Origin of the sequence: Butyricicoccus sp. AM05-1 (assembly GCF_003474415.1) — a bacterium.
Classification (GTDB): Bacteria; Bacillota; Clostridia; order Oscillospirales; family Butyricicoccaceae; genus Agathobaculum; species Agathobaculum butyriciproducens.
The window spans coordinates 129,644-187,314 of sequence record NZ_QUDG01000004.1; the positions used below are offsets into that span (position 1 = coordinate 129,644).

Annotated in this window: 52 protein-coding genes (2 of these 52 running past the window's edge); 49 read left to right on the plus strand and 3 right to left on the minus strand. The window is 53.7% G+C overall.

Features of this window, described 5'->3' with window-relative positions; genetic code table 11:
- From ybeY to DW088_RS16060, 37 genes are all read left to right on the plus strand, one after another.
- A protein-coding gene (gene ybeY / locus DW088_RS07895; RefSeq protein WP_116705409.1) for an rRNA maturation RNase YbeY crosses the window boundary here: on the plus strand, positions 1-176 show its 3' end. Its footprint begins 316 nt before the window's first position; only the last 176 of its 492 coding nucleotides appear in the window; the start codon falls outside the window, past its left edge; it ends in the stop codon at positions 174-176.
- Positions 177-179: 3 nt separating this feature from the next.
- Positions 180-647: a diacylglycerol kinase family protein gene (locus tag DW088_RS07900; protein WP_110436322.1), complete on the plus strand. Its 468-nt coding sequence runs from the start codon at positions 180-182 to the stop codon at positions 645-647.
- Between the two features lie 165 nt (positions 648-812).
- Positions 813-1,709, plus strand: a complete 897-nt coding sequence (gene era / locus DW088_RS07905; protein WP_117750930.1) for a GTPase Era — start codon at positions 813-815, stop codon at positions 1,707-1,709.
- A complete protein-coding gene (gene recO / locus DW088_RS07910; RefSeq protein ID WP_118360319.1) occupies positions 1,710-2,465 on the plus strand; it encodes a DNA repair protein RecO in 756 nt (251 codons plus the stop codon).
- A gap of 82 nt (positions 2,466-2,547) precedes the next feature.
- Complete coding sequence (locus DW088_RS07915; protein WP_118360320.1) at positions 2,548-2,934, plus strand: hypothetical protein; 387 nt, start codon at positions 2,548-2,550, stop codon at positions 2,932-2,934.
- A gap of 102 nt (positions 2,935-3,036) precedes the next feature.
- The gene (locus tag DW088_RS07920) at positions 3,037-5,430 is read left to right on the plus strand and encodes an endonuclease MutS2 (RefSeq protein ID WP_118360321.1); all 2,394 of its coding nucleotides are present in this window, start codon (positions 3,037-3,039) and stop codon (positions 5,428-5,430) included.
- 239 nt (positions 5,431-5,669) lie between these two features.
- Positions 5,670-5,933, plus strand: coding sequence for an HPr family phosphocarrier protein (locus DW088_RS07925; protein ID WP_107632189.1), 264 nt, complete (start codon positions 5,670-5,672; stop codon positions 5,931-5,933).
- Between the two features lie 89 nt (positions 5,934-6,022).
- A complete protein-coding gene (uvrC, locus tag DW088_RS07930) occupies positions 6,023-7,846 on the plus strand; it encodes an excinuclease ABC subunit UvrC (protein ID WP_118360322.1) in 1,824 nt (607 codons plus the stop codon).
- Between the two features lie 110 nt (positions 7,847-7,956).
- A complete protein-coding gene (gene rsmD, locus DW088_RS07935; RefSeq protein ID WP_118360323.1) occupies positions 7,957-8,508 on the plus strand; it encodes a 16S rRNA (guanine(966)-N(2))-methyltransferase RsmD in 552 nt (183 codons plus the stop codon).
- 5 nt (positions 8,509-8,513) lie between these two features.
- Positions 8,514-8,999, plus strand: coding sequence for a pantetheine-phosphate adenylyltransferase (coaD, locus tag DW088_RS07940; protein WP_118360324.1), 486 nt, complete (start codon positions 8,514-8,516; stop codon positions 8,997-8,999).
- A 1-nt stretch (position 9,000) separates the two neighbouring features.
- Positions 9,001-9,456 carry a hypothetical protein gene (locus DW088_RS07945; protein ID WP_110436330.1) on the plus strand — a complete coding sequence of 152 codons (456 nt, stop codon included), beginning with the start codon at positions 9,001-9,003 and terminating at the stop codon, positions 9,454-9,456.
- Between the two features lie 779 nt (positions 9,457-10,235).
- Positions 10,236-10,655, plus strand: coding sequence for a division/cell wall cluster transcriptional repressor MraZ (mraZ, locus tag DW088_RS07950; RefSeq protein ID WP_227600590.1), 420 nt, complete (start codon positions 10,236-10,238; stop codon positions 10,653-10,655).
- A gap of 17 nt (positions 10,656-10,672) precedes the next feature.
- On the plus strand, positions 10,673-11,608 hold the full coding sequence (rsmH, locus tag DW088_RS07955) for a 16S rRNA (cytosine(1402)-N(4))-methyltransferase RsmH (RefSeq protein ID WP_118360325.1): 936 nt from the start codon (positions 10,673-10,675) through the stop codon (positions 11,606-11,608).
- Positions 11,609-11,645: 37 nt separating this feature from the next.
- Positions 11,646-12,143, plus strand: a complete 498-nt coding sequence (locus DW088_RS07960) for a cell division protein FtsL (protein WP_118360326.1) — start codon at positions 11,646-11,648, stop codon at positions 12,141-12,143.
- A gap of 89 nt (positions 12,144-12,232) precedes the next feature.
- Positions 12,233-14,632 (plus strand): penicillin-binding transpeptidase domain-containing protein, encoded by a 2,400-nt coding sequence (locus DW088_RS07965; protein WP_118360327.1) that lies wholly within the window; start codon positions 12,233-12,235, stop codon positions 14,630-14,632.
- A gap of 9 nt (positions 14,633-14,641) precedes the next feature.
- The gene (locus DW088_RS07970) at positions 14,642-16,078 is read left to right on the plus strand and encodes a UDP-N-acetylmuramoyl-L-alanyl-D-glutamate--2,6-diaminopimelate ligase (protein ID WP_118360328.1); all 1,437 of its coding nucleotides are present in this window, start codon (positions 14,642-14,644) and stop codon (positions 16,076-16,078) included.
- 74 nt (positions 16,079-16,152) lie between these two features.
- The gene (locus DW088_RS07975; RefSeq protein ID WP_118360329.1) at positions 16,153-17,535 is read left to right on the plus strand and encodes a UDP-N-acetylmuramoyl-tripeptide--D-alanyl-D-alanine ligase; all 1,383 of its coding nucleotides are present in this window, start codon (positions 16,153-16,155) and stop codon (positions 17,533-17,535) included.
- Positions 17,532-18,515 (plus strand): phospho-N-acetylmuramoyl-pentapeptide-transferase, encoded by a 984-nt coding sequence (gene mraY, locus DW088_RS07980; RefSeq protein ID WP_110436336.1) that lies wholly within the window; start codon positions 17,532-17,534, stop codon positions 18,513-18,515. The genes DW088_RS07975 and mraY overlap by 4 nt, the downstream gene beginning before the upstream one ends.
- A 22-nt stretch (positions 18,516-18,537) precedes the next feature.
- A complete protein-coding gene (locus DW088_RS07985) occupies positions 18,538-19,806 on the plus strand; it encodes an FtsW/RodA/SpoVE family cell cycle protein (protein WP_118360330.1) in 1,269 nt (422 codons plus the stop codon).
- 249 nt (positions 19,807-20,055) lie between these two features.
- On the plus strand, positions 20,056-21,195 hold the full coding sequence (gene murG, locus DW088_RS07990) for an undecaprenyldiphospho-muramoylpentapeptide beta-N-acetylglucosaminyltransferase (RefSeq protein ID WP_118360331.1): 1,140 nt from the start codon (positions 20,056-20,058) through the stop codon (positions 21,193-21,195).
- Positions 21,196-21,213: 18 nt separating this feature from the next.
- Entirely contained in the window at positions 21,214-22,287 is a 1,074-nt protein-coding gene (locus DW088_RS07995; RefSeq protein WP_118360332.1) for a cell division protein FtsQ/DivIB, read from the plus strand.
- Between the two features lie 257 nt (positions 22,288-22,544).
- The gene (gene ftsZ / locus DW088_RS08000) at positions 22,545-23,699 is read left to right on the plus strand and encodes a cell division protein FtsZ (RefSeq protein ID WP_118360333.1); all 1,155 of its coding nucleotides are present in this window, start codon (positions 22,545-22,547) and stop codon (positions 23,697-23,699) included.
- Between the two features lie 350 nt (positions 23,700-24,049).
- Positions 24,050-24,991, plus strand: a complete 942-nt coding sequence (locus tag DW088_RS08005) for a magnesium transporter CorA family protein (protein WP_110436341.1) — start codon at positions 24,050-24,052, stop codon at positions 24,989-24,991.
- 89 nt (positions 24,992-25,080) lie between these two features.
- Positions 25,081-25,569 (plus strand): DUF4830 domain-containing protein, encoded by a 489-nt coding sequence (locus DW088_RS08010; protein WP_118360334.1) that lies wholly within the window; start codon positions 25,081-25,083, stop codon positions 25,567-25,569.
- A 181-nt stretch (positions 25,570-25,750) separates the two neighbouring features.
- Positions 25,751-26,470 (plus strand): pseudouridine synthase, encoded by a 720-nt coding sequence (locus tag DW088_RS08015; RefSeq protein WP_118360335.1) that lies wholly within the window; start codon positions 25,751-25,753, stop codon positions 26,468-26,470.
- Between the two features lie 224 nt (positions 26,471-26,694).
- Positions 26,695-27,786: a PucR family transcriptional regulator gene (locus tag DW088_RS08020; protein WP_117554966.1), complete on the plus strand. Its 1,092-nt coding sequence runs from the start codon at positions 26,695-26,697 to the stop codon at positions 27,784-27,786.
- Between the two features lie 208 nt (positions 27,787-27,994).
- Entirely contained in the window at positions 27,995-28,675 is a 681-nt protein-coding gene (ftsE, locus tag DW088_RS08025; RefSeq protein WP_118360336.1) for a cell division ATP-binding protein FtsE, read from the plus strand.
- Complete coding sequence (ftsX, locus tag DW088_RS08030) at positions 28,672-29,559, plus strand: permease-like cell division protein FtsX (RefSeq protein WP_118360337.1); 888 nt, start codon at positions 28,672-28,674, stop codon at positions 29,557-29,559. Before ftsE ends, ftsX begins: the two co-directional genes overlap by 4 nt.
- Before the next feature lie 29 nt (positions 29,560-29,588).
- On the plus strand, positions 29,589-30,839 hold the full coding sequence (locus DW088_RS08035; RefSeq protein WP_118360338.1) for a murein hydrolase activator EnvC family protein: 1,251 nt from the start codon (positions 29,589-29,591) through the stop codon (positions 30,837-30,839).
- Positions 30,840-30,900: 61 nt separating this feature from the next.
- The gene (locus DW088_RS08040) at positions 30,901-32,064 is read left to right on the plus strand and encodes a S41 family peptidase (protein ID WP_118360339.1); all 1,164 of its coding nucleotides are present in this window, start codon (positions 30,901-30,903) and stop codon (positions 32,062-32,064) included.
- Between the two features lie 130 nt (positions 32,065-32,194).
- The gene (gene greA / locus DW088_RS08045) at positions 32,195-32,668 is read left to right on the plus strand and encodes a transcription elongation factor GreA (protein WP_117489347.1); all 474 of its coding nucleotides are present in this window, start codon (positions 32,195-32,197) and stop codon (positions 32,666-32,668) included.
- A gap of 55 nt (positions 32,669-32,723) precedes the next feature.
- A complete protein-coding gene (gene lysS / locus DW088_RS08050) occupies positions 32,724-34,229 on the plus strand; it encodes a lysine--tRNA ligase (protein ID WP_118360340.1) in 1,506 nt (501 codons plus the stop codon).
- Between the two features lie 663 nt (positions 34,230-34,892).
- Positions 34,893-35,219 carry a hypothetical protein gene (locus DW088_RS08060; RefSeq protein WP_118360341.1) on the plus strand — a complete coding sequence of 109 codons (327 nt, stop codon included), beginning with the start codon at positions 34,893-34,895 and terminating at the stop codon, positions 35,217-35,219.
- Between the two features lie 68 nt (positions 35,220-35,287).
- On the plus strand, positions 35,288-36,115 hold the full coding sequence (locus DW088_RS08065) for a ParA family protein (protein ID WP_118360342.1): 828 nt from the start codon (positions 35,288-35,290) through the stop codon (positions 36,113-36,115).
- The gene (locus DW088_RS08070; protein ID WP_118360343.1) at positions 36,069-37,010 is read left to right on the plus strand and encodes a ParB/RepB/Spo0J family partition protein; all 942 of its coding nucleotides are present in this window, start codon (positions 36,069-36,071) and stop codon (positions 37,008-37,010) included. Before DW088_RS08065 ends, DW088_RS08070 begins: the two co-directional genes overlap by 47 nt.
- Before the next feature lie 262 nt (positions 37,011-37,272).
- Positions 37,273-40,542 carry an S-layer homology domain-containing protein gene (locus DW088_RS08075; RefSeq protein ID WP_118360344.1) on the plus strand — a complete coding sequence of 1,090 codons (3,270 nt, stop codon included), beginning with the start codon at positions 37,273-37,275 and terminating at the stop codon, positions 40,540-40,542.
- Positions 40,543-40,650: 108 nt separating this feature from the next.
- Positions 40,651-40,800 (plus strand): hypothetical protein, encoded by a 150-nt coding sequence (locus DW088_RS16060; protein WP_199677249.1) that lies wholly within the window; start codon positions 40,651-40,653, stop codon positions 40,798-40,800.
- A 200-nt stretch (positions 40,801-41,000) separates the two neighbouring features.
- Here the strand turns inward: DW088_RS16060 and DW088_RS08080 are convergent, their stop codons facing one another.
- Positions 41,001-41,612, minus strand: coding sequence for a stalk domain-containing protein (locus tag DW088_RS08080; protein ID WP_118360345.1), 612 nt, complete (start codon positions 41,610-41,612; stop codon positions 41,001-41,003).
- A 120-nt stretch (positions 41,613-41,732) separates the two neighbouring features.
- On the opposite strand from DW088_RS08080, the gene DW088_RS08085 reads away from it, so the two are divergent.
- The 8 genes from DW088_RS08085 (at position 41,733) to DW088_RS08120 (ending at position 53,633) form a co-directional block, all read left to right on the plus strand.
- Positions 41,733-42,452 (plus strand): hypothetical protein, encoded by a 720-nt coding sequence (locus DW088_RS08085; RefSeq protein WP_118360346.1) that lies wholly within the window; start codon positions 41,733-41,735, stop codon positions 42,450-42,452.
- Positions 42,449-43,000 carry a hypothetical protein gene (locus DW088_RS08090; protein ID WP_118360347.1) on the plus strand — a complete coding sequence of 184 codons (552 nt, stop codon included), beginning with the start codon at positions 42,449-42,451 and terminating at the stop codon, positions 42,998-43,000. The genes DW088_RS08085 and DW088_RS08090 overlap by 4 nt, the downstream gene beginning before the upstream one ends.
- A gap of 15 nt (positions 43,001-43,015) precedes the next feature.
- Entirely contained in the window at positions 43,016-43,465 is a 450-nt protein-coding gene (locus DW088_RS16065) for a hypothetical protein (protein WP_199677247.1), read from the plus strand.
- A 577-nt stretch (positions 43,466-44,042) separates the two neighbouring features.
- A complete protein-coding gene (locus tag DW088_RS16265; protein ID WP_442861179.1) occupies positions 44,043-51,047 on the plus strand; it encodes an N-6 DNA methylase in 7,005 nt (2,334 codons plus the stop codon).
- 12 nt (positions 51,048-51,059) lie between these two features.
- Complete coding sequence (locus DW088_RS08105) at positions 51,060-51,554, plus strand: hypothetical protein (protein ID WP_118285600.1); 495 nt, start codon at positions 51,060-51,062, stop codon at positions 51,552-51,554.
- A gap of 86 nt (positions 51,555-51,640) precedes the next feature.
- Positions 51,641-51,970 carry a DUF3848 domain-containing protein gene (locus DW088_RS08110; protein WP_118285599.1) on the plus strand — a complete coding sequence of 110 codons (330 nt, stop codon included), beginning with the start codon at positions 51,641-51,643 and terminating at the stop codon, positions 51,968-51,970.
- Positions 51,970-52,905, plus strand: a complete 936-nt coding sequence (locus tag DW088_RS08115) for a toprim domain-containing protein (RefSeq protein WP_118360349.1) — start codon at positions 51,970-51,972, stop codon at positions 52,903-52,905. The genes DW088_RS08110 and DW088_RS08115 overlap by 1 nt, the downstream gene beginning before the upstream one ends.
- A complete protein-coding gene (locus tag DW088_RS08120; protein WP_118360350.1) occupies positions 52,902-53,633 on the plus strand; it encodes a DUF3846 domain-containing protein in 732 nt (243 codons plus the stop codon). Before DW088_RS08115 ends, DW088_RS08120 begins: the two co-directional genes overlap by 4 nt.
- A 180-nt stretch (positions 53,634-53,813) precedes the next feature.
- On the opposite strand, the gene DW088_RS08125 is transcribed toward DW088_RS08120, so the two are convergent.
- Together DW088_RS08125 and DW088_RS08130 are read right to left on the minus strand one after the other, a co-directional pair.
- The gene (locus tag DW088_RS08125) at positions 53,814-54,533 is read right to left on the minus strand and encodes a Fic/DOC family protein (RefSeq protein WP_110436359.1); all 720 of its coding nucleotides are present in this window, start codon (positions 54,531-54,533) and stop codon (positions 53,814-53,816) included.
- Positions 54,526-54,729 carry an antitoxin VbhA family protein gene (locus tag DW088_RS08130; protein ID WP_110436360.1) on the minus strand — a complete coding sequence of 68 codons (204 nt, stop codon included), beginning with the start codon at positions 54,727-54,729 and terminating at the stop codon, positions 54,526-54,528. Before DW088_RS08130 ends, DW088_RS08125 begins: the two co-directional genes overlap by 8 nt.
- Positions 54,730-54,784: 55 nt before the next feature.
- Here DW088_RS08130 and DW088_RS08135 point away from each other — a divergent pair, with 55 nt between their 5' ends.
- The 4 genes in view from DW088_RS08135 to DW088_RS08150 are tightly spaced (at most 2 nt apart) and all read left to right on the plus strand, a layout consistent with a single transcriptional unit that may run on beyond the window.
- Positions 54,785-55,108 carry a plasmid mobilization protein gene (locus DW088_RS08135; protein ID WP_118285596.1) on the plus strand — a complete coding sequence of 108 codons (324 nt, stop codon included), beginning with the start codon at positions 54,785-54,787 and terminating at the stop codon, positions 55,106-55,108.
- Position 55,109: 1 nt separating this feature from the next.
- Positions 55,110-56,528 carry a relaxase/mobilization nuclease domain-containing protein gene (locus DW088_RS08140; protein ID WP_118360351.1) on the plus strand — a complete coding sequence of 473 codons (1,419 nt, stop codon included), beginning with the start codon at positions 55,110-55,112 and terminating at the stop codon, positions 56,526-56,528.
- Positions 56,470-57,249, plus strand: a complete 780-nt coding sequence (locus DW088_RS08145; RefSeq protein ID WP_110436363.1) for a PcfB family protein — start codon at positions 56,470-56,472, stop codon at positions 57,247-57,249. Before DW088_RS08140 ends, DW088_RS08145 begins: the two co-directional genes overlap by 59 nt.
- Before the next feature lie 2 nt (positions 57,250-57,251).
- Positions 57,252-57,671: the start of an ArdC-like ssDNA-binding domain-containing protein gene (locus DW088_RS08150; RefSeq protein ID WP_243022138.1), read on the plus strand. 468 nt of this gene lie beyond the right edge of the window; 420 of the gene's 888 nt are visible here — the first part of the coding sequence; the start codon lies at positions 57,252-57,254; its stop codon lies beyond the right edge, outside the window.

Below are 57,671 nucleotides of genomic sequence, written 5' to 3' on the forward strand. Positions count from 1 at the left end.
CCTGCGAGCAGGCGGAGCAGTTCGGGCACTCGCCTGCAAGAGAGTGCGGCTACCTGACCACGCATTCCGTGCTGCACCTGCTCGGCTACGACCACGAGCGCAATGACGAGGACACCCGCCTGATGCGCAGCAAGGAAGAGGACAACCTTGCGTTCCTCGGACTGACGCGGGACTGAGCCATGAAAAAGAATATCCGAAAACTGAGCGAGAGCTTTTTGCACGCGTTCCGCGGCCTGCGGCTGTGCATCCATGACGAGCGCAACTTCCGCGTGCACATGACGGCGGCGTTCTACGTCATCCTGTTCGGCGTGTTCGGCGGCGTGAGCATGACCGAAGCGGCCATCCTGTGTATCTGCTTCGGCCTTACCATGGGCGCGGAGCTGCTGAATACCGCCATCGAGCGCCTGTGCGACAAGCAGGCGAGCGGGTATGACGGCATGGTACGCAACGCGAAGGATATCGCGGCGGCAGGCGTGTTTGTGTGCGCGGCAGCGTGCGTCGCGGTCGGCGCGTGCATCTTTATCGGAAACGGCGTGCTTGCGGCAGCCATCAAATTTTTGTGGTACAGGCTGTGGCTCGGCATGGCGGTTGTGGTCACCGTGCCGTTTGCGGTTTGGTTCGTTTTTCATTTTGGAAGAATTCAATAATAATGGAGAATGGAAAATGGAGAATTCGCGCAAGGATAGCTCGTCGCAGCGCGGACGGAACTCGCGCAAGGATAGCTCGTCGCAGCGCGGATGGAACTCGCGCAAGCATAGCGACATTTTCAATTTTCCATTCTCAATTCTCAATTACTGTACTGGAGATAAATAATGAGCAAGATTACAAAAACTGCGGTCGTATCCGTTGTAGGACGGCCGAACGTGGGCAAATCCACGCTGACAAACAAGCTGGTCGGCCAGAAGGTGGCTATCGTATCGAGCAAGCCGCAGACCACGCGCACGCGCATTACGGGCGTACTCAGCCGCGGTGAAACGCAGTATGTTCTGCTGGACACCCCGGGTCTGCACAAGCCACGCTCCCGTCTGGGCGACTACATGTGCAAGGTGGTGACGGACACGGTTTCCGAGGTGGACGTTGCCGTTCTGGTGGTAGAGCCTATCCCGAACATCGGCCCGGCCGAGGAAAGCCTGATTGCACAGATCAAGCAGCATCACATGCCGGCAATCCTCGTCATCAATAAGATCGACACCATCAAAAAGGAGGAGCTGCTGGCCGTTATCGCGACCTATGCGGCGGTGCATGAGTTCGATGCGGTTGTGCCCATCTCGGCACGCACCGGCGAGGGTGTAGAGGAGCTGCTCACCGAAATCGACAAATACGCCATTGAAGGCCCGCAGCTGTTCCCGGAGGACATGGTATCCGATCAGCCGGAGCGTCAGCTTGTCGCTGAAATTATCCGCGAGAAGATGCTGCGCCTGCTCGACCGCGAGGTTCCGCACGGTGTAGCCGTCGGCATTGAGCGCTGGAACGAGCGCGAGGACGGTCTGGTGGAGATCAACGCGGTGATCTACTGCGAGAAGGCCAGCCACAAGGGCATTATCATCGGCAAGCGCGGCGCGATGCTGAAAGAAATCGGCCAGCAGGCGCGCGCGGACATCGAGCGCATGCTGGATGCCAAGGTATTCCTTGAGCTGTGGGTCAAGGTCAAGGAGGGCTGGCGCAACAACCAGTACCAGATGCGCAACTTCGGCTACGAGGATCAGTAAATGGCCGAGGTCAAGCTGCGGGCACTCGGTCTGCGCGAGGTGGATTTCGGTGACTTTGACCGCTATCTGACTGCACTGACCGAGGACGGCCGCAGGATTGAAATCCTGTGCAAGAACGCGCGGCGCGGCAAAAAGCAGAATCCGGCGGCACGGCAGCTGTGCTACTCGGAGTTCATCCTGTCCGACCGCGGCGGCAGGTACACCCTGCGGGACGCCGACCTGGTACACTCGTTTTTCGCGCTGGCAGGCGATATTGAGAGGTACGCGCTGTCGTGCTACTTAAACGAGCTGACAACCGCTCTGACTGTGCCGGATTTTGACAATCCGGCACTGTGCCGTCTGCTGCTGTACGCGCTATACGCACTCGAGGGCGGCAAACGCGACCCCGAGCTTGTCAAGGCAGCTTTCGAGTGGCGCATTATGGCTGAGAGCGGCTACGCACCGGATTTAACCTCATGCGGCGTGTGCGGCGAGGTGATAGAGAACCCGCCGGTGTGCTTTTCCGTTCGGGCGGGCACAGCCGCGGACGCAAAGTGTGCGGGGAGAGTCGGCGGTTATGCACAGCTTGTGGACAGTACCCTGCGGGCGATGCTTCATGTGCTGACAGCCGAGCCGAACAAGGTCTATGCGTTCGCGCTCAACGGACCCGCCAGAGAGCAGTTCTGCAATATGGCGGAGGAATATGTCAAGTACCACCTCGGACGCGGGTTCGAAAGTCTGCAGTTTTATCAATCGCTGCAGGTGCCGATAAAATAACTGTGTAAAAGAGTGTAGAAGTGATGAGCCTGCACGATCTATCATCAGATATGCAAACCTATCCCGAGAAAGGAGCAGCGGTATGGATCGCAAAGCAGTTTCCATGTGGAAGGTAACCAAAAACCTGATTCTTACAGACGTCTGTGTGATTGCCTTGTTCTGGCTCATACCGAGCGTAAAAATGCTTGCGCTGCTGCTCGGTGTACTGTGCGCCATCGGATATATGCTGTGGCTGGGACGGTGCTTTCTGAACGACTGCAAGGCCAATCTGCCGAATGAGGACTATCAGCGCATTGCCGCCGAGTTCGGCTTTATCTGGTTCTGGAACCCCGGTCGGAGAGAACAGTGGCAGTACACCGCCGAGGAAAGCGGCGAGACCGGTGCGGCGCTGCTGCGCATCTGGCGCGGGAATATGGTGCTTGTCATCGTGTCGCTGGCGGTCATGGCGGTGCTGGTTTGGATGGGGTAAACGCAGTTATAAGATAATGCACAGCTATATCGTAGGGTGCGACGACCTCGGCGCATCCTGCGAAAGCGAATAAACAACAAGAAGATTTTACGGGAGTTTGAAATGAACAAATTAGGCGAAAAATCCCTTAAAACACTGGAATACTACGAAATATTGGAAAAACTGGCCGGACAGGCGGCATCGCAGGCGGCGAAGGAGAAATGCCGCGCGCTGCGTCCGCTGGACGACCACGAGCAGGCCGAGCTGTGGCTGCAGCAGACCACGGACGCGAAGGACCTGATGGTTCGTCAGGGCAGTCCTGCCTTTGGCGGCATCCGAGAGGTAGGCGCGATCCTGTCCCGCGCGGACCGCGGCGGCACGCTCAACCCGCGCGAGCTGCTGGCTGTGGCAAGTCTGCTGCAGACCGCGCGCCGTGCCCTGCTGTACGATGCCGAGCACGAAACCAAGACCACGCTCACGCCTGTTTTCGGTCTGCTCTCCGGAAACCGCGACCTGGAGGAATCCATCACGACCGCCATCATCTCCGAGGAGGAGATCGCGGACGGTGCGTCTCCCGAGCTGCTGAGCATCCGCCGTGAGCTGCGCCGCGTGTCCGGCAAGGTGCGCGAAACACTCAACCGCATGATCTCGGGCGAGCGCTCCAAGTATTTGCAGGAGAACATCATCACCCAGCGAAACGGCCGCTTCGTTGTGCCGGTCAAGGTGGAGCACCGCGGCGATGTGCCCGGTCTGGTGCATGATACCTCGTCCACCGGCGCGACCGTGTTCGTCGAGCCGCAGCAGGTCGTGGAGATCAACAACCAGATCAAGGTGCTCGAAGGCCGAGAGGAAAACGAGATCGAACGCATCCTCGCGGAGCTGTCGTCGCGCGTGTCCATGTACAAGGGCGCCATCGAGCAGGACTACGATGCGCTGACCACGCTGGACTTCATCTTTGCGCGTGCCAAGCTGTCGTTCGACATGAACGCCTGTGCGCCCGTACTGGTCGAGGACGGCAGTCGCTGCAAGCTGCTTCGCGCGCGCCATCCGCTGCTCGATAAGGACAAGGCGGTGCCTATCGACATCGCCATCGGTTATGATTACGACACGCTCGTCATCACCGGCCCGAACACCGGCGGCAAGACGGTTTCGCTCAAAACCCTCGGTCTGCTGTCGCTCATGGCTGCCAGCGGCCTGCATATTCCGGCGAACGAGCAGTCGGAAATCGGCCTGTTTGAGCATGTTTACGCCGATATCGGTGACGAGCAGAGCATCGAGCAGAGCCTGTCCACGTTCTCCGCGCACATGAAGACCATCGTGTCCATCATGGACTGCTGCGGGCAGGGCGACCTCGTGCTGTTCGACGAATTGGGTGCGGGTACCGACCCGGTTGAGGGCGCGGCGCTGGCTGTCGCTGTCATCGGCTATGCCCGCCAGATGGGCGCGTGCGTTGCCGCCACCACCCACTACGCCGAGCTGAAAACCTTTGCGCTGACCACGGACGGCGTAGAGAACGCCTCCTGTGAGTTTGACGTCAAATCCCTGCAGCCGACCTACCGTTTGCTGACCGGCATTCCGGGCAAGTCGAATGCGTTCGCGATTGCGGCTCGTCTGGGTCTGCAGCCGACCATCATCGAGCGGGCGAAGGAGCAGGTCTCCACCGAGGACGCCCGCTTCGAGGACGTTCTGGCGGAACTGGAGCGCGAACGCCGCCGCGTCGAGCAGATGAAGGAAGAAGCGCAGCGCATGCGCTCTGCTGCGCAGTCCGAGCGCGACAAGATGCGTGCCGAGCGCGATGCCGCCGAGGATCGTGTGGACAAGATGATGGAGAGCGCCCGCGGACAGGCGGACAACATCCTCAAAAATGCCCGCATGACGGCGGAAACCGTGTTTGACGAGCTGGAAACGCTCAAAAAGAAGGCGCAGAAGAAGAACGCCGACCAGAACCTCGCGGCAGCCAAGGCGGCGCTGCGCGGTGTCATCACCCAAACCGAGAACGAACAGCGCCGCGGCATCCAGAAGCGCGTTGTCGAGGCTGACGAGATTCGTTCGGTGCAGAAGGGCGACCGCGTGCGCCTGCTCAACGTCGGCGGCGTCATTGCGACCGTGCTCGCTCCGGCGGACAGGGACGGCAGCGTGCAGGTGCAGGCCGGCCCGATGAAGATGACGGTCAAGGAGAACGAGCTGCGCCTCGTCGAGGAGAAGAAGAACGCGCCCAAGCCCAAGCCGCAGCCGCGGCGTGACGCTCCGCGCAGAGAACTTAACATCCGCTCGGCGGAAAGCGAGGTTGATGTGCGCGGCATGAGCGCCGAGGAGGCTCTCTTTGAGGTGGACAACTTCCTGTCGCGCGCCATCATGGCCGGACTGCCGTCTGTCACGGTCATCCACGGCAAGGGAACCGGCGTGCTTCGCACGGCTGTGCAGCAGCATCTGCGGAAAAACAAGCGCGTCAAGAGCGTCCGCAGCGGTGTTTACGGCGAAGGAGAGCAGGGCGTAACGATCGTCGAATTGCGTTGAGGAAATCCCGCACAGTTTACGCATAGATTTCTTTTAATGAATTATGTGGTATTGCCCTAAAAATACCTGTTTCAGGAATCAAAAACCGGTGAATAGGGCATAATGCCCTATAAATTAGTACGTTTTTTGAAAAATTCATCTAAAAAGCAAAGGACACATATGGAAATAATCCTTGACGAAAATGCAAAAAAGCGATAGACTATATACAACGGATTTGAAGAAATAGGAGCGATGCAGATATGTATTCAAAAGAGGTACAGGTTACCAATCAGGTAGGCTTATATGCCCGCCCGGCAACTTTTTTCATTCAGAAGGCAAATGAGTTCAAGTCTACCATCCTGGTAGAGAAGGAAGAGCGCCGCGTAAACGCAAAGAGCCTGCTCGGCATTCTGTCCCTGGGTATCACCAAGGGCACTACCATCAACCTGATCGCTGATGGCCCGGATGAGGAAGAGGCTGTTTCCGCACTGGTTGAGCTTATCACATCCAATTTTACTGACTAAGTTATCGCGTCCTGAGGGAAAAGCGCCGGTTGTTTTGATCGGCGCTTTTATTTTTGCAAATGACGATTGAGGGAAGGAGGGCAGTTCGCATGACAAGAGAACAGCTGAAGGAGCGCGTGCGCAAGCTGCCCATGCAGCCCGGCGTTTACATGCACAAGGATAAGACCGGCAAGGTGATTTACGTTGGCAAGGCCAAGCTGCTCCGCAACCGCGTGTCCAACTACTTTCAGCCGCCCGAACGGCTGAACGCCAAGACGCGCCAGCTGGTCAGCCATATCGACGACTTCGATATCATCGTCACCGACAGCGAGTTTGAAGCGCTTGTGCTCGAGAACTCGATGATAAAGAAGTACAAGCCGAAGTACAACATTCTGCTCAAGGACGACAAAGGCTATCCCTATGTGCGGCTGGACACTACGCTGCCCTACCCGGATTTCAAAATTGTCTCCAAGCCTGTACATGACGGAGCGCGGTACTTCGGTCCGTACATGGGCCGCGGCGCCGCAAGACGAGCGATTGATACGATTGGTGAAGCACTGCACCTGAAAAGCTGTGCGCGTTCCTTTCCGCGGGACATCGGCAAGGACCGTCCGTGCCTGAATCTGCACCTCGGCCGCTGCTGCGCGCCGTGCACCGGCAAGGTCAGTCCGGAGGAGTATCACGCGCTGATAGAACAGGCGATCTCGCTGTTCGAGGGCGACGCAAAAAAACTCGAGCGTGAGCTGACCGAGAAGATGAACGAAGCCGCCGAGGAACTGCAGTTCGAGCGTGCCGCCGTCCTGCGCGACCGTCTGCGTGCCATCCAGAAGCTGGGCACCAGGCAGCATGTTGTTGCGGGTGCGTTCGCAGAGCTGGATGTTATCGCCTTTGTGCAGGGACAGACCCGCGCGTGTGTCTGCGTGCTGCATTACAGCGGCGGCACGCTGCAGGATAAGGAATACACGTTCTTCCACGTCACCGAGAGCGACCCTGCCGAGGTGCTTTCCTCGTTCATCAAGCAGTATTATGCACAGCGCAATGCGGTGGCGAAAACCGTTCTGCTCTCGCATGAAATCGAGGAGCAGGACGCCGTCGGCGAATACCTTTCGTCCATCGCAGAGCGCAAGGTGGAGCTTGCCGTGCCGCAGCGCGGCGAACGCCGGGTGCTGACCCGCCTCGCGGAGAAAAACGCCTTCGAGGAGATCGAACGCCGCGAGAAGCAGTCCGAGCGGCGGCATAAATCGCTTGAGCTGCTGCAGAATGTCACCGGTATGGCGGCACTGCCGCTCCGGCTGGAAGCCTACGACATTTCCAACTTCGCCGGACAGGATACGGTCGGCTCGATGATCGTGTTTGTCGAGGGTCAGCCGAAAAAGAGCGACTACCGCAAGTTTAAGATCGCGTGTGCTGCCAACGGACAGGATGACTATGCCTCCATGCGTGAAATGCTCACGCGCCGCGTGCAGCGCTATGTGGACGGCGACGAGAAGTTTGCGCCGCTGCCGAACGCGTTCATGATCGACGGCGGTCTGGGTCATGTGCATGTCTGCAAGGAGGTGCTCGATTCGTTCGGGCTGTCTGTCCCGTGCTTCGGCATGGTCAAGGATGATCGCCACCGTACCCGTGCCCTCGTTGCACCGGACGGCCGTGAGTTCGGCATCTCGGCGACTCCGGCGCTGTTTGCGCTCATCGGCCGTATGCAGGAGGAGGTCCACCGGTTCGCCATCGAGTATAACCGCAAGCTGGGCGGCAAAAAGGTGCGCGGCTCCACACTGGATAAAATCCCGGGCGTGGGCAATAAGCGCAGAACCGACCTGCTCAAGCACTTCGGCAGCATTGAGAATATCCGGCAGGCGTCCGAGCAGGAGCTGGCAAGGATTCTGCCGAGGAATGCCGCGCAGAGCGTTTACGAATTTTTTCATCAGGATTCATAAATATTACGAAACCGCATGATGTATCTGGGTTTCCATAGGGCGGGGTGCTCTCATCCCGCCCTACACGATAGAGTGATGTTATTGTTAAAAAATTTCAGCAGGAGGCTACCATGAGAGTTGTATCCGGAACTGCACGCGGCTGCAAGCTGCAGCCGGTGCCCGGCATGAACACCCGCCCGACCACCGATCGGGTAAAAGAAAACGTATTCAATCTGATACAGGATCATGTGCGCGGTGCCGAGGTGCTCGACCTGTTTGCGGGCACCGGTCAGCTTGGCATTGAGGCGCTTTCGCGCGGCGCTGCTCACTGCGATTTTGTCGAGCACAACAAGGCAGCTTACGGCATCGTGAGCAAAAACGTTGAAAGTGCGCGTGTGAAGGGGAAGGCGGCGCTCCACCGCACGGAGGCAGCGGAATTTGTTTCCAAAGCAGGCAGGGAACGGTACGACGTGATCTTTCTGGATCCTCCGTACGGCGGCGTGATCTTAGAAAATGCGCTGAAACAGATAGAAACGTTTGACATTCTCTCTGTAAATGGTATAATAATATGCGAAAGTGCAGTAGAGGACAGATTCTCCCACGGCTTCGCAGTCGTGCGGGAACGCCGCTACGGCGCTACCATGATTACCATTCTGCAGCGGCAGAGTGGCGAAACGGAATGAAATAAATGAAAATTGCGATTTATCCGGGCAGCTTTGACCCTGTTACACTGGGACATCTGGATATCATCCGCCGTGCGTCGGTCATGTTTGACCGGCTGATCGTTGCGGTAATGCACAACCAGAACAAAAAACCCGTTTTTTCCGCCGAGGAACGTGTGGGATTCTTAAAGCGGACAACGGCTGACCTGCCGAACGTCGAGGTGGAATCCTTCGGCGGCCTGCTGGCAGACTACGCCAAGCAGAAAAACGCATGCGTCATCGTAAAGGGTCTGCGTGCGGTTTCGGATTTTGAATACGAATTCCAAATGGCACTTGCCAACCGCAAGCTCAATCCTGAGCTGGATACCGTGTTTTTGATGACAAGTGCGGAATATATGTACCTCTCTTCCTCGATCGTGAAGGATATTGCGGTACACGGCGGCGGTGTCGCCGATTTTGTTCCCGAGGGGATTATGCAGGACATTGTGCGCCGAATTAGAAAGGGAGAGTAAAATGGCAACTTTAGAGGAACTCATTAACCGCATGTATGATATGGTGCAGGACGCAAAGGGCATTCCGTTGGCAGGCGAGAAGTGCATCGTAGAGCGTGACCACATGCTGGATATGCTGGACGAGCTGCGTGAGGCTCTGCCGAACGATCTGCAGCAGGCACAGGAAATTGTTGCAAAGCGCAGTGAGATGCTGGCATCCGGCAAGCGCGAGGCTGAGGCGATTCGCCGTCAGGCTGAGGAGGATGCACGTCAGATGGTCTCCGAGACCGAGATCGTCGTAGCGGCACGCCGCAAGGCCAAGGAAGTACAGGGCAACGCCGAGATTCAGGCTCGTGAGCTGCGCCGCGTGGCAAATGAGTACTGCGAGGATACCCTCAAGCGTACCGAGGAGGCAGTGGCTCTCGGTCTGGAGGAGGTCCGCAAGGCACGCCAGCGCTTCAAAAGCATCGCAAAGTAAAACCAAAATGCAGGCAGTCACCTTCGGGTGGCTGCTTTTTCGTGTTCTTTGCGGTACCGGCACAACGGAAATTTGTCGCTTGCGAAGCGAACGGAACTTGCCTGCCCGGCAGGGGCACAAGAGGGATGGACACCTAAGGTTTCCACCTCTCTTGTGAATCACCCCGTTTCCTCTTAGCGTCTGCCTGCCAGAGAACTGAGACTATGGGGGAACGGTAGAGGATTTTTTCTGCCGTAGGGGAGCACAGTGTGCTCCCATGTCGAGACCTGTTTGCAGTGTCAGATACCGTACTACTACACATATCGGCAACTCTACGCTGGGTGCGGCATGACAGTGCCGCACAATTCGCTTACGCGTTGTTGCGGACGGCACCTGCGAATTTTATTTGATAACAGCCGTCACCTTGTCTGCACCACCCCCTCACCCACTCCTCACCACCAACGCCGAAAAAGAGAACCTCACACCCACTTTGCGCCACCGGGCTGAAAAATGTCCGGCTGAAATTGCACAAAAATACACACTCTGTGGATAAACTTTGGGATAACTCTCCACTTCACAGTAAAATGCAGGAAAACACCGCACACGAATACAATCGAACAACTGTTCGCAAAAATTGCGAAAACTATAAAATTTGCAAGAAAAACGCCCGAATTTTTCGTGCAATAATGCAAAAAATATCTTGCAATCTATTCTCCGTACCGCTATAATAAAATCAAGGTGGAGAGATGTGGGGTAAAGTGTCACAAATTCCACCAAAGCGGAAGGGCAGGTGTGAATGAGTGAAGGGCGAATACAAGCATTCCATAGACGCTAAGGGTCGTCTGGCAATGCCGGCCAAGCTGCGCGAGGAGCTCGGCGAGCACTTCACGGTCACCAAGGGCCTCGATGGCTGTCTGTCCGTTTATCCGGAAGCGGAATGGAAGCGTCTGGAGGACAAGATCCGCACGCTCGGCAACGGCGAAAAGGCAAGACGCGTCAAGCGCTACTACTTCGCTAATGCGTTCGATGCACAGCTCGACGCACAGGGCCGCATCCTCATTCCCGCAAACCTGCGTACCTTTGCGGAGCTGCAGAAGGATGTTACCGTGATCGGTCAGCTCGACCACGCGGAAATCTGGAACAGCGACAAGTGGCGCGCTTACAATGACGAGATCGACGCGGAAGTTGTTGCCGCGGACGTAGAAGATATTGATTTTTAACAAAAGGGCAGGGAACTATGGAATTTCATCATGTATCCATTTTGCTTGAGCCTTGCCTTGAGGCTCTGCAGATCAAGCCGGACGGCGTTTATGTGGACGCCACGACCGGCGGCGCCGGTCACTCGCTCCGCATTGCGGAGCGTTTGCATGATACCGGCCGTTTGATCTGTATTGACAGAGATGACGAAGCACTCGAAAACGCGAAGGACCGCCTCAAGGATGTATGGCAGCGTGTCACACCGGTCAAGAGCGACTTCCGCGATATCGACAAGGTGCTCGAAGGGCAGGGACTTGCAGGTGCGGACGGCATTCTGTTCGACCTCGGCGTTTCCTCTCCGCAGCTGGATCATGCCGAACGCGGTTTTTCCTATATGCAGGATGCGCCGCTCGATATGCGCATGGATCGGCAGCAGAAGCTGACCGCGTATGATGTGGTAAACGGCTGGAGCCGCGAGGAGATCCGCCGCATTCTGTTTGAGTACGGCGAGGAGCGCTACGCACCGCTGATCGCAGCGGCGATCGAGCGCGAACGCGCAGACAAGCCGATCCAGACCACGCTGGAGCTGGTCCGTGTGATCAAGGGCGCCATGCCCGCGAAAGCGCTGCGAGAAAAGCAGCATCCGGCGAAGCGCAGCTTTCAGGCGATCCGCATTGCGGTAAACGATGAGCTGGGCGCGGTGCGGGAAGCAATGGAAAAAGCCATCGACTGTCTCAATCCGGGTGGCAGACTGGCAGTCATCACCTTCCACAGCCTGGAGGACCGCATCGTCAAGGCGGCTTTTCAGCAGGCGGCACAGGGCTGCACCTGTCCGAAGGACTTTCCGGTATGCATCTGCGGCAAAAAGCCGAAGGTTCGGCTGACGCCGCGCAAGCCGATCCTGCCGGATGAAAGGGAAATTGAGGAGAATCCGCGCGCCCGAAGCGCGAAGCTCCGGGTTTGTGAAAAAATCTAAACCGAAAAAGCAAATTCAAAAGAAAGGAAAGCGCAAGATGGCTTCTGGCAGGAACAACGCGGCAAGAAAATATGAAGATCAGGTTCCTGCGCAGCGTGAGGTACAGCCGAAACGCCATCTGCAGGTAGCGGCAGCGCCGGTCAAGAAAAAGAAGCACCGCCGCAAGCCTGCTGTGATGCAGGGCGTGTATCCGTGCATTTTTCTGGTGGCGATCACGGCGGCGTTTATCCTGTTCTGCCAGATGCAGCTGACCCAGCTTACCGCGGAAGCGAGTGAGCAGAGCGACCTGCTCAGCGAGCTGCAGTCGGAGAATGTTTCTCTGACGACCAAGCAGATGAACAGCATGAACATGGATGAGGTAGAGCAGTACGCCACGGACACGCTCGGAATGGTCAAGATGGACAATTCGCAGATCGAATATGTGGAGCTGACCAATCCAGATCTTGTCACCGTTGCAGACGACAGCATGACGCTGCACGGTCTGTGGAGCGCACTGGCAGCGCGCTTTTCCGCACTTGTGGAATATATCCGATAAGCAGTTGAATACAATGCGTACAGGGGAGTGAGAGGTGGATAACTTCTGACTCCTTACGCTTTTTCAGGAACAATATGGAGGCTGACTAAATGGCAGTTAAGGGACCCAACCATCAAATGCGCACGCGTATCCGCGGACTGACCGTGCTGTTTGCACTGATCGGTTTCGGGCTGGTAGGCGTGCGGCTGCTGTATATGCAGGTATTCAATCACGATTTCTATGTGCAGCAGGCGACAGCGCTGCAGACGCGCGACACGTTCATCACGCCCAACCGCGGCAAGATCTACGATGCGAACATGCAGGTTCTGGCTGAATCCGCCGCTGTAGAGCGCATTACGGTCGATCCGAAGGCCGTTGTGGACGAGAGCAAGGTCAAGAAGGGCATCACGGCGGAAAGTCAGCAGCAGACGCTTGCGACCATCCTGTCCGAAACGCTGGATGTGGATTACGATACCGTGATGGAGAAGCTCCGGAAGACGAACTCGCAGTACGAAATTATCGCGCAGAAGGTCGATAAGGACGTATCCAAGGAACTGGATGAGAAGCTCGAAGCGGCAGACTGCACCGGCGTCTACTCTGAGCCGGATACCAAGCGGTACTATCAGCATGGCGCCTTCCTGTCTGCGGTTCTGGGATACGTCGGCAGCGACAACAACGGCGCGTACGGCCTGGAATCCGAGTATAACGACGAGCTTTCCGGCACGGCGGGCCGTCTGGTGCGCGTGCAGAACCAGCAGAACAAGGACATTATGCCGGAGACCCAGCAGTATATCCCTGCGACGGACGGCAACTCGCTGGTGTTGACCATCGACAGCGATATCCAGAACTATCTGGAAAAGCACCTCGAGACCGCACTTGCCGACAATCCGGAGGCGCGAGACGGCGTTTCCGGCATCGTCATGGACGTCAAGACCGGTGAGGTGCTCGCCATGGCGAACCTGCCGGACTTTGATCCGAACGATGCCTACAAGCTGACGAGCGATAAGTATATCAACGAACTCAAGGAAAATGTTGCGAAAATCCTCAAGGAAGAGAATGTAAAGGTCGAAATTCCGGATGCCTGGTATGAGAAGGGCGGTCTGGACAATCTGCCGGAGGCGATTCATGACAATTCTGATCTGGTGGATGCGCTGGGCAGCGCCCGCGTCAATATCCTGATGAAAACGTGGCGCAATCCGGTTATCGCGGATAACTACGAGCCGGGTTCCACCTTCAAGCTGATGACGGTCTCCACCGCGTATGATCTGGGTGCTACCCATGCCGAGGACACCTACTACTGCGGTGGCTCCCTGCAGGTTGAGAACTGGGAGATCAAGTGTGCAAACACAAGCGGCCACGGCATGCAGACGCTGACCGAAGCCTTGATGAATTCCTGCAACGTAGCGATGATGCAGATTGCCCAGAGCGTCGGCATGGATCGGTTTTATAACTTTTACAAGGCGTTCGGCCTGACCGAGCCGACCGGCATCGACCTGCCGGGTGAGGGCAAGGGTCAGTTCCACAAGCTGGATGTTGCCAGTGACTGGAACGAAGTCGCACTGGCGACCGCATCGTTCGGTCAGCGCTTCACGGTAACGCCGATTCAGATGCTGAACATGGTCTGCGCGATCGTGGACGACGGTAAGCTGAAAAAGCCGTACGTCGTCAAGGAAGTGCTGAGCGGAGACGGATCGGTCAAGTCCACGAATGAGACCGAGGTGGTCCGTCAGGTCATTTCCGAGGATACCTCCGCTTATATGCGCGGGGCGATGGAGCAGGTTGTCGCAAACGGCACCGGCAAGAACGCGTATGTGCCCGGCTACCGCGTCGGCGGCAAGACTGCGACCTCCGAGATTCAGCCCGAATACGACAGTGACGGCAAGGTGCTCGATACCGAGGACCGCTACACGGCCTCCTTCATCGGCGTAGCGCCGATGGACGACCCGCAGATCGCGGTTCTGGTCGCCATCAACGACCTGCCGGAATCCGCAACGCATACCGGCGGTACGATCGCCGCTCCGGTTGTCGGCCGCATCATGGAGGATGTGCTGCCGTATATCGGCATTACGCCGGTCTATGACGACAGCGAGAGCGACCGCCGTGAGCTGACCGTGCCGAGTGTATCCGGCAAGACGCGCGACGATGCGATTTCCACGCTGTCCGACGCAGGCTTTGACTGCATCATCAAGGGCGACGGCGATACCGTCACCGATCAGGTGCCGAGTGCAGGCATGCGCATTGCGGCCAGCGGCAAGGTTATCGTCTACATGGGCGAGGAAAAGCCGACCGAGGCCGTTGAAGTGCCCGATCTGTCCGGCATGTCGCCGGATGAGTGCCGCGATACGCTGGAGGAGTACGGTCTGTACCTCAAGCAGAAGGGTGTTTCGTCCGCGCAGATCACAGGCGATACCACCGCGACCAAGCAGAGTCCGGAGGCCGGTACCAAGGTAAGCCTCGGTGCGGTTGTCACGGTAGAATTTTCCGATACAACGACGGTCAACGACCGATAGGAGGAACTTATGAAATTACAGGAACTTTTGAAGAATGTAGCAGTGAAAAACAGCACTGCCGCGCAGGATATTGACATCAAGGAAGTGCGTTACGACTCCCGCGCGGTACAGCCGGGCGACCTGTTTGTAGCCATTCGCGGCTACGCGACCGACGGCCACAAGTACATCGCCAAGGCGATGGAGCAGGGCGCGGCAGCCGTTGTCTGCGAGGAGGCGCCGGAGGGCGTTCCCGCAGTCGTTGTGGAGAATTCCCGTATCGCGCTGGCTGAGATTGCGGCAAACCGCTTCGGTCATCCGGCGGAGAGCATGGTCATGCTCGGCGTGACCGGCACCAACGGCAAGACCACCACGACCTACCTCGTCAAGCACATGCTTGAGGACGCAGGTCACAAGGTGGGTCTGATCGGCACCAACCAGAACCTCATCGGTGATGAAGTGATCGAGACCGAGCGCACCACGCCGGAATCCTACGAGCTGCACGCGCTGTTTGCCCGCATGAGAGACGCAGGCTGCACGCATGTGATCATGGAGGTTTCCTCGCACTCCCTGGTGCTTGACCGCGTACACGGCATTCCGTTTGCGGTTGGCGCGTTCACCAATCTGACGCAGGATCACCTCGATTTCCACAAGACCATGGAGGAGTACCGCAAGGCAAAGGCGCTGCTGTTCTCCATCAGCAAGAAGGGCGTTATCAATCTGGATGATGCTGCGGCGGAGAAGATGCTCGCGGACGCAAAGTGCCCGTGCATGACGTTCTCCTGCGGCAAGCCGGAGGCCGATCTCGAAGCGACCGACCTGCAGCTGCACGCGGACGGCGTGGAGTTCACCGCACAGTATCAGGGTGAAAAGGCAGATGTCAAGCTGCCGATTCCGGGTCATTTCTCGGTCGAGAATGCACTGACCGCACTCGGCATCGTACTGCAGCTCGGCATGCCGCTTGCGGCTGCGGCGAAGTCCATGGCAACCGCAACCGGCGTTAAGGGCCGTGTTGAGGTCGTGCCGACCGATACGGATTACACCGTGCTCATCGACTACGCACACTCGCCGGACGGCGTGGAGAACGTGCTCAAGGCCGTTCGCGGCTTTGCAAAGGGTCGTGTTGTTGCTCTGTTCGGCTGCGGCGGCGACCGTGACCGTACCAAGCGCCCGAAGATGGGTAAAATTGCGGCGGATCTCGCGGACTTCTGCGTTGTAACGAGCGATAATCCGCGCACCGAGGAGCCGAAGGCCATCATCGATGATATTCTCGAGGGCATGAAGGATTCGGATACGCCGATGCAGGTCATTGTCGATCGTCCGGAGGCGATCCACTGGGCACTTGCACACGCGCAGAAGGACGATATCATCGTGCTGATGGGCAAGGGACATGAGACCTATCAGGAAGTAAACCATGTGAAGCACCACATGGATGAACGCGAGATCGTAGCGGATTTTTTCAATAAGTAAGAGCGGCAGACGGGCGCATACTGTGCGCCCCTACGCTCAATAAAGCAAAAGTAAAACCAACTGGGGGAAACGGCATGGAACGATTTACATTAGCGCAGGCGGCGGCATGGACACACGGCGAAGCAAAGGGTGAGGCGGCTCTGACGGCGGTCACGACCGATTCGCGGCAGATTCCGCCGGAGGCGCTGTTCCTGCCGATTAAGGGCGAGCGGTTTGACGCGCATGACTTCATCGGCAAGGCCATCGAGAACGGCGCGGCAGCCGTGATGAGCCACCGCGAGAATGAGGAGTATCCGGTGCCGGCGCTGTACGTTGAGAACACCTCGCAGGCGCTGCTTGACCTCGCGGGCGGCTACCGCATGATGTGCGGCGGCAAGGTCGTCGGCGTGACCGGCTCGGTCGGCAAGACCACCACCAAGGAGCTGCTGTATGCTGTTCTCTCGCAGGGCTTCCGCGCCCAGAAGACAGAAGGCAACCTGAATAATGAGATTGGTCTGCCGCTGACGCTCATGCGTATGACCAGGGATACTGAAGTGCTGGTAGCCGAGATGGGCATGAACCATTTCGGTGAGCTTTCCCGCATGACGGCGGCTGCCAGACCGAATCTGGCGGTTATCACCAATATCGGCACCTCGCATATTGAGTTCCTCGGCTCGCGTGAGGGCATCTGCAAGGCCAAGCTGGAGATCCTCGAGGGTCTGCGGGAGGGCGGCACGGCTGTTCTCTGCGGCGATGAGCCGCTTCTGTGGGACAAACGCGGCAGCCTCGGCTGCAAGGTGGTAACATATGGCATCGAAAATTCCGACTGCGATCTCATTGCACACTTGCACAGCGACGGTACATTTGATATAGTAAATAACGGTCTTGCTGCGGCGCACCTGCCGGTCGGAGAGAAATTCACCGCGAAGCTGAGTATTCCGGGCAAGCATAACGTGCTCAATGCACTGGCGGCGGCAGCTGTCGGTCTGCTGCTCGGTGAAACGCCCGCGCTGATCGCGCAGGGACTTATCAGCTATCAGGCGAGCGGCATGCGCCAGAACATCTATGAGCAGGATGGCTACCACATCTATGCGGACTGCTACAACGCAAGTCCGGATGCGATGGAGGCTACGCTGTCCGTGCTTGGCGGCATGGCCGGGGACGGCCGCCGGTTTGCGGTTCTCGGCTCGATGCTCGAGCTGGGCGATTACGCCGAGGAAGGTCATCGCCGTGCCGGTCGTGCGGCGGCGCAGTACGCGGACGCCCTGTACGCCTACGGTCCGGATGCAGCGGCCATGGTAGCCGGTGCAAGGGAGAAGGGCATGGAGCATGCGTATGCGTTCGACGATCAGACCGCACTTGTCGCGGCACTGCGCGAGGACGCGAAAAAGGGAGACGCGCTGCTGTTCAAGGGCAGCCGCGGCATGCGCATGGAACGCGCACTTGCAATGTTTTTAGGGGAGGAAGTTGAAGCATGAAACAGGCTGTGCTTGTTTTCGCAATCGCACTGGTGATTACGCTGGCTATCGGTCCGGCGGTCATCAATTATCTGCGAAAAATGAAATTCGGTCAGAAGATTCTCGAAATCGGACCGAAATGGCACATGAACAAACAGAATATCCCGACAATGGGCGGCTTTATGTTTATTATCGGTATCGCGGCGGCAGTCATTATCGGTAATATCGTGATGGGTGAGATTTCGGTCTCGTCGCTTGCGGTGCTCGGCCTTGCCGTGGCCTACGGTGCGGTCGGTCTGGTCGATGACTACGCTAAGATCAAGAAAAAGGAAAACGCAGGTCTGACCCCGAAGCAGAAGCTGGTGCTCCAGATTCTGGTTGCCGGCGTGTTCATCCTCGTGCTGTTCCTGGGGTCGAGCGGTCTGCCGCAGCTGTGGATTCCGTTCACAGGCATTTCGTTCAGCTGGCCGTGGCCGTTGTATATCGTGTTCGCGGCGTTCGTTATCGTCGGCGCGGACAACGCCGTCAATCTGACCGACGGCATCGACGGTCTGGCAGCAAGCGTTACGCTGCCGGTTGCCATCTTCTTCGTGTTCGTCGGCTTCCGCCGCGGAGACATGGGCGTTGTGATCTTTTCGGCGGCACTCGCGGGTGCGCTGCTGGGCTTCCTGCGCTATAACTTCAACCCGGCTAAGGTGTTCATGGGCGATACCGGCTCGCTGTTCCTCGGCGGTGCGGTTGCGGGTCTGGCATTTGCATGTGAAATGCCGCTCATCCTGCTGCTGGTCGGCCTGATCTACATCATCGAAACGCTGTCCGTTATCCTGCAGGTCACCTACTTCAAGGCGACCCACGGCAAGCGCCTGTTCAAGATGGCGCCGATCCACCACCACTTTGAAATGTGCGGCTGGGGCGAGAAGAAAATCGTGCTGGTATTCACCGGCATCACGGTTGTGCTGTGCCTGCTGGCCTACCATGTGGCACTCGCACCGCTGTTCTAATTCGTAATTCGGAGGTAACCCTATGGCTTCGACAACTGGAAAGACGAATCCGCAGTACCGGCCGGCGTCGCGCCGTCCCATGCCGCGGAATGCGCCGAGCGGCAAACCGGCGCGTCCTTCGCGGGAGCCGGTGCCGCAGGAGCGTTACCGTACCGGCACCGCAAAGCCGAAGCGCAGACGCATGCGCAGCATGAAGGCGCACATCTGGGATACCGGTGTGTTCTTCTCGGTGCTGCTGCTGCTGATCACCGGTCTGATCGCACTGTTCTCGGCAAGCTATACCAACGCGATGTTCTACAAGGGCAGCGCGACATACTTTATCATGCGTCAGGGCATTTTCGCCGCGATCGGTCTTGCGGCGATGATCGGCCTTTCCAAGATTCCGTACCGCATGTACGCGGGCATTCACAACATCATCATGTGGATATCGGTCGCGCTGCTGATTCTGGTTGCGATACCGGGCATCGGCACATCGGTCAATAATGCACGCCGCTGGCTGTTCGGCTTTCAACCGTCTGAGATCGCAAAGCTGACCGTCATCATCTGCTTTTCCTATTGGGTGGCGCGTGACCCGAAGAGCGTACGCAGCGTCAAGACCATGGTGCAGCCGTACGGTCTGCTGCTGGCGCTGTACATCGGTCTGCTGTATCTGGAGCCACATACCTCAGCGATGATCATCATCTGCGGCATCGGCGTTATCATCCTGCTGGCAGGCGGCATGCGCCTGTGGTACTTTGCGCCGATTCTGGGACTGGGTGCAGGCGTAGTTGCGGCATTCTATGTTGCGTTTAAGCATGTACGAGACCGTTTTGAGGTCTGGCTCAATCCGTTTTCGGATATGGCGAACAAAGGTCTGCAAGGCTCGATGAGCCAGATTGCCATCGGCTCGGGCGGCCTGCTCGGACGCGGACTCGGCAACGGCCTGCAGAAGCAGCTGTACCTGCCGGAGCCGCATAACGACTTCATCTTCGCCACCTGGTGCGAGGAGATGGGTCTGATCGGCGCTCTGCTGGTTATTCTGCTGTTCGCGTACCTTATTTACCGCGGATTCCGTGTGGCGCGCTATGCACCGGATAAATTCGGCAGTCTTCTGGCGACCGGTATCACCGCCAAGCTGGCTATCCAGACGCTGATGAACCTGTTCGTTGTCACCGGCATCATGCCGGTAACCGGCGCGGCTCTGCCGTTTTTCAGCTATGGCGGCACAGCGTTGCTGCTGCAGCTCGGCGAGATGGGCATCCTGCTCAATATATCGCGGTATATGCGGATTGACGGAAGAAACCAGGATTAAGTTATGGCAATACCGCATAATTTTCGCAAAGCGCCGCGGCAGCGCGACCGGAGCCTGCGCAAGAAGCCGCTGCTTTAATTGTGCGGTGTTGCCTTATGCAAATCGAGGCTGTTTGCAGCATACAAACAGCCTCGATGACTGTGATATTGCTGTCAGGCAGTACCACATGATCCGGTAAACAGGCTTTGCCGGACCATGTGATCCTACCTTGCATTTGAAAAGTAACAAACAGGAGAGGGGAACTCAGTTTTGAAACTGTACATTACGGGAGGCGGCACGGGCGGTCACGTTACACCGGGTCTTGCCATTGCACGCTATTTTGAAAAAAAGCAGCCGCAGACGACGGTGCGTTTTGCCGGTTCGGCACGCGGCATTGAAAATAAGCTGGTCCCGCGTGAGGGATACCCGCTGGACACCATCGAGATCATCGGCATGTCGCGCTCGATGAGCCCGAAGGGCATTCTGCACAATCTGAAGGCGGCAAAGCTGGCTGTCTCGGCGGTCAGCAAGGCGAAGAAGCTGCTGAAACAGGCCAAGCCGGACTGCGTGATCGGCTGCGGCGGCTATGCGTCGTTCGCGGTGGTACGCGCAGCACAGCAGCTCGGCATTCCGACTGTTCTGCTCGAGGTCAACGCGCTGCCCGGCAAGGTAACGCAGATGCTCGCAAAGGACGCGGACCGCGTGCTCGTCTGCTTTGAACAGGCAAAGGAGCTGCTCGGCGGCGGAGATAAGATCATTCTGACCGGTGCGCCGGTGCGCGGTGAGATTCTGGCGGCAGATCGCGCAAAGGCACGCGAGAAGTTCGGTCTGACCGATGATGACCAGCTGGTCGTCTCCTTCTGGGGCTCGATGGGTGCAAAGTACATGAACGAGCACATGGCCGGTGAGCTGGCGCTCGAATGTAAAAACGGCGTGCCCTATCACCATGTTCACGCAACCGGTGCGGCGGCCTGTGAGTGGCTGCCCAGAATGGCGAAGGAGCAAGGCGCCGACTTTGACGAACACCCAAACATCGAAGTGACCGAGTACATCTACGATATGGCCGACCGCATGGCGGCGGCTGACCTGATCGTGTGCCGCGCAGGTGCGGCCACTCTCGGTGAGCTGTGCATGCTCGGCCGTCCGGCACTGCTGGTGCCGTCTCCGTATGTGGCGGAGAATCACCAGGAGAAGAACGCGCGCGCCCTCGAAAAGGAGGGCGGCTGCCGTGTTCTGCTCGAGAAGGACGCCAATCCGCAGGTGCTGTACGACGAGATTCAGGATCTGCTGAGCGACCGCGACCGTCTGCACCGGATGGGGCATGACGCGACAAAGCTGGCAGCGCACGATGCAAGCGAGAAGATCTATCAGGAGATACTCTGGGCAATCGAAAACCATGGCAAGAAGTAACAAAGAAGGGATGCTGTGATGAGACGCAGAAGGCGAAAAAAGCACACGCCCGACCGGATGGAGCAGCAGCGCCGCGGCAGGAAAATCTTTCGTGTGCTGGGACGCGTGCTGCTGACCGGTATTGTGCTGGCGGCTGCCGTGGTGGCGATGACCGTGTTCTTCAAGGTTAAGACCATTTCGGTGGAAGGCGCCAAGCAGTACGGCTCGGAGGAGCTGATCGCCGGTATGGATGTTCAAAAGGGCGATAATCTCTATCTGTGGAACAAAAACCGCGTATTGTCCGACCTGATGCACAGCTTCCCGTATCTGGAAAGCGCACAGCTGCGCCGCAAGCTGCCGGATGGACTGGTGCTGACTGTCACCGAATGCACAGCGGCGGCTGCTGTGAGGAATGAGGATAACACGTTCACTTATATCAGTGCGGGCGGCAAGGTGCTCGAGAACAACGCCGCAGACGGCGGTCTGCCGATCGTGCTCGGCGTTACACTGAATGCGCAGATGGGGGATTTCCTTGCTACCGGCACGGATGCACACGTTGACGCCATGCTGAACGTGCTGGAGAACATGGATGCTGCCGGTCTGCTCGAAAAGATGAGCTTCCTCAATCTGAACGACCTGACCGATGTGCGCATCGGCTATGACAAGCGATTCGACATTCGTGCAGGCGCACTGGACGATCTGACGTACCGTATTCGGTTTGCACAGACCGTTATCAGCGATCGCCTTTCGGCATCGGATATCGGGCGGCTGTACTGGGATGCGCAGAACCGTCTGCACTTTGTGCCGGAGACGGCGGAGGATGTAGCACGCTCCGGTACCGACCAGGCAGGTGACAATCCGGTGACCTCGCCGGCGTACACCAATCCGGACGGCGAAGTCGGCACGACCGACAATACGAACGGCGATGACTCGACCGATTCGAGCAGCGACAGCTCGGACAGTTCGGATAACTCGGATTATTCCGATGATTCGGATTACTCGGACGATTCGTCCTATGACGATTCCTACGATGACGGCAGTTATGACGATTCGTACGACGAATCGTATTACGATGACAGCTATTATGACGACAGCTACGATGGCGAAGGCTGAGTTTTTTCTGCCTATACTGGCGAAAATAACCGAAAACACAAGGGAAAACGCGAAAAAATACAGCCTTTTTCCGTATCGCCCGCCGGTTTGCGGGAAAGACACGGAAAAGATTAAGTTTTTTTTGAGGAATTCGCTAATTCCTGTTGCAAAATAGAATAAATCGAGGTAAAATTAAAACAATAGGGGCGAAGTGCCCTCAAACGCGGTAATTGATAATCAAAGAACGATTCTTTATCATAAAACGGAGGACAACGACAATGGGTTTTGAGTTTGAACAGGGCTTGGATAACGTAGTAAACATTAAGGTCATCGGTGTCGGCGGCGGCGGCGGCAACGCTGTAAACCGCATGGTCGAGAACGGTGTACAGGGTGTTGAGTTCGTTTCCATCAACACGGATATGCAGGCTCTGAATTATTCGCAGGCCAGCACGAAGATCCAGATCGGCGAGAAGCTGACCAAGGGTCAGGGCGCAGGCGCAAATCCGGAGATCGGCCGCAAGGCTGCTGAGGAGAGCAAGGATCAGATCGCAGCGGCTCTCGCTAACACCAATATGGTATTTATCACCGCCGGCATGGGCGGCGGCACCGGCACCGGTGCAGCTCCGGTTGTTGCACAGATCGCTCGTGAGCTGGGCATCCTGACGGTCGGCGTTGTTACCCGTCCGTTCGCATTCGAGGGCAAGAAGCGTCTTGAGCAGGCGCTGAGCGGCATCGAAGAGCTGAACAAGAATGTAGACTCCCTCGTTATCATCCCGAACGAGCGTCTGAAGTATGTATCCGAGCAGAAGATCACCTTCAAGAACGCATTCGAGATTGCTGACGGCGTTCTGCGTCAGGCAGTTAAGAACATTTCCGAGCTGATCACCGTTCCGGGCTTCATCAACCTGGACTTCGCGGACGTTACCTCCGTCATGAAGGACGCAGGCTTTGCTCACATCGGCACCGGCTCCGCTGCAGGCAAGGACAAGGCTGCAGAGGCTGCACGCGAGGCAATTTCCAGCCCGCTGCTCGAGACCTCGATCGACATGGCACACGGCGTTATCGTTTCCGTTATCGGCTCTGATGATATCGGTCTCGACGAGGTTGAGACCGCAGCTACCATGGTTCAGCAGGCGGCTCATCCGGATGCACACATCATCTTCGGTGCATTCATCGACGAGAACATGGACGACGAGATCCGCGTTGTTGTAATCGCAACCGGTTTCGACAATGTTCCGAACTCCGCAAAGATGAGCATGGACGGCAATAAGGACAAGGCTTCCGGCTCCACCGGCCTGTTCACCGAGGCTGCTACCGCAGCGGCTGACAAGAAGCCGGCTCGCGCAACCGCTTCCAAGCCGTCGTCCGATGTTGGCTCTGATGATGCTGCATTTGATGTTCTGATGCGCATCTTCGATAAGGACAACCGATAATCTAACTGATAGCTATTCAAAACAGCCCGTAACAGGGCTGTTTTGTCAGGTATGGGAAGGTTAATTTTAAGGCAACACCGCACAATTAAAGCAGCGGCGCTTTGCGGAAATTTTGTATTCTGATTTTGTTGCGATTTCTTGCAATACGGCAAGTATTGCTGCGAAACCGCGCCTCATCAGTACGCAAAATTTATTCGCAAATCGCTCTTGTTCAATTATGCGGTATTGCCTTAAATGAAATCCATATTAAAGGAGAGTGATCACCGTGAGTACGGACCCTGGAAGTAGACAAATGAATATTACTCGCGGTGGCATTTTCGAGGAGTGCCGCTGCTGAAAGGCGGTATAATATGGTTGAATTTTTCAAAACGGTGGACGGCCGCATCACAGAAGTGAGCGAGTTCACCGAGGGCTGCTGGGTCAACATGGTGCATCCCAGCTCGGACGAGCTGGAGCAGATCGCGCAGGCGGCTCAGGTTGAGGAAGAGTTTGTTCGCGCGGCGCTCGACCCGGAGGAAAGCTCGCGTGTCGATACCGAGGACGAGCAGCTTCTCATGATCGTCGATATCCCGATGGTGGAGAAAAGCTCGGTCGAGGACGGCGGACAGATGTTCACCACCATTCCTATGGGTATTGTCGTGGCGCAGAATGCGGTCATCACGGTTTGTCTGGAGGACAGCATCATCCTGCGCTCCATCGCGGAAGGTGCGGTAAAGGGCGTGCATACCTCGCTCAAGACGCGCTTTGTGTTCCAGATTCTGCTCCGCATTGCAGGTCGATTCCTGAAAAATCTGCGTATGATCGAGCGTGACTTTACCCGCATCGAGAAGCGTCTGTACGACTCCCTCAAAAACGAGGAGCTGATCCAGCTGCTCGGACTGAGTAAATCGCTGGTTTACTTCTCCTCGTCCCTCAAGGGTAACGAGGTTACGATGGAAAAGGTGCTGCGCGGCCGCGTGCTCAAGCTGTATGAGGACGACCGCGACATTCTGGAGGACGCGCTGATCGAGGTCCGTCAGGCCATCGAGATGGCGAATATCTATTCCAACATTATGGCGGGTACGATGGATGCTTATGCTTCCGTCGTTTCCAACAATCTGAATATCATCATGAAGGTTTTGACCATCCTGACCATTATCATGACGATTCCGAATATCGTGTTCGGCTTCTTCGGTATGAATATCGGCGAAGGACAGATACCGGGCGACTGGGTCTGGTGGATGCCGCTGGCCATTACGGTGGTCGGCTGCTTCTTTGCATGGTGGATGCTGAAGAAGAAAAATCTGGACTGATACAAGCTGCGCTTCCGAGAAATACTCGGAGGCGTTCTTTTTTGCCTTCTGTACACATAGGATAAAGCAAAAGCAGGAGGGACAATGCCATGATCGTTTTTGCGGCAAAGGTGTCGGTGAGGAAAATCGTAGTGGGCGTGCTGGCGGTCGGGCTGGTGCTGGTCGGCGCGGCAGCACTGCTGCCGAAAACGGCAGAGGCGGATACCGCGGTCAGCGCTGAAGGTGCAGCGCTCAGTGCAAAGCTGAAAACGAACGAGGACCGGGTAGCTCTGCTGACCGCCTGCGGTTGGTCGGTGGAGAACGAACCGGTCGGCACACAGGAGGTGCAGATACCCGATACCTTCGATGAGGTATATGAGCAGTACAACGCTATTCAGCAGGCGCAGGGACTGGATCTTACGCCGTATCAGGGCAAACGCGCCACGCTGTATACCTACGCGCTGACCGCCTATCCTACCGGGGAGCAGGGCGTGACCGCCAACCTTTTGGTGCGCAGAAACCGCCTGATCGCAGCGGATATCACATCCGCACAGACGGATGGATTTGTGCATGGCCTGCTGGATATGCCGCAGACCTGACAGCGGCGGGCAATGACTTCCGGAAACTGCATAACTGTGCAATTCAACGAAAAAGTTATCATAGGTTTATGGTATCTATTGGTAACTTTCGGGGGATTGCACTTTTTTTGCATTTAGCTATTGTGCAATTTGCGAAAAAGTGTTATCCTTATAAAAGAAATGTATTGGCGGAGGGGACAAAATGCCACAGATGCGATTGGACAAATTGCTGTCCCACCTGAACTGCGGCAGCCGCAAGGAAGTGCAGGCGCTCATTCGTGCGGGACGCGTCTCGGTGGACGGCACCGTGCAGAAGGATCCGGCGTTCAAGGTCGATCCCGACCGGTCGCAGACGGCGGTGGATGGCACCGTGCAGCGCTACCGCGCACAGCGGTACTATATGCTCAACAAGCCGATGGGTGTTATCACGGCAAGCCGCGATGAGCGTCACGATACCGTGCTTGAGCTGTTTCCGGCCGAGCTGCGGCGCGGCCTGTTTGCGGTGGGAAGGCTGGACAAGGACACCGAGGGACTGCTGCTCATCACGGATGACGGCGCGCTCAGCCATGCGCTGATGAGTCCGAATCGCCATGTCGAAAAAGAGTACGAGGCGGTCGTGGACGGCGCGCTGGCAGCGGATGCAGTCTCACGCTTCGAGCAGGGCATGACCCTGCGGGACGGCACGGAATGCAAGTCGGCGAAGCTGGAAATCCTCGAGACCGAGCCGGAGCTGCGCGTGCGTGTGACGCTCAAAGAGGGCAAATACCATCAGGTCAAGCGCATGATCGCGGCAGTCGGCGGTACGGTAACGGTGCTCAAACGCCTGCGGCTGGGTGGTCTCTGGCTGGATAAAACACTCGCGCCCGGCGAATTTCGGGAACTGACACAGGAGGAATTGGAAAAACTTACCTCGCAAACTTGAAAAACTTAAAAAATCTACAAATTTTTTTGAGTTTTTTGTACAAAAATGCGCGGACATGTGATATAATGACTTAAAATGTATAGGGAACTTTTGGCGTTCTTGTGAAGAATGTCATAGGCAGAATCACCATTAGCGGTGAGAACACCATAAAGAGTAAGCGTTTCGGCGAACGGATGCGGAGTAAAGCGCCGGGGCGCGTGAAAAAGACGGGAAAGGTGATGGAAATGGCTTCGAGATTGTTCCAGTCGATTGTTTTGCAGATGAAGGATACGGTGGATCGTACGATCGGCATTGTTGACGCAAGCGGTGCGGTCGTAGCATGTACCGATCTGCCTCGTATCGGTGAAATGCGGGAGGAAGCAATCACTGAGCTGGGCTTCGCCGGCGAGATCGTTCGTTTCGGCGGTTATACTTATCATACAACGGGCGACCGTGCGTCGCGTCTGGAATACGCTGTATTCGTACAGGGCGAGGACGAGCTGGCGCGCAGTATCTGTTCGCTGGTTGCAGTTTCGATCAACAATATCAAGACGCTGTATGACGAAAAGCACGACAAGGCTACTTTCGTAAAGAATATCATTCTGGATAATATCCTGCCGGGCGATATTTATATCAAGTCCCGCGAGCTGCACTTCGGCAACGATGTGCCGCGCGTGGTATTCCTCGTGCGCCAGCAGGCGCCGGCTGATGTTGCCGCGATCGACGTGGTAAACGGCATGTTCCCGGACAAGCAGAAGGATTTCGTGCTGCATATCTCCGAGACGGACATCGTTGTTGTCAAGGAGGTCAAGGCAGGCAGTGAGATCAAGGATCTGGTCAAGCTGGCAGGCTCTATCGAGGAGACACTGCTCAGCGAGCTGTCGGTCAAGTGCCTGATCGGCATCGGCTCGGTATCCTCTCAGATGAAGGATATCGCAAAGTCTTTCAAGGAGGCTACGACTGCAATCGAGGTCGGTGCGGTATTTGACACTGAGAAGAACATCATCAGCTTCGAGAATCTGGGCATTGGCCGTCTGATCTATCAGCTGCCGATCACGCTGTGTGAGATGTTCCTGTCTGAAGTATTCCGCAAGGGCTCGATCGACTCGCTCGATCAGGAGACGCTGTTCACGATTCAGAAGTTCTTCGAGAACAACCTGAACGTATCCGAGACCTCGCGCAAGCTGTTCGTACACCGCAATACGCTGGTGTACCGTCTTGAGAAGATTAAAAAGCTGACCGGTCTGGACCTGCGTGAGTTCGATCACGCGATCGTATTTAAGGTAGCGCTCATGGTTCGAAAATACCTTGCAAGCCGCGAAGAAGGTACCAGATAATCGCTGTCTGTTCATAAAATCTACACAGGAAAGACGTAAATTGTGCAATAATGCCACAGTTTGTCGGCTTGCGCATAAACATGATATCTGTTATAATAGACAAAGGTGTATATGTTTACACCTTTGTCTTTTTTGTTTGCTGGAAGGCGAAAATGCCCAATCCGGGGCATTCGCACGCCTTCTGCGTTGGCACCGAGGAGGATTGCCTGTGATACGAATGAGTGAAGCCACCGTGGTTTACGAAAACGGAACCCGGGCGGTGAACAAGGCGAGTCTGCGTGTAGACGAGGGAGAATTTGTCTTTCTGGTCGGCGCGTCCGGCTCGGGTAAAACCACGATCATCAAGCTGCTGACCGGTGAGGTTCGGCCGAGCGAAGGCCGCGTTATCGTCAACAACTACGATATCGGCAGAATGAAAAAGCGGCAGATTCCGTATCTGCGCCGTACATTGGGCGTTGTCTATCAGGATTTCCGCCTGATCAACACCAAAACCGTTTACGAGAACGTCGCATTTGCCATGCGCGCCGTCGGTGCCAAGGGCAAGGCCATCAAGCAGCGCGTGCCGTATGTGCTCGATCTGGTCGGTCTGGCCGACAAGGCGCACGAAAAGCCGATGAATCTTTCCGGCGGTGAGCAGCAGCGTGTCGCAATCGCGCGTGCGCTGGTCAACAACCCGCGCCTCATCATCGCGGACGAGCCGACCGGCAACCTTGATCCTGCGCGTTCGCTGGAGCTGATGACCCTGTTTGAAAAGATCAATGAGCTTGGCACGACCGTGCTGATCGTAACGCACGAAAAGGGTCTGGTAGACGAATTTGAAAAGCGCGTTGTTGTGATCGACAACGGTGAAGTCATCAGTGATCAGACAGGTGGGTATTATCAGATATGAGATCAATCGCTTACTATTGGAAGGAAGGCCTGCGCAACATTTTCAAGCACGGCTTCATGTCCGTGGCGGCCGTGGTGATCATGGTCGTAAGCCTGCTGCTGACAGGCACGGTTACGCTGGTGGCCTACAACATTACGAATAACATTACGAGACTGCAGCAGTCCAACCAGATCGTAGTCTGGATCGACGATTCGCTCACCACGCGTGAGGCGAAAACGCTGCAGACGCAGTTCGAGAAGATCGACAACATTGCGTCGATCGCCTTCGAGGACCGCGATGTCGCGCTTGAACAGTACCGCAAGGAGCTGGGCGACGACGCAGACATCCTCGAGGATTACAACGCGGACAACAATCCGCTGCGCAACAGCTATGTGTTTACCCTGAATGATTCTACGCAGGCGGACGCAACGATCAAAGAAATCGAAGCGGTTGACGGGGTTGCAAGCGTACGCGCGGATGAGGATGTTATCCGCAAGCTGATTCAGATTCAGCGCGTGTTCAACATGATCGCGGCGGCGATGATCGTTGGTCTGGCCGTTATCTCGATCTTCATTATCTCCAACACGGTAAAGCTGGCTATGTTTGCCCGCCGTGAGGAGATCTCCATCCAGAAGATGGTCGGCGCGACAAACTGGTTTATCCGCTGGCCGTTTGTCATCGAAGGCATGGTGCTCGGTCTGGTTGCCGGCGGACTGGCCTTCCTCGCGGAATGGGGTCTGTATACCGAGCTGTACAACGTGGCAGGTACGGTTTCTCTGTCCTCGTTCCATCTGCTCTCGTTCGATGTGCTGCGCTGGTGGGTGCTGGGCGTGTACGCAGGTGCAGCCGCACTGTTCGGCATCGGCGGCTCGGTAACGAGTATCCGCAAGTTTATGGATGTATAACGACTGCATAAAGGAGCGAATGTTTCAATATGATGAAAAAGAAAACCGTGCGCCTGATTTCCTGCATTATTGCGGGCATCCTGGTCGCAGCGATGGTGTTCTCGATGATTGCCTCCGGTCTGGTTTATGCCGGTGCGGTGAGCAGTAAGGAACTGAAAAGCAAGCTGTCCGATCTGGAGGATCAGAAGGCATCGGTCAAGGCGGAGCTTGACAGTCTGGCAGGTCAGGTGGACGAGGTCGAAAAGACCCGCGCCGCACTGCAGAAGGAGATCAAGCTCACCAAGGAGGAGATTACGACCGTAACGGCGTACATCGACCGCCTGCAGGACCAGATCGACGTCAAGACGACCGAACTGGATGCTGCGATCAAGGCGCTTGACAGCAAGAAGGAGCGTTTTTCTGAGACTGTCCGCACGACGTATGAGCAGGGCGAGACCAGCTATCTGGAGGTCCTGCTGAACGCGTCCAACTTCTCTGATCTGCTCAGCCGTCTGGAGATCGTTTCTGCGATCATGGACGATAATAAGAAGATCGTAGCGGAGTACACCGCCGCGAAGGAGGATATTCAGCAGAAGCGCGACGACCTGCAGGCCACCCAGGACGAGCAGGTACAGTATCAGGAAAACCTGAAGTACAAGGCTGAGGAGCTGAAATCCAGCGAGGAGCAGCAGAAGGCGCTGCAAGAAAGTCTGAAATCCTACCAGAAGGAGCAGAAGGCGGAGTACGAGCGCATCACCAGCGAGATGGACACCGTAAGTAACCAGATCGCAGAGCAGTCCCGCAAGGAAGCTGCTGCGGCAGCAGCAGCGGCCGCGGCCGCTAAGAAGAAGGGCGGCAGCTCGTCCTCGAGCACGACCACCACGACCAGCAGCGGCGCGACCCGTTACAGCGGCACGTTCACCTGGCCGCTTCCGGGTTACACCAATAATTCGAGTGCCTATGGCTGGCGTGTACATCCAATCTTCGGTACCCGCAAGTTCCACAAGGGCGAGGATATTCCGGCACCGACTGGCACACCGATCGTAGCAGCCGCATCCGGCACGGTTACTACCGCAGGCTGGGTTTCCGGCTACGGCAACTATACCGTTATCAATCACGGCGGCGGCGTTATGACGGCTTACGGTCATCAGTCTGCCATCCATGTTTCGGTTGGCCAGACGGTAACCGCCGGTCAGACCATCGGTCTGGTAGGCTCTACCGGCAACTCGACCGGTCCGCATCTGCACTTTGAGGTGTATGTAAACGGTTCGACGCAGAACCCGATGAGTTACTTCAACTAACGCAATCACATAAAAGGGGAGAGTGTAACGCTCTCCCTTTTCTCGTGGAGGAGGACAAACCATGAAAAAACTGCGGGAGAGACAGGTCTCTCTGCGGATAGCGCTGACCATGTGTGCTGCGGCAGGCGCGATAACGGCAGTCATCTGCCTGATTTCCACCGGCTGGAACACCAACGAGGTCGGAAAAAAGCTGCGCGAGATCGACCGGCTGGTGTCGGACAAGTACGTTGGGGAACTGGACGCAGACAATGTTGCGGATTATGCTGCGGCAGGCTATATTACCGGTCTGGGAGACAAGTGGTCGTCGTATATTCCTGCGGAAAACTACGAAGCCTACCGCATGAGCGGTGAGGGCAAGGGCTGCGGCATCGGCGTTTCGGTGACGAGCACCGAGACGAGTATTCGTGTTACGCTCGTGTACGATGATTCGCCTGCGGCGAAGGCCGGCATCGAAAAGGGCGATTACATTCTCGGTACGGGAGATCTGACGACCGAAAAGGACGGTTCGAGTGCGGTTATCAGTGCAATTTCCGGCAAAGAGGGGACCGATGTGACCGTCACGGTCAAGAAGGCAGACGGCTCCGCCAAGGAGCTGACCATGCAGCGTGCCGTTGTCACGCAGAAGATGGCATGGGGAAAAATGCTGAATGATAAAATCGGCTATATCCGCATCGAGAATTTCCACGACGGCTGTGCCGACCAGTTCAAGACGGCGCTGCAGTCGCTGACCGACAGCGGCGCACAGTCGCTTGTCATTGACGTGCGCCACAACGGCGGCGGCCGTGTCAAGGAGATGAGCGCGGCACTCGATCCGCTGCTCGGTGAGGGCACCATTATGACGCTGCGCATGAAAAACGGCTCGGAGACCGTTTACACCTCGGATGCAGACCATATTGACCTGCCAATCGCGGTGCTCATTGACGACCAGAGCATTTCGGCAGCAGAATTTTTCGCGGCGGCGCTGCAGGAGTACGACCGCGCAACACTCGTCGGCACGCACACCACCGGCAAGGGACGCGCTCAGCGCACCTACCAGCTGAGCGACGGCTCGGCGGTCAATCTGTCTGTCGAAGAATACTTTACGCCCAAGGGCAAAAGCCTTGCGGATGTCGGCATTGCGCCGGATATTGAGGTGAAGCTGACCGATGAGCAGACGCAGAACTTTTTCTTCCTGACGCCGGAAACCGATCCGCAGCTTCAAAAAGCGATGGAAACTGTGGGATAATCGAGCGCTCCGGCAGAAAATCGGACAGAAAATGGTCGAATCGCTTGACATGGCATTGGTGCTTAATTTATAATATAGTGTACTGTACGGCTCGAAAGCCGATGACACTGAGTAAGAAGGGTTTGCAAACATGGCAAAAGAAATTAAACTGACACAGGAAAGTCTGGACGCATATAAGGACGAACTGGAATATCTGAAAACTACCCGTGCGGATGAGGTTGCAGAGCAGCTGAAGGAAGCACGCTCCTTCGGCGACCTGTCCGAGAACGCCGAGTATGATGAAGCCAAGAACGAGCAGGGCAAGCTGTATTCCCGCATTGCCGAGCTTGAGGAGATCATCAAGCACGCAGTCGTTGTAACCGGCGACAGCTACGCTGCAGACGAGGTTTCTCCCGGCTGCCGCTTTATTGTTAAGGATCTCGAGGAGGACGAGGAAGAGGAGTACCACTTCGTCGGCTCTCAGGAGGCCGATCCGATGGACGGTAAGATCTCCGATGAGTCTCCGTTCGGCAAGGCTATGCTGGGCAAGAAGGTCGGCGATGTTGTTGAGGTCGAGGCACCGATCGGCATCGTAAAGTACGAGATCATCAAGATCGAGAAGTAATTCGATTCGTCCTAACGGACGTTAAATGTAAATCTATATGAAAGATGGGGAAGATATGGCAGAACAGCATCAGGCGCAGGATCAGCACGAGCAGACCGCGGAGGAACTGCACGAGCTGAAGCGCATTCGCCGCGAAAAGCTGGCAGAACTGCAGGCTGCGGGCAAGGACCCGTTCCAGCAGGTGCGCTTTGAGCGCGATCATTATACCACCGATATTCATGAGCATTTTGATGAGCTGGAAGGCAAGACCGTTCGTCTGGCAGGCCGCATGATGTCCAAGCGCATCATGGGCAAGGCTTCCTTCTCGGATATGCGCGACCGCTACGGCCGTCTGCAGCTTTATATCAAGCGCGACAACGTAGGCGAGGACGTATACAAGGGCTACAAGAAGTTCGATATCGGCGATATCATCGGTATCGAGGGCGAGGTATTCCGTACCCAGAAGGGTGAGATTTCGGTTTCCGTAACCGAGCTGACGCTGCTCTCCAAAAACCTTGCACCGCTGCCGGAGAAGTGGCACGGTCTGAAGGATACCGATATGCGTTACCGTCAGCGCTATGTTGACCTGATCGTCAACCCGGAGGTACGCGATACCTTTGAGAAGCGCTCCGCTATCGTGCGCGAGATCCGCAACTTTATGGATTCCCGCGGCTTTATGGAGGTTGAGACCCCGTGTCTGAACACCATTCCGGGCGGTGCTGCGGCTCGTCCGTTCATCACCCATCACAACGCGTTGGATATTGATATGTATCTGCGTATTGCGACCGAGCTGCACCTCAAGCGTCTGATCGTAGGCGGTCTGGAGCGCGTATACGAGATCGGTCGTATTTTCCGTAACGAGGGCATGGACACCAAGCACAATCCGGAGTTCACCACCATCGAGCTGTATCAGGCATACACCGATTACCACGGCATGATGGATATTACTGAGGACATGGTAATCCATGTCTGCGAAAAGGTTCTGGGCGGCACCAAGGTGATGTACCAGGGCACCGAGATCGACTTCACCAAGGGCTGGAAGCGCATGACCATGGCTGAGGCTGTCAAGGAGTATGCCGGCATCGACTTTATGGCACTCACTCCGGAGGAGGCGCTCGAGGCTGTCAAGGCCAAGGGCCTCGAAATCGAAAAGGGCAAGGAGAACTGGGGCGACCTGATGAGCCTGTGCTATGACGAGTACGTTGAGGAGAACCTCATGCAGCCGACCTTCATCACCGATTACCCGGTTGAGATTTCTCCGCTGGCAAAGCGCAAGCCGTCCGACCCGCGTCTGACCGAGCGCTTCGAGTGCTTTGTTTACGGCCGCGAGCTGTGCAATGCATTCTCCGAGCTGAACGACCCGATCGACCAGAAGGAGCGCTTTGAGCGTCAGGTTGCTCTGCGCGCCGCAGGCGACGAGGAAGCCGGCATGATGGACGAGGATTTCATCAACGCTCTGGAATACGGTATGCCTCCCACGGGCGGCATGGGCATGGGCATCGACCGTCTGGTCATGTTCCTGACCGACGCTGCATCCATTCGCGACGTTCTGCTGTTCCCGACAATGAAACCTTTGGACTAAAAAGTTCGAAAGTTGGCCGTGTTTGCAGGGTTTTCTGCATGATTATGATACAGAAAAGCTGGGCTGTATGCCAACGTGTGCCAAGCGTATGCCAATCCGTGTCGAAGTCGGCAGAATGCCCCAAAAATCACACATTTGCAAAAGTTTTACTGCCGCATCAGAGTAATCTGGTGCGGCGGTTTTTGCGTTTACAACTGATTTTGTGTGCCGAAAAATAACCTCTGTTTCCAATGTGGAAGCAGAGGCTTTTTTATGTCCAAAAATTTTTTGAAAAATCTCAAAAGTTTTTTATCAGTTTTTGAGGTTGAAGGTTGTAGTTGATTAGTGAGAGGCAAAGTTGATGGCCTCCCGCAAAACTGAATAACAGTCATCAGGTACGTTACCTGCACCGAGGGAAACCTCAAGCTGTTATCGACGGTGCGCCATGATTCCGGAAACGGAGGAGCGATCAAACTGATTCGATAGAAAGCCGGACTGCTACCGGCGGAGGCGATGAAATGTGCAAGGGATAATGATACTTCCGTAATTCGCGGCCCGGTCATAAAGAAGGCGGGGAGGTGAAATGCCTATGGAGCTGGTTCGCAGCCAGCCGCCTGATGATGCCCGGCACACAGAGCATAGAGAAGAACAGTGTGCGTACATAACAAAAAGGAGGAAAATGTTATGAATGAAGAATTAACTCTCGAAAAGCTCGCAGATCTGGCAGTTCACTATCCGGAGTACCTGATTGATGCGGCGGCAGAGCACTTTAACGGTGATGAATGTAAACTGGAGGCTATCGCGGTTGTGGTCAGTGGACTTAACGATCTGTATATGCCGAGTTCCACACTGCTCTTTATTCGGGTGCTTTCCAAAATGCTTGATATGGAAGTTGAACTTCCGGCTGAACTGATGGACAACCCGTATCTCTGCGCATGGTTTATGCGTGAATTCGCCTATTGGCTGCTTCAGTATGTGGATGACTACTGCAAGCTGTCGCAGGATGAGTGAGCGCCTGGGCGCTCACATACATAGCTGCCTGATTCAGACAGCTTAAAATGAGAAAGGAGGAAACCAATATGGAACAATGCAGAGTAATCGCAATTACCAATCAGAAAGGCGGCGTTGGAAAGACCACCACAACGGTAAATCTGGGTGTCGGCTTGGCGAAACAGGGAAAGCGAGTGCTGCTGATTGACGCAGACCCACAAGGCAGTTTAACAATCAGCCTTGGAGAGCGTAATCCGGATCAGCTGAGTGAAACACTCTCTGATGTAATGGAATGCGTCATCAACGATAAGTCGCTACCGGAGAACTTCGGATTGCTGAGAAGTACAGAGGGCGTTGACCTGATGCCTGCGAATATCGAGCTGTCCGGTACAGAAGTCGGCTTGTTCAATGTGATGAGCCGAGAGTATGTGCTGAAAAGCTACATTGATTCGGTCAGCAAAAACTATGACTATATCCTGATTGACTGTATGCCGTCCCTTGGCATGATGACCATCAATGCGCTGGCAGCGGCTGACCGGGTGATTATCCCGTCGCAGCCGAGTTTTCTGTCAACGAAAGGTCTGAATCAGCTGATGCACTCGGTTGCCAAGGTCAAACGCCAGATCAATCCACGTCTGAACATCGATGGCATTCTATTGACGATGGTGGATAACCGAACTAACAACGCAAAAGCCATTTCTACAGCGCTGAGAGCCGCTGTAAGCGATCGAGTCCGTGTCTTTGATACGCAGATACCCTTTTCCGTCCGTGCTGCTGAAAGCACCCAGGAAGGGCAAAGTATCTTTGCCTATGATAAGGGCGGAAAGGTTGCAGCTGCGTATGAGGCGGTGACGAAGGAGGTGTTGGAGCATGAGTCGAAAGAAAGACATCGATCTCGATCTGACGGGGTTCGCTGAACTGTTTATGAATGATGAGGGACGAGCAGAAAGTCGCTTGCCTCGCATCTATGATATCCCCTTATCTGAGATCGACGATTTCCCGAACCACCCATTCAAAGTTAAAATGGACGAGGACATGAACCAGCTTGTGCAGAGCGTGAAAGAGCGCGGCGTTATTACACCGATTACGATCCGCCAGAAAGAAGATGGCCGGTATGAAATCGTATCAGGGCATCGACGACGAAAGGCTTGTGAACTGTCCGGTCTGGAGCGCGTTCCCGCAGAAATTAAGGAGCTGTCCAGAGATGAAGCAATCATCCTGATGGTAGAATCCAATTTGCAGCGCTCAATCATTCTTCCGAGTGAAAAGGCATTCAGCTACAAGATGCGTCTGGAGGCGATGAAGCGACAGGGACAGAGAACGGATTTAACTTTGTCCCCAGTGGGGACTAAGTCCGGACGTAGTTCAGAAGTAATTACAGCAGAAACAGGTGACAGCAGAAATCAGATTTATCGCTATATCCGTCTGACAGAGCTAATTCCTGAATTGCTGGATATGGTTGACGAGAACAAGATCGCTTTTCGCCCTGCCGTTGAACTCTCCTATTTGACGGAAACGGAACAGCACAATCTTCTGAACAGCATCAGCTACAATGATGCCACGCCATCACTCCCGCAAGCCATTCGGCTCAAAGAGTTCTCCAAAGCTGGAAAGCTGAGTGCGGAGGTCATCGAAGCGATTCTTGGTGAGGAAAAGCCAAACCAGAAAGAGAAAATCAGCTTCAAGGCAGAACGGCTGCGTCCGTATATTCCCTCGACAGTGCCGCTGGAGAAAACCGAGGATTATATCATCAAGGCGCTGGAGTATTATCAGCGTGTACAGGAGCGCAAGAAAAGAGAACAAGCAAGATAACCTCTATCATGGGGAAAGTATGCCCATTTGCGGTACAACTCTCCCTCTTCCCCGCTCTTTCATTCCCCCTCTCACACTCTCCCCTTTAGTAAACCATCTGTATTACTACCTGAGAAGTAATTATAGGGGCTGCAAAATCGCGAAGGAGGTGGTTGCAATGTAGCTATGATTGGACACAAGAAAACAGCGGCGGATTTTCCTCCACAGCAAGGACTGTGGAGTTTTTTCATGCCGCAAATCAAGACAAACGGAGGTATCTCAAATGAAAGCTAGAACGAAAAAGTTCGGCACGAGAGCCGTTGCCATGCTGCTTTCGGCAATGACGGCATTCTCAACGTTTCCTGTTTCGGCTGGTGCTGCCCAAGTGAACAGTTATCATGATCCTGCGGAGCACTGGATGCAGGCTTCTGGTCGAACGAATGAGCTGGATGTCAATGCGGTTGTAACGCATGAAACCTTCAATTGCGGCGTATGCGGCAAGGCAACTTCTTTTCAGGCGTTCCGGACTCCGGAGTATACGAGGGACGGCCAGACTGCTATGAACCGGAATGTGAAATATTCGGACGGTACGATGGTCGGCGGCTCGGGTACGGGCACGATCCTGGATGGCGTTCCCGGTCAGAACGCGAGCTATACGGGTTATCACTGGACGAAAGCAGTATGTGAGACCTGCGGTACGATCAACAGCAACATGAGCATTAACGATTATGGTTTCGGCAAGAACGTCTATTGGCTCTATGACTGTGACTCGAAATTCATGCAGGAACTGCCCGAACAGAAAACCTATGAGTATGTGGACAGTACCTATCACAAGGTCACAACGACCGGCGGTGAGTATTGCGCGTTCTGTTACGGCACGAATCACACCAAGAGCAGTGTTCTGGAACGGCATGACATGGAGAAAGAAATCCTTTCTCAGCCTGCCAATGGCCGGTTTGCCATCGTAGAGAAGTGCAAGGACTGCGACTACGCAAAATACGAGTATGTGGGTGCAAAGTCCGTTGTTGCCAGCTACTACGGTGTTGTGGACGGAGCACCGCACACCATCAGTGTGACAGACCTTTCTGATGCCGGTGTACGCACGGAAATCCGCTACGGCAACAGTGCAGACAGCTGCACAATGACCAGCGCGCCGAACTATACCGACAAGGGACAGTACGATGTGTATTATCAGATTACCTACACCTATCAGGGCGTAGAGATGACCGAGAACGGTGTAGCAAACGTCTGGCTGCATGATGAAACCACTAAGGATGACGGTAAGTGCAGCTGCGGCTGCTCAGACCCGAACTGCGGCTGCGAGGATAAAAACTGCGGCGGCAACTGCTGCACAGATAAAGGCTGCGGAGAAAAGCATCACTTCACGCTGCTGGATTCCGTAAAGGCCGGCTGCAAGACGCTGGGTTATGATCGCTATTTATGCACAGCCTGTGGAAAGATCGAAAAGCGCGATTATGTAGATTCTCTGGGTCATGCATGGCAGAGTGTAAAGATTCGCGAAGCCACCTGCGAAACGGAAGGCAAGCTACTAGCAATCTGCTCTCGCTGTGGTGAAATGAAAGAAACGGCAATGCCCAAGGGTGAGCACAAGTTTGAAACCCATTCGGTTGCGGCTACCTGCACCAATCCCGGCTATACCGTTCGTGAGTGCTCGATTTGCGGAGAGCGGCACATCGAAGATATTACTGCGACTCTGGCACACAAGTACGAAGACCATGTGATTCCCGCCACCTGTGAATATGGCGGCAAGACCATTCATCGCTGCGATGGCTGCGGCAGTGCATTCGTAACAGATTATACGGAACCGCTCGGCCATAGCTGGGACAAGGGTACTCTGGTGACGAATGCAACCTGCACCGGTGAGGGCGTGATGGAATATCACTGCGTTCGCTGCGGTGAGCACAAAATCGAGGGAAATGCTGCTGCCGGTCATGTTCCCGGTTCTGCGGCTACCTGTACGGAGCCTCAGCTTTGTACAAAATGCGGTGCGGTTCTGAATAAGGCACTGGGCCATGACTATAAGACCGAAATCACTAAGCCGACTTGCACGGAGATGGGTTACACCATGATGACCTGTACTCGCTGCGGCGATTCCAGCAAGACCGATTATACCAAGGCAACCGGTCACAAGCCGGGTGACTGGATCATCGATAAGCAGCCTACTGCGGACTCCGAAGGCAGCAAGCACAAGGAGTGTACTGAGTGCGGCGAAAAGCTGGATACGCAGCCGATCGAGAAAATCTACAACAGCGGTATGACTGACAGCAAGGGCCAGGCTGTTGTGGGCGGTTATCTGGTGACGGTAACGGATACGGAGGATAAAACGCCTGTTTCCAATGCGTCCGTGGTGCTGAACAAGGACAACAGCATTTCCATCCGTCTGCCGAACAGCAGACTGCTGGACTATGATGATCAGACCACTGTTCTGGTACAGCTGGTAAAGGATAAGAGCGCCGTTCAGGGTATGCGTATCGCTGTGACCGACAAGAATGATAACTATGCAGCAGATCAGACCGACAAGGCCGGTCAGATTACGGTTCCCATTGGAAACGGAAAGACCAACGAGGATGGCAAGATTACGGAGGGTTACGAAGATGCAGATCGTGACCGCTGGACGCTGACGATCAAGGTGGTTCACACTGACACCGGACGTCCGATTCAGGGTTCTGAGGTGTCCATTGGCAAGACCGGCAATATTACGGTTGAACTGCCCAAGGGCGTTGATATGGACAGCAAACATCAGGTGACGGTGATTGTAACCGACCCGCAGAAGGTGCCGCAGAAGAATATCAATGTGATTGTGAAGAACGATCTGGGTGACAAGGCCACCGGCAAGACTGATAAGAACGGTGAGGTTACGGTTCCCGAAGTCGAGAGAACGGAACATCACAGCGCTTATGTCGTTGGCTATACGGATGGTACGTTCGGACCGGAACGTAATATGACCCGCAGCGAAGCAGCAGCGATTTTTGCACGACTGCTGGCGGATAAGAATGGGGGCAACATTTCCCCTGTGGCAAAGACCAAGTTCAGTGATGTGCCTGCGTATGCGTGGTACAGCGGTTATGTGAAATATCTGAACAACAATGGCGTGACCTATGGCAACAGCAAGACCAACTTTGCACCGGACAAGCAGATTACCCGTGCCGAGTTTACCACTCTGGCGGTTCGCTTCTTTGATGTGTACGGCGATGGCGATGCTGAAATCATGGAACAGTTCAAGAGCTTTGATGATGTGAGCGACGGCTACTGGGCGGCAGAGTATATTAAGGCAGCTGCAAAGCATGGCTGGATCACCGGCTATGGGGACGGTTCGTTCCGCGCTGACCGTCAGATTACCCGCGCAGAGGTCATGACGATTGTGAACCGACTGCTTGGACGTGCGGCTGATCTGGAGTATGTCAGCGATAATCTGAGGAAGCTGAATACCTTCCCGGATGTAAGCCGCCGTTACTGGGCGTACAGTGATATTCTGGAAGCAGCAAACGCACACAATGCCATTCTGGGCACTGAGGAAAGCTGGTACAAGTAAGGCTTTCCAGTGGTCTGTCAATCGACAGGCCACATACATACCGTTTGCATATTTGCAAACACTTCTTACGGCATATATGATGAAGTCAAGAGAAAGGAGTGCTTGCAAATGTTCAAACGAGAGAATACAGTTCAGCTGGAAATCACATATAAGGAATTGCAGATGCTCCGGAGATATCTGCTCATCTGGAGAAATAAGCTGCTGGCGCAGGGACATATTACCGATCCGGTTGATGAACTGCTGGTCAAACTGGGCTGAAAAGCAAATAGACTTACATACATCGGCTGCTGCTTGTGCAATGGCCGATGTTCTTTTATCCGGGAGGAGGATTGAAAATGAGAAAGCGTGTAATCTGCGGCACAGCGGCAGCAGCGACTGTCATTGGTGTATTGCTTTGGCGCTGGTGGCGAAAGTAGAACAACACCCTGTCCATTATGGACAGGGTGTTGTTATGAGAATTACTTGATCCAGACAGAGGCGGGGTCGAAGTTGCTGAATGTGCAGCCGGATTGTGCAAAGGCAGTGCCGAGATTATAAGAACCAAAGCTGAAATACATGGTGATTTCGGAGCCGAGGAGGTCAGACTGAGCCTTCAAAGCCATTTGTTCTGCCTGCGCCTTCAGATCAGCGGCATTCATTGACTTCCACCAGCTTTTGAATTTGTCCATGGAAAGCGGGCCGGAATAAACGGCAGTGAAGATATGCTCATTACCGTATCGGGTGACCGGCTTTTCCGTGACCGTCCACTGAGAGGAAAAACTGCCAGTGCTATTGGTGGTTCGTGCAGCACCGACTACAGTAGCCATGTTTTTGGCGGAATCATAACCGACGGTCAGACCGTATGCTTCAGCCAGCGCACGAACCGGTGCATAGGTCGTGCCGTTGTAGGTGAAAACAAGAGCATCACGGCCCTGTGCATCTTTAGGCTGAAAAACCTCGCCATTGACCATGACCTGTGCTGGCTGGACGTTGAGGGTGATAAGACCGCCGGCTGCAAAGGCGGAAACTGTTGCAGAACTGATCAGCAGAGCCGCTAATGCACCGGACAGAAAGTATGTAATTCGTTTCATGGGAGTACCTCCGATTCATTTTGATGAATTTAGTGTAAAGGCGAAACTGCACAAGCGCAAAGGTACGGCTACATACACTGCAAGCAGCGTATGAAATCACATAGATGAGGAGGAAAGACGATGGATATTGAAGTAAGACCTGCCACAAAGACCGAGCAGATGTACTGCTATACGCAGTCTGACCAGATTATGGGACAGACCGGCTGCATCGGTCATTTGCGTGCAGATATGGGTGACAGTGGCGATCAGTTCTTTCATGACTGGACCAGTCATTGCGAAAGGCTTCTGACGCCCGAGTTTGATGACGAGTTGAATCAGGTAATCAATCATCTGAGAGAAGATGGCGGTTTTTTGAAAAGCAGAGCGGCGGTATCAGCGTACTGTTACCGTCAGATCGACAGTGCGATTGATCTTTCCAGTCAGGATTTCGCGTTCCGTGCGGATACAAAGGATTATTCTTATCTTCTGCGGCTGAATCCACAGAAAGGAATGTATACGGTTTACTGCTACTGCTACAAGAGAGAGTTTCTGGACCATCATTTGCATCAGGCAGAAAAAGGGATTCGCTTTATCACATCGGATTATACGGCGCTCTTTCGCCTGCCAGATGGCGGTAAAATTCGTATCCTGCGGCAAGACGGAACCCATATAGACAGGGTTTGCAGGTACATCGACGATTACCATGTAGAAATCGGCTCCAGCTGGGACTCGATATATCATATCTGCCAGTTTGCCGAACAGATGGAACGTTGCCATAACACGGTGCTGCCGCTGGATACGATGGAGAATACTACCCGAAATACACGCAGCCGCCCAAAGGATCGAGGTGATGCGCGATGACAGAGCCGAAATACCTGATTTGGAGCAATTACTCGTTGGATTACGAGGATTGGCGTGAGGACCTGGAGGCAGAGTATCCCGAACTTTCCGAACAGGAACGGGAGGAAAAGATGTATGAACGGAATAGCGAATATCTGGACGATGAACGCATGAATCTCGATATTCAGCTGGATAAGCCGATTCTGGTGATTGTCGATCTCGGCCTCTGGAATGGACGTTACAGCGGCTACAAGGAAATCAAGAGCGGCAACATCAAGGACTGCCTGTTCTCGGAGTGCGACTATGTAACCTGGTATGTTGACAGGCTGGGTGATATGCGCTGTGATGCGGTTCACCATGATGGCACCAACCATTATCTCTATCGAACCTATAAGGACGGTGTCAGCGATGCGCAGATTGAGAATCTGAAAGAGAAAATTTATCGCGGCACCGCAACAAGGGCGGATATTACGCGCATAACTCGCCGGCTGGGCGATGAAATCGGCAAGGTCTATGGCTGGGATTTCCCGAAACAGAGCTTGTCAAGTGTGCAAAGAGATGCACGATGATGGAGGAAGGAGCGTATGGATAAGAACGCAGCACTGTGCGTGTATCTGAAGAAATATCACACCGGAAAAGAAAAAGCTGTTCCGAGCACAGAGCTGGAGCAGCTTTTTTCCTTGAACGGGCGTAACCTGCGCCGCAAGATCAATCGCTTGCGTCAGGATGGCGTTCCTATTTGCAGTGACCGGAGCGGATACTACTTTGCAGCAAATCAGGAAGAAGTGAATGCGACGGTCTTTCGTTTGACTGGACTGGTGACGAAAATATCCAATGCCCGGACAGGACTGCTGTATTCTTCGCTTTTAGGAGAGCTGCCGATTCCTGTTGAAGTGACAATTCAGATTGATGATGGAGGTGAGCGAGATGCCGAGCAAGTATCAGGTGATCACGGAGATGGAGGCGGAACATCTGCGGACTTTGACAGTGGATACGAATCACTATATGGACTTCTTGACCACTGCGGCGAATAATTTCAAATATTCGTTTCAAGAGCAGCTGCTGATTTTCGCACAGAAGCCTGATGCGACAGCCTGCGCCGAAGTCAGCTGGTGGAATAAGCATGGCCGCTGGGTTAATCGCAATACCAAAGGCATTGCGCTGCTGGTCGATACGGATGCACCGTATAAGCTGCGTCATGTGTTTGATGTATCCGACACCAACAGCAGAGCGGGCAAAGAAGTTCCCATCTGGAAGATGGAACAGAGATTCGTTGAGCCTGTCAAAAAGGTTTTGGCAGAACGATATGAGGTTGATACCCATGAGTCACTGGAGGATTGTCTGCTCAATGTGGCGGTCACATTCGTTAATGATAATTATCAGGATTATCTGGCAGAGCTGATGGAGGCAAAAGCGGGCAGCCTGCTGGAAAAGCTGGACGAGGACAATACACGCCTACAAATGCTGACCGCACTCAGTTACAGTGTCGGCTATATGCTGCATATCCGCAGTGGACTTCCGGGCAGAGCATATTTCGGAAATTCTCTGGACAAGATCTGCAATTTTAATACGCCAGAGGTTATCTCTATTCTGGGAGCAGCAGTCAGTGATATGTCTGAGGTTCTGCTCCGCGAAATCGCAGTATTAGTGCAGGATTTGCAGCGAGAAGAAAGAAATCAGAATCGCACATTTGAGGTTCCGGCGGACAGCCGGTATGATGTGAACAGAACAGCAACAACAGAAGGGAGCGCTGAATATGGAAGTGACCTACCACAAGGAGGGCGAGTATTACCTGCCGGATCTGATCGTGCCGGAGACACCGAAGGTTGGGAGGTATGGAATGCTGCGGCGGAGATTCCTTCGGGAGAACCGGAACGGCACGTACACAGCGATGCTGCTGACCGGCAAGCTGAATCAGCATCTGGAGGAGATCGACCGTCAGGCGAACGAGATGATGGGAACGCTGACCGCGCAGATGTCAAAGCAGGAGGGCGTGAACGAGAGCCTGAAAGCGGAGAACCAGATGAAGTGGGTCGGGCTGATGAACAACATCCAGGCAGCAGCGGAGGAAATCGTGCTGAAGGAACTGGTGTACCGGTAACGCGAGATATTGGCGCTGCCACGATGCGGGCCGTTGGCTTGACCGGATTGGAGGTCTTTCACGATGAGTGGTACAAGGACTCCAAGGCGCCATATTACCACTCCGATGAGGAAAAGAATGAGCTGCTGCGTACCAGTGATGCGCTGAAAGGCCATCGGACAGAAATCGCTTCATTTTTTGCTGACCATGAGGACAAGAATGAACGTGTAGATTTTATCAAAACGTTCTTTGATAACACGTTCACCGAAATGATACTGAGTAACGGTCAGCGGGCAGGCTATCGAGCATTTGACACAGTGTTTATGATGTGGCGAGGCTCGGCAAGCGACCCGGAGCAGAGAGTGATTATGAAGTGGAGCACGGTTGCAGACCATATTACCGGAATGATCGTGCTGCATGAGTGGCTTTCACCGGATGAAGCAGTTTTTCCCAGCGTAAATGAACAGCTTTCTCTGATTGGCGAAGCCGAGTCCAAAAAAGACTCGGCTTTTGTTATGCCGCAAGAGGCGATTGATTATGTACTCAGCAGTGGCAGCGGATTTGAAGACGGAAAACGGCGCATCTACCAACAGTTTCTCAAGCAGGAAGGAACAGAAGCGAATGTTCGGTTTCTGCGGCGAGAGTACGGAATCGGCGGCCATTCTGATGCCATTCCCGGTACAGACTACTGGCTGGAGTATGATGCAAAGGGGCTTCACCTCAGCAAACTGCATGATGACGGCAGCAAGGCAGTTAATCTGTCCTGGAATGTTGTTGAGAAGCGCATTGGTGAGTTGATTGCACTGGGACGGTATCTGAGTAAGGCAGAAATTGAGCGAATCAGTGCGGAACAGTCTTCAACGAAAGCGGATCAATCGACTGCTGCCCCGGCAAATGAAGAAGAACCGGTGCAGCGGCACTACTCACTTGGCGATAAGGTATATCTGGGCGTTAAAGAATATGAAATTCTTGCAATCGACGATCATATGGTTCGGTTGTATGATTCGGAGTACCCGCTGTTCAACGAAGAACTGAGCCGCAGTGACTTTGATCGGCGCATTGCAGAAAATCCGCTGAATGACCAGCCGAAAGAAAACAGTGGCGAGCAGGCAGCCGGTGTAAAACCGCAAGCAATTGGTCGATTGGACTATCTGGACTCGAATGGACATGTCGGAGAGCAGGTGGAATATGATGACGAAATCCAGCTTGTCGAGCAAGTCAAAGAAGACGTAGATACAGGTGCACCGTTTACCATTACCTTGTATCGTGACCAGAACGGCACTACCATTCCACAGGATTTCTTGACAGACCTTGGAACACCGCCAAAGGGCTTTGCAGTCGTGGACTACGCAGAGGGACACAGAGAATATCTGCTGAACGAAAGCATACGCATGATCAACCTGTACGCGCTGGAGTGCTTTGAGGAGAAAGCGGATTTCAGCGATCTAACCGCAGTTCCGCTGGCGTATAGCACATCGGGTGATGGTGAGCATAGTATTCAGGTGGATGTAGATCTTGAGAACAGTCGTATGCTTTATGCGGTGGACAATGAAGAAATTGCCCGGATTCAGTTTGCGGATTTGGGTGACCTGAATGAGTCCCTTGCAAATATGACATTCGATGAACTCATTGCCTTTGGTGAAAACGAGTATGCTGCACAGCGCCAGAAGCCAGAGCAACCGAAGGAAACTTTGCTTATACCACCAGCTGCAAGGAAAAAGGAGATAGCGGCACCGCTGACACTGCTGCCGGAAATTCCGGATGCAGAACGCGCAGAGTACCATATTTCCAATGATCTGCTGGGTGTCGGAACGCCGAGGGAGCGATATGCACGAAATATCCGTGCCATTACCACGCTGAAAAAAGTGGAGGCCGAACACCGGCTGGCAACGCTACAGGAGCAGGAAGAACTTGCTCAATATGTTGGCTGGGGTGGGCTGTCAGACTGTTTCGATGAGCGCAACAGCCATTATGCCGAGTTGAAAGCACTGCTATCCGATGACGAGTACGAAGCCGCGCGCGAATCGACGCTGACAGCGTTCTACACACCGCCTGTTGTGATTCGGTCGATGTATCAGGTTTTAGAAAGGCTTGGATTCCAGCGTGGTAATATTCTGGAGCCGTCCTGCGGTGTTGGCAATTTCATCGGTATGCGTCCGGATAATCTGTCCGACTCGAAAATCTATGGCGTGGAGCTGGACAGCATCAGCGGACGAATCGCGCAGCAGCTATATCAGAAATCGTCTATCGCTGTTCGTGGGTTTGAAAAAACAGATCTGCCGGACAGCTTTTTTGATGCCGCCATTGGTAATGTGCCGTTTGGCTCTTTTAAGATTGTGGACAAGCGGTATGACAAGTATAACTTCCTGATCCACGACTATTTCTTTGCCCGCACTATGGATAAGGTGCGGCCCGGCGGTATTATCGCGTTCATCACCAGTAAAGGCACGATGGATAAGGAAAATCCGTCTGTACGCAAATATCTGGCACAACGAGCGGAGCTGCTCGGAGCAATCCGACTGCCCAATAATACGTTCAAGGATGCAGCGGGAACAGAAGTCACCACAGATATTCTCATTTTGCAAAAACGTGATCGCATGGTCGATCAGCTGCCGGAATGGGTCAACCTTGGCATTGATGTAAATGGTTTGCCCATGAATCAGTATTTTGTAGATAATCCGAATATGGTGCTTGGAACCATGCAGGAAGTGAGCGGTCCATATGGTCCGGAAACGGCCTGCTTGCCGACTAACGGCAGCAGTCTGGAAGAGCTCTTGACGGATGCAATTCAAAATATCAATGGGTCTGTGATGGAGTACGAAGTTGATGACCCGGAAAGTGAGGAGGAAGATCGCTCTATCCCGGCTGACCCGTCCGTACGCAACTTCAGCTTTACTGTTGTAGATGGTCAAGTCTATTATCGGGAAAACAGCATCATGCACCCGGTCGATTTGTCTGTAACCGGCGTAAACCGAGTTAAAGGCTTAATTGCAATCCGCGAGTGTGTCCGTAAGCTGATCGAATATCAGACAGAAGATTACCCGGACACAATGATTCAGCAGGAACAGACTAACTTGAATGCCCTGTACGATGCATTTGAGAAGAAGTATGGGCGCATCAATACCAGAGCAAACAAATCTGTTTTTGCTGATGACAGTTCCTTCTGCCTGCTTTCTTCCTTGGAAGTGCTGGATGACGAGGGAAACTTCGTGCGCAAGGCAGATATGTTCAGCAAGCGCACAATCCGGCAGCACACGGAGATTACCAGCGTTGATACCGCCTCGGAAGCTCTGGCAGTTTCTATGGGCGAAAAGGCAAAGGTGGATATGCCGTATATGATGCAGCTGACAAGTAAAACGGAAGAAGAAGTATTTGCAGATCTCAGTGGTGTCATTTTTCGGAATCCGCTCTATGAGGAGAACGGCACTCAGGCGAAATACCTGACCGCAGATGAGTACCTTTCGGGCAATGTGCGTGAAAAATTGGCGGTGGCGCGGAGACTGGCAGAAAGTGAGCCGGTATTTGCAGCGAATGTGACCGCGTTGGAAGAAGTTCAGCCAACGGACCTGACTGCAAGCGAGATTTCGGTTCGTCTTGGCGCAACATGGCTTCCGGAAGATGTGGTGCAGGAATTCATGTATCAGCTGCTGGACACGCCGTATTACGCACAGTGGAAAGTGAAGGTGCATTATTCCCGCTACACCGGCGGGTGGAATGTAGAGGGCAAGTCCTATGACCGCAGCAATATCAACGCGATCAGCACCTATGGTACAGATCGTGTAAATGCTTATAAGATCATTGAGGATACACTGAATTTGCGGGATGTGCGTGTTTTCGACTATGTGGAAGACGAAAACGGAAAACGAGTACCGATCCTGAATAAGAAAGAAACAGCAATTGCACAGGGTAAGCAAGAATTGATTAAGCAAGCGTTTCAGGACTGGATTTGGAAAGACCAGCCGAGAAGAGAACGGCTGTGCAAGCTCTACAATGAGCAGTTCAACGCATTGCGACCCCGTGAGTATGATGGAACTCACTTGAAATTTGTTGGTATGAACCCCGAAATCCAGCTCCGGCAGCATCAGCTGAACGCAGTTGCACACATTCTCTACGGAGGCAATACGCTGCTTGCACATGTTGTGGGAGCAGGGAAAACCTTCGAAATTGTTGCCGCAGCTCAGGAGAGCAAACGGCTTGGACTGTGCCGAAAATCGCTGATTGTCGTGCCGAATCACCTGACAGAACAGTGGGCGGCAGAGTATTTACAGCTGTACCCTTCTGCCAACATTCTGGTTGCAACAAAGAAAGACTTTGAAAAAAAGAACCGCAAACGCTTCTGCGGCAGAATTGCAACCGGCGATTTTGATGCCGTTATTATTGGCCACAGCCAGTTTGAAAAGATTCCAATGTCCGTTGAGCGGCAGCGTTATATTCTGGAGCAGCAGTACCATGAAATCATGGACGGTATCCGAGAACTGAAAGAACAGAACGGAGATCGTTTCTCGGTCAAGCAGTTGGAACACTCTAAAAAAGCAGTGCAGGCAAAGCTGAATAAGCTGAACGACCAGAGCCGGAAAGATGACCTTGTTACCTTTGAAGAACTAGGTATTGATCGACTGTTTGTGGACGAGGCACATTACTATAAAAACCTTGCCGCATTTTCTAAGATGCGGAATGTGGGCGGTATCAGTCAGACGGAGGCGATGAAATCCAGTGATTTGTATATGAAAAGCCGTTATCTGGACGAGATTACTGGTGGCAGAGGCACAGTATTTGCGACGGGCACCCCAATCAGCAACAGCATGGTGGAGATGTACACGATGCAGAAATATCTTCAGTATGGAACGCTCAAAGAGAAAAACCTGCTGCACTTTGATGCCTGGGCAAGCACCTTTGGCGAAACTGTTACTGCCATTGAACTGGCACCGGAGGGGACTGGGTATCGAGCGAAAACACGCTTTGCCCGGTTTTATAACTTGCCGGAGCTGATGTCGATGTTTAAGCAGACGGCGGATATTCAAACGGCGGATATGCTCAAGCTGCCGGTACCGAAAGCAAATTATCACAATGTTGTGCTGAAACCGTCGGCGTATCAGGTGGAAATGGTAAAGGACCTCTCGGAACGAGCTGAGCGTGTGCGTAATCGTATGGTTGATTCCAGCGTAGACAATATGCTGCTTATCACCAACGATGGCCGTAAGCTGGCACTGGATCAGCGACTGATGAACCCTATGCTGCCAGACGATGAGAATGGCAAAGTCAGTGCCTGTGCAAAGAATGTATTTGAAATCTGGCAGAAAACTGCGGAACAGAAATCAACACAAATGGTGTTCTGCGACCTGTCAACGCCGCATAACGATGGAAATTTCAATGTCTATGATGGCATTCGGGATAAACTGCTGGATATGGGTATTCCCAAAGATCAGATTGCCTATATTCATAATGCAGCCAGTGAGGCGCAGAAGAAGGAACTGTTCGGCAAAGTCCGCAGCGGCGAAATCCGAGTGCTGATTGGCTCAACGCAGAAAATGGGTGCCGGTACGAATGTCCAGAAAAAGCTTATCGCCCTGCACCATGTCGATTGCCCGTGGCGACCGTCCGATTTACAGCAGCGCGAAGGCCGCATTATCCGTCAGGGCAATGAGAACCCGGAAGTTGAGATTTACACCTATGTAACAGAGAATACATTCGACAGCTACCTCTATCAGATGGTTGAGGGAAAGCAAAAGTTCATTGGTCAGGTCATGACTTCCAAAGCACCGGCCCGATCGGCGGAGGATATTGATGAAACAGCATTATCTTATGCCGAGGTGAAAGCACTTTGTACCGGTAATCCGTATATCAAGGAAAAGATGGATCTGGACATTGCAGTTCAACGGCTGAAAATGCTGAAAGCAAGCCATTTGAGCCAGAGATATGCACTGGAGGATAAGATCGCAAAAGCGTTTCCCGATCAGATTGCGGCGCTGGAACAGAAAATCAGCGGATACAAGAGTGATATTGAGCTGCGAGAGGCACAGACAATGCCGAATGAAGACGGTTTTTCTTCAATGGAGGTCGAGGGAACCGCCTATATCGAAAAGAAAGCTGCGGGCAGCGCATTGCTGGCAGCGGCGCATAATATGACAAGCCCTGATGCGATTCCAATCGGAATGTATCGGGGCTTTGCCATGGTCCTCTCGTTTGACACCTTTGCAAAGGAGTATCGACTGAATCTGAAAGGCCAGCTCAGTCATCCGATTTCTCTTGGTACAGACCTGTTTGGCAATATCCAGCGCATTGATAATATGCTTGCCGGATTGGAGAGCGATCTCCGGCAGTGCGAAGCACAGCTGGATAATGCAAGGGTTCAACTGTCCAATGCCAAGGCGGCAGTGGACAAGCCGTTCCCGCAGGAAGATGAACTGAAAACCAAGCTGGCACGACTGGATGAACTGAACATTCTACTCAATCTGGATAAGCGGGAGAATGAAATTGTGGACGGCGAACCCGATGAGGGGGAGCCGAAAGAAAAGAAACGCGAAATGGAACGATGAGGAGATGAGAGTTTGACAACAGCAATGAGTCTCGGCCTGCTGTTTATCGCTAAGATGGCAGACAACGCCTTGAGCACCGTAAAAACGATTATGATTCAGAGAAACCGGAGTCTGCTGGCAGGCGTAGCAATTGCGCTTTCCAGCTTTCTTTATTTCTGGATTACACGCAGTGTGGTTCTGGCAGATAGCATGTTGACTACGCTGACTGTAGCAGTGGCCAGTGGTGTTGGCTGCTTTTTGGTCAGCGGCATCAATAACAAGCTGTCCAAGGATCGCACCTATGTCAATGTGGTGATGTCTGATGATATGGCAGCGATGCAGGACTTTCGGGATTACCTTGCCAAACACCATATTACCAATGTTGCGTCAGATAGCTATACGCTGGACTGGAATCGCAAGACGCTGACCGTAACAGCATACGCAGAAACCAAGGAGCAGAGCCGAATCATCAATTCATATATGGAGAACTCGGATACCAAATATAAACGGGTGATTCATAAAGCCTGAATGAACTTGCGTAGGGGAATCTCCTCCCCTACCCTACATAGCTGCTTTCGTATCAGCTGTGAATTGAAATTAGGAAGGTGATGAAAATGAACAACGAGGAACTGAATACTGCGCTCTATCAGAAGATGGAGCGTGAGCAGGACAAATATCGCAAGTGGCTCGTTCAGTGTCCGCCAGAGGAAATTCTTTCCCATGCTTATGAGTATGTTGTGCGCGAGGATATTCTTATGTCTATGGAAGAATTGAATCTGCCGGACGATCAGGCGATGGCACTGCTCAAACAGCGTGGGCCGCTCGACGACGTATTCAAGGATTTCAGCAAACTGGAAACCGACTACATGGAAACGGTGCGCGGTGCGATCGAGTCGTTTGCAGAGCGGAAAGCGGCAAAGGACCGGAACTGGGAGGCGAGGTAATGCCGGTTGTATCAAAAGAAGAAATCGCCAATGCCAGAAAGATGGATCTGCTGTCATACCTCAGAGCGTATGAACCGGGCGAGTTGGTGCGCTTTTCGGGTGAAACGTACTGTACCAGAACGCATGATTCGCTGAAAATCAGTAACGGAAAGTGGTATTGGTTTTCGCAAAATATCGGCGGTCGGTCGGCGCTGGATTATCTGGTTAAGGTGAAGGAGATGTCGTTCCCGGAGGCAGTGAAAATGCTCAACGGGCAGACTGTTCAGCCGATATGCTACGAGAAACCGCCGCCTGCCCCGAGAAAGCTGCTTTTGCCGTCATTGGACACCAATACGAGCAAAACAGAGGCGTATCTAAAGAGCAGAGGAATCCATCCGCAAATCATAGCGTATTGCGTTCAACATGGATTGCTGTTTCAGTCAAAGAACGCCAATGATGTTATTTTTGTCGGATACGATACCAAAGGAACCCGGCGTTATGCAGCGCTGCGCTCCATGACTACGGATTACAAGGGCGAGGCAACCGGCAGTGATAAGCACTTTTCCTTTGCACTGGTTGCGGATGACAGACCAGTTAGAGAGGTTCATGTCTTTGAGGCCGCGATTGATGCCATGAGCTATGCATCGCTGAAAATCATGTATCACAAAGACTGGAGAAAAATCGCGTATCTGTCGCTGGCAGGCGTGTTCGCGAGTAAGCGGGCGAATGTAGTGCCGGTAGCGCTGGAGCAGTTTCTGAAAGACCACTCGCAGATTACGAAGGTGGTTCTGCATCTCGACAATGACCGTGTAGGCCGTCAGGCAGCAGAGAGTATTATGGGTGGCCTAGATAAGAAGTATACGGTCCTGAACCGCCCGCCGCGAGCCGGAAAAGATGTGAACGATTACCTGCGAATGGAGATTGCAAATCGGAATGGAAAGGAGCGAGAACGATGATGGACATTAAAATCTATCAGATCAATTTGAGCAGGGATGACGACCAAGTGGCCTTCCTGGGACTTTCTCAGCTTGATAAGTTTCAGGGAAGTTCAGAAGTAAACAGTGAGATTTACGATAAAGTGTTTGAGGGAGCGGTTGAGGCTGATACGTTGGAAGGTGTATATCAGATGTTCAACTGTGATTGCCCGGAAGATTTTCGAGGACACTCGTTGTCGGTTTCTGATGTGGTCGAGATTGTTAACGGTGAAAATGCTGGCTTCTATTTCTGTGACAGCATTGGCTTTCAGCGGGTTGAGTTTGAACCCGAACGGACGCAGAAACTGGATACGGGAATGCTGCGTGTTGTTCTGGTGGAGCCGGGCAAGGCAGCGCGTGTTGCAGAGATTGATGGTTCTCTAGAAGGAATGCAAAAAACGGTTAGCGGTTATATTCAGGCGGTCTATCCGTTTGAAGAAACTGTGTGTCTGGTCTGCAATGAGGAAGGCAAGCTGCAGGGACTTCCGCTGAACCGCGCCTTGCGGGATGAAGACAATCGCATCTATGATATTGTGGCGGGAACCTTTTTTGTGTGCGATTGCAGTACGGAGAACTTCAAGAGTTTGAGCGAGGAACAGCTGAAGCGCTACACCGAAAAGTATAAGCGCCCTGAACGATTTGTGCAGATTGATGATCAGATTCTTGCAATTCCGATGCCGGTCAAATCGGATAAGGAACGGGAGCGCTGAAAAAGGCAGAAGACCGAACTGCCGTAAGAGAGCATAGCGGTATCGGTCTAACAAGCAACGGATTTGATTGTGCAAATCCAGCTTGACAGGGGCGAGAACCCCTATGACCCCTATTGGCTCTAACAGAATGAATAAAAAAGGAGAACGCAGGCTGTCGTGGGAAATGACAGTCTGCGTTCTTCAAGTTTCACGCTTGTAATGTGGTAGAGGTTTGTAGGGCTCTCTCTGATATTTGGAATAGCGGTCTGACGATGGGGAAATCGAGTTGCAGAGCGTTTCAACATCATAGTGAATGGGTGCGCTTTGAACAGCATCTAAGAGGATTCGTTCCAAATGCTCGTATTCAGATAATTGATCCAGTGATGCCATGACGAAAGAATCACGGACGTAACCAGCACTGGCGGCGAGCAATTCCTGATCCATGAAATAGCCGTGCTGCTCGACAAAAAAAGTCATCATCATTACTACGGTATGAGTATTGCCCTCGCGGAAAGGATGAACCTGCCAAATACGAGGGAAGCATCGACTGATAGCACTTACAAATTGCTCACGAGTCAGACTATCCCAATTCGGCTGGTATAGTGCGGAAAATGCACTTTCCAAATCATTGGGAATTTCCTCATCATTGCTATACCAAACACTGCGACCAGCTAACAATCGCTCACGCTTTTCAATGTTGATAATGCGGTATTTGCCAGCCCAATCATATAAATCGCCAAAAAGAAAATGGTGGATTTCACAGAGACCCGATGGGGTGAAGTCATGAAAACCGCGTTCGTACAGGAGCATCATGTTTGCCCGACTTTGCTCTGCCTCGATTCGATCAAGTGTGTTCTCATCTTTAATGCCTAACGAATTACGGAGAACAGGCACATCGTCATACAAGTATAAATCAGCCATTTTGGTGTACCTGTGATGCAATCTTTCGATGAAAAGACATTAGTGCGGATTTCATTTGTTCGCCAGTAATCTCGCCTTTCGCCCAGCTAAGAGAAAGCATCCGGGCATAATCAGAAACTGGTGCACCTTCGATTGCATTAATTGCATCAGCGGTCTTTACTGCCGCAACACGTCTATTAAACTGCTGTGTAGTCATAAAATCAACTCCTGACCACAGTATACCATGCTGACAATTAGAAAGGAAGAAAAATATGCGTAAGAGAAATTGCCGTGTAGAAATCTATTTTACCAAGGACGAACTGGAGAGCCTGACCAAGAAGGTTCGCAAGTCCGGCCTGTCCCGTGAGAGCTTTTGCCGCCACCTACTGAATGGCGCGGAGATCAAGGAAGCGCCTTCTGCAGACGTGCCGATGCTGATCAATGAGGTGCGTCGCGTTGGCTACAACATCGATCAGATCCTGCGCATGGCGAATGCGCGCGGCATGCTCGATGTACCCAAGCTGCGCGAAGCGCTGACGGAGAACCGCAAAGTTGAGAAGATGATTACGGCGGCATATACGATGCCGGAAGACTGATATGGCAGTCACTTCAATTTGGCCGGTCAAGAGTCGCTTGGACCATGTGATCAATTATGCGCGAAATCCGGCGAAGACAAGGGAAAGATCTTTGGTGGCACAAGCTTCACTTCATGCAATTGACAACGTGATTGAATATGCGGCGGATACAATCAAGACGGAGGAACGCGCATATGTTTCGTGCCTGAATTGCCGAGAAGACGATGCAGCAGCGCAAATGATGGAAACGAAACGATACTGGGGAAAACCTGATGGGCGGTTGTGCTTCCATGGGTATCAGTCTTTTGCGGAAGGTGAAGTGACAGCGGAAACCGCCCATGCAATCGGAGTGGAATTAGCAGAAGAATTGTGGGGAGAACGATTTGAAGTTGTAATTGCTACACACTGCAACACAGGCCATTACCACAATCATTTTGTAATCAACTCGGTTTCATGGGCAGACGGCTATAAGTTCAATAATTCGAAGTCGGATTATGCCGAGATGAGAAAAATATCAGATCGCTTATGTCGAGAGCATGCAATTTCTGTGATTGATGTGCCGAGCGGCAAAGGAAAACACTACGCACAGTGGTCTGCCGAAAAGAATGGCAAACCAACGTACCGCAGCATGATTCGCGCTGATATTAACCGGGCAATCCGGGCATCGACTACGGAACGGGATTTTATCCGCATCATGCAGGAGATGGGGTATGAACTGAAGACGCGCGGAAAGAGTGGTGAGCCGCTCAAATACCCCGCAATCAAGCCGCCGGATGCCAAAGGATATTTTCGCTTTCACAAGCTGGGCGAGGAGTATTCGCTCGATGCGATTAAAGATCGTATTTTGGACAACATCTCAAAGCAGTATCCGTTTCCTGCTGTAGAGCATCATGCACCACGTAAATATCGAGTGCGCGGAAACGTGCGCAGATCAGTGACAGGCCTTCAAGCCCTGTATTTTCGATACTGTTATGAACTGCATATTCTGGTGAAGCATCCGACATCCGTAAAGCGGGTGTCTTTTTTACTGAAAGAGGATGTTACCAAACTGGATCGACTGGATGCGCAGACAAGGCTTTTGGCAAGAAACCACATCCGTACAGGTGAAGATTTATCTGCATATCAATCAAATGTAGAAGCTGCGGTACAGGCACTCGTTGGAAAACGACATGAATTGCGAAATGAACTGAAATGCGTTAAACGCAGAAATGGTGTTGATGATGCAGTCAAGGCACAGATTAAGGACCTGACTGCGGAGATCAGAGCGAAGCGAAAGGAGGTGGTTTTATGTAGTGAAATAGCAAAGCGTTCCGAACAAGTGCGAGAGAAGTTGGAACGGCTGAATAAACAGAAGAAACTGGAACGAAAGGAGCGAGATGAGCATGAGTTATTCGGGCGACGCGGCAGAACAGGTCGTGAGAATGTCGCTGGAAGGGGCTGAAGTTGCCGCCAAAATCACCGGTGCAGGCGCGAAACAGGTCGCTGTTCTTCTGTATGCCATTCTGCGTGAACAGAAAAAGACCAAGGGTAAGACGCGGCTGACGAATATGCTGCGAAGCGGCAAAGAACTGAAAGTCTTTGCTGTGAAGGACACTGATCTGAAGCAGTTTTGCGAGGCATCCAAGAAGTATGGTGTGCTGTACTGCGTGCTGAAGGACAGGAATGCTGATGACGGTATTACGGATGTGATGGTTCGAGCGGAGGATGCAAGCAAGATCAACCGCATTTTTGAGCGTTTTCAGCTTGCAACGGTTGATATGGGCAGCGTTAAGAGTGAAATCGAACGCAGCCGCCGCGAGAAAGCCGCAGAGGAATTTCCGGAACCGGAGCGCAGCGCAGCCGAGTCGGATAAAACGGCACAGTTGGTAGATTCCATGTTGCAGAAACCGGACAAGGAGCAAGAGGGGCATACACCAAACCCCGCACAGGCTCGGACGACAAAATCCCCTCAGTCCGAGCCTATCTCAAGGCCCAGCGAACGAAGCGAGCGGGATATCTCTAATCGAGAACGGGTACGGCCATCTGTACGGCAGGAACTGAAAGACATTAAGGCAGAGCAGGCTGCGAAGGCCGCAGAGAAAGCGAAGGACCGTGCTGAGAAAATGCCTGCGACTGAGCATCATGCCCCAAAGAAGAAGCGCAGGAAGAGAAAGGAGCGTTGAGCATGGAAAACAATGACGGTCTGGTTCAGAACAGCAATGCTGAACCTTTTGATAAGGAAAAATGGGCAAAACAGAAACGTGAGGAGCGCAAAGTTGTCTATCAAATGATTGACGATGCAGCGGTCGCGGCAGTCAGCAGCGGTGAGAAGTTTCAGGCGTTTCTGAATATTCAGGCGCAGTTTGACCGGTATTCTGCCAGTAATGCGCTGCTGATTGCCCATCAGTGTCCGGATGCGACGCAGCTGGCAGACTTTGCTGCCTGGAAGAACACTGGTGTTCACATCAAGAAAGGGGTTTGCGCCATCAACCTTCTGGAACCCGGACAGGAATATACGAATCAGGACGGTACGGTTAAGACCTCTTACAAGGTGAAAAAGGTGTTCGATGTGTCGCAGACAACGGCTTTGCAGAAGCATGAGACG

Bases quoted from the DNA above. Each gene is read 5' to 3' on its own strand.
- DW088_RS07900 (WP_110436322.1), top strand. From the start codon at position 180: ATGAAAAAGAATATCCGAAAACTGAGCGAGAGCTTTTTGCACGCGTTC.
- era (WP_117750930.1), top strand. From the start codon at position 813: ATGAGCAAGATTACAAAAACTGCGGTCGTATCCGTTGTAGGACGGCCG.
- recO (WP_118360319.1), top strand. From the start codon at position 1,710: ATGGCCGAGGTCAAGCTGCGGGCACTCGGTCTGCGCGAGGTGGATTTC.
- DW088_RS07915 (WP_118360320.1), top strand. From the start codon at position 2,548: ATGGATCGCAAAGCAGTTTCCATGTGGAAGGTAACCAAAAACCTGATT.
- DW088_RS07920 (WP_118360321.1), top strand. From the start codon at position 3,037: ATGAACAAATTAGGCGAAAAATCCCTTAAAACACTGGAATACTACGAA.
- DW088_RS07925 (WP_107632189.1), top strand. From the start codon at position 5,670: ATGTATTCAAAAGAGGTACAGGTTACCAATCAGGTAGGCTTATATGCC.
- uvrC (WP_118360322.1), top strand. From the start codon at position 6,023: ATGACAAGAGAACAGCTGAAGGAGCGCGTGCGCAAGCTGCCCATGCAG.
- rsmD (WP_118360323.1), top strand. From the start codon at position 7,957: ATGAGAGTTGTATCCGGAACTGCACGCGGCTGCAAGCTGCAGCCGGTG.
- coaD (WP_118360324.1), top strand. From the start codon at position 8,514: ATGAAAATTGCGATTTATCCGGGCAGCTTTGACCCTGTTACACTGGGA.
- DW088_RS07945 (WP_110436330.1), top strand. From the start codon at position 9,001: ATGGCAACTTTAGAGGAACTCATTAACCGCATGTATGATATGGTGCAG.
- rsmH (WP_118360325.1), top strand. From the start codon at position 10,673: ATGGAATTTCATCATGTATCCATTTTGCTTGAGCCTTGCCTTGAGGCT.
- DW088_RS07960 (WP_118360326.1), top strand. From the start codon at position 11,646: ATGGCTTCTGGCAGGAACAACGCGGCAAGAAAATATGAAGATCAGGTT.
- DW088_RS07965 (WP_118360327.1), top strand. From the start codon at position 12,233: ATGGCAGTTAAGGGACCCAACCATCAAATGCGCACGCGTATCCGCGGA.
- DW088_RS07970 (WP_118360328.1), top strand. From the start codon at position 14,642: ATGAAATTACAGGAACTTTTGAAGAATGTAGCAGTGAAAAACAGCACT.
- DW088_RS07975 (WP_118360329.1), top strand. From the start codon at position 16,153: ATGGAACGATTTACATTAGCGCAGGCGGCGGCATGGACACACGGCGAA.
- mraY (WP_110436336.1), top strand. From the start codon at position 17,532: ATGAAACAGGCTGTGCTTGTTTTCGCAATCGCACTGGTGATTACGCTG.
- DW088_RS07985 (WP_118360330.1), top strand. From the start codon at position 18,538: ATGGCTTCGACAACTGGAAAGACGAATCCGCAGTACCGGCCGGCGTCG.
- DW088_RS07995 (WP_118360332.1), top strand. From the start codon at position 21,214: ATGAGACGCAGAAGGCGAAAAAAGCACACGCCCGACCGGATGGAGCAG.
- ftsZ (WP_118360333.1), top strand. From the start codon at position 22,545: ATGGGTTTTGAGTTTGAACAGGGCTTGGATAACGTAGTAAACATTAAG.
- DW088_RS08005 (WP_110436341.1), top strand. From the start codon at position 24,050: ATGGTTGAATTTTTCAAAACGGTGGACGGCCGCATCACAGAAGTGAGC.
- DW088_RS08010 (WP_118360334.1), top strand. From the start codon at position 25,081: ATGATCGTTTTTGCGGCAAAGGTGTCGGTGAGGAAAATCGTAGTGGGC.
- DW088_RS08015 (WP_118360335.1), top strand. From the start codon at position 25,751: ATGCCACAGATGCGATTGGACAAATTGCTGTCCCACCTGAACTGCGGC.
- DW088_RS08020 (WP_117554966.1), top strand. From the start codon at position 26,695: ATGGCTTCGAGATTGTTCCAGTCGATTGTTTTGCAGATGAAGGATACG.
- ftsX (WP_118360337.1), top strand. From the start codon at position 28,672: ATGAGATCAATCGCTTACTATTGGAAGGAAGGCCTGCGCAACATTTTC.
- DW088_RS08035 (WP_118360338.1), top strand. From the start codon at position 29,589: ATGATGAAAAAGAAAACCGTGCGCCTGATTTCCTGCATTATTGCGGGC.
- DW088_RS08040 (WP_118360339.1), top strand. From the start codon at position 30,901: ATGAAAAAACTGCGGGAGAGACAGGTCTCTCTGCGGATAGCGCTGACC.
- greA (WP_117489347.1), top strand. From the start codon at position 32,195: ATGGCAAAAGAAATTAAACTGACACAGGAAAGTCTGGACGCATATAAG.
- lysS (WP_118360340.1), top strand. From the start codon at position 32,724: ATGGCAGAACAGCATCAGGCGCAGGATCAGCACGAGCAGACCGCGGAG.
- DW088_RS08060 (WP_118360341.1), top strand. From the start codon at position 34,893: ATGAATGAAGAATTAACTCTCGAAAAGCTCGCAGATCTGGCAGTTCAC.
- DW088_RS08065 (WP_118360342.1), top strand. From the start codon at position 35,288: ATGGAACAATGCAGAGTAATCGCAATTACCAATCAGAAAGGCGGCGTT.
- DW088_RS08070 (WP_118360343.1), top strand. From the start codon at position 36,069: ATGAGTCGAAAGAAAGACATCGATCTCGATCTGACGGGGTTCGCTGAA.
- DW088_RS08075 (WP_118360344.1), top strand. From the start codon at position 37,273: ATGAAAGCTAGAACGAAAAAGTTCGGCACGAGAGCCGTTGCCATGCTG.
- DW088_RS16060 (WP_199677249.1), top strand. From the start codon at position 40,651: ATGTTCAAACGAGAGAATACAGTTCAGCTGGAAATCACATATAAGGAA.
- DW088_RS08080 (WP_118360345.1), bottom strand. From the start codon at position 41,612: ATGAAACGAATTACATACTTTCTGTCCGGTGCATTAGCGGCTCTGCTG.
- DW088_RS08085 (WP_118360346.1), top strand. From the start codon at position 41,733: ATGGATATTGAAGTAAGACCTGCCACAAAGACCGAGCAGATGTACTGC.
- DW088_RS08090 (WP_118360347.1), top strand. From the start codon at position 42,449: ATGACAGAGCCGAAATACCTGATTTGGAGCAATTACTCGTTGGATTAC.
- DW088_RS16065 (WP_199677247.1), top strand. From the start codon at position 43,016: ATGGATAAGAACGCAGCACTGTGCGTGTATCTGAAGAAATATCACACC.
- DW088_RS16265 (WP_442861179.1), top strand. From the start codon at position 44,043: ATGTCTGAGGTTCTGCTCCGCGAAATCGCAGTATTAGTGCAGGATTTG.
- DW088_RS08110 (WP_118285599.1), top strand. From the start codon at position 51,641: ATGAACAACGAGGAACTGAATACTGCGCTCTATCAGAAGATGGAGCGT.
- DW088_RS08115 (WP_118360349.1), top strand. From the start codon at position 51,970: ATGCCGGTTGTATCAAAAGAAGAAATCGCCAATGCCAGAAAGATGGAT.
- DW088_RS08120 (WP_118360350.1), top strand. From the start codon at position 52,902: ATGATGGACATTAAAATCTATCAGATCAATTTGAGCAGGGATGACGAC.
- DW088_RS08125 (WP_110436359.1), bottom strand. From the start codon at position 54,533: ATGGCTGATTTATACTTGTATGACGATGTGCCTGTTCTCCGTAATTCG.
- DW088_RS08130 (WP_110436360.1), bottom strand. From the start codon at position 54,729: ATGACTACACAGCAGTTTAATAGACGTGTTGCGGCAGTAAAGACCGCT.
- DW088_RS08135 (WP_118285596.1), top strand. From the start codon at position 54,785: ATGCGTAAGAGAAATTGCCGTGTAGAAATCTATTTTACCAAGGACGAA.
- DW088_RS08140 (WP_118360351.1), top strand. From the start codon at position 55,110: ATGGCAGTCACTTCAATTTGGCCGGTCAAGAGTCGCTTGGACCATGTG.
- DW088_RS08145 (WP_110436363.1), top strand. From the start codon at position 56,470: ATGAGTTATTCGGGCGACGCGGCAGAACAGGTCGTGAGAATGTCGCTG.